Origin of the sequence: Lentibacillus persicus, assembly GCF_900112705.1 — a bacterium.
Lineage (GTDB): Bacteria > Bacillota > Bacilli > Bacillales > Amphibacillaceae > Lentibacillus > Lentibacillus persicus.
Genome location: NZ_FOMR01000017.1, coordinates 1 through 41,437 on the forward strand (window position 1 = coordinate 1; position 41,437 = coordinate 41,437).

42 protein-coding genes are annotated in these 41,437 nt (G+C 40.6%); 39 read left to right on the forward strand and 3 right to left on the reverse strand.

Annotated elements, in window-relative coordinates; translation table 11 throughout:
* Nucleotides 1-510: 510 nt before the first annotated feature.
* The 26 genes from der (at nt 511) to BMZ22_RS16160 (ending at nt 22,718) form a co-directional block, all read left to right on the forward strand.
* Nucleotides 511-1,821 carry a ribosome biogenesis GTPase Der gene (der, locus tag BMZ22_RS16035; protein ID WP_090087502.1) on the forward strand — a complete coding sequence of 437 codons (1,311 nt, stop codon included), beginning with the start codon at nt 511-513 and terminating at the stop codon, nt 1,819-1,821.
* A 14-nt stretch (nt 1,822-1,835) separates the two neighbouring features.
* Nucleotides 1,836-2,873, forward strand: a complete 1,038-nt coding sequence (locus tag BMZ22_RS16040) for an NAD(P)H-dependent glycerol-3-phosphate dehydrogenase (protein ID WP_090087505.1) — start codon at nt 1,836-1,838, stop codon at nt 2,871-2,873.
* 41 nt (nt 2,874-2,914) lie between these two features.
* Nucleotides 2,915-3,193 (forward strand): stage VI sporulation protein F, encoded by a 279-nt coding sequence (locus BMZ22_RS16045; protein ID WP_425434292.1) that lies wholly within the window; start codon nt 2,915-2,917, stop codon nt 3,191-3,193.
* 255 nt (nt 3,194-3,448) lie between these two features.
* On the forward strand, nt 3,449-3,646 hold the full coding sequence (locus BMZ22_RS16050; protein ID WP_090087510.1) for a DUF2768 domain-containing protein: 198 nt from the start codon (nt 3,449-3,451) through the stop codon (nt 3,644-3,646).
* A gap of 10 nt (nt 3,647-3,656) precedes the next feature.
* Nucleotides 3,657-4,388, forward strand: coding sequence for a hypothetical protein (locus tag BMZ22_RS16055; protein WP_090087513.1), 732 nt, complete (start codon nt 3,657-3,659; stop codon nt 4,386-4,388).
* A 263-nt stretch (nt 4,389-4,651) separates the two neighbouring features.
* Complete coding sequence (spoIVA, locus tag BMZ22_RS16060) at nt 4,652-6,130, forward strand: stage IV sporulation protein A (protein ID WP_090087516.1); 1,479 nt, start codon at nt 4,652-4,654, stop codon at nt 6,128-6,130.
* Between the two features lie 352 nt (nt 6,131-6,482).
* Entirely contained in the window at nt 6,483-6,755 is a 273-nt protein-coding gene (locus tag BMZ22_RS16065; protein WP_090087518.1) for an HU family DNA-binding protein, read from the forward strand.
* A gap of 129 nt (nt 6,756-6,884) precedes the next feature.
* Nucleotides 6,885-7,091, forward strand: coding sequence for a trp RNA-binding attenuation protein MtrB (gene mtrB, locus BMZ22_RS16070; RefSeq protein WP_090087522.1), 207 nt, complete (start codon nt 6,885-6,887; stop codon nt 7,089-7,091).
* 135 nt (nt 7,092-7,226) lie between these two features.
* On the forward strand, nt 7,227-8,006 hold the full coding sequence (locus tag BMZ22_RS16075; protein WP_218144068.1) for a heptaprenyl diphosphate synthase component 1: 780 nt from the start codon (nt 7,227-7,229) through the stop codon (nt 8,004-8,006).
* 3 nt (nt 8,007-8,009) lie between these two features.
* Nucleotides 8,010-8,717 carry a demethylmenaquinone methyltransferase gene (locus BMZ22_RS16080; protein WP_090087526.1) on the forward strand — a complete coding sequence of 236 codons (708 nt, stop codon included), beginning with the start codon at nt 8,010-8,012 and terminating at the stop codon, nt 8,715-8,717.
* 18 nt (nt 8,718-8,735) lie between these two features.
* Nucleotides 8,736-9,707 carry a heptaprenyl diphosphate synthase component II gene (hepT, locus tag BMZ22_RS16085; RefSeq protein ID WP_090087528.1) on the forward strand — a complete coding sequence of 324 codons (972 nt, stop codon included), beginning with the start codon at nt 8,736-8,738 and terminating at the stop codon, nt 9,705-9,707.
* A gap of 75 nt (nt 9,708-9,782) precedes the next feature.
* Complete coding sequence (ndk, locus tag BMZ22_RS16090; protein WP_090087531.1) at nt 9,783-10,229, forward strand: nucleoside-diphosphate kinase; 447 nt, start codon at nt 9,783-9,785, stop codon at nt 10,227-10,229.
* Nucleotides 10,230-10,420: 191 nt separating this feature from the next.
* Nucleotides 10,421-11,593: a chorismate synthase gene (aroC, locus tag BMZ22_RS16095; RefSeq protein WP_090087534.1), complete on the forward strand. Its 1,173-nt coding sequence runs from the start codon at nt 10,421-10,423 to the stop codon at nt 11,591-11,593.
* A complete protein-coding gene (gene aroB, locus BMZ22_RS16100; RefSeq protein WP_245745515.1) occupies nt 11,593-12,678 on the forward strand; it encodes a 3-dehydroquinate synthase in 1,086 nt (361 codons plus the stop codon). Before aroC ends, aroB begins: the two co-directional genes overlap by 1 nt.
* Nucleotides 12,679-12,683: 5 nt before the next feature.
* Nucleotides 12,684-13,790: a histidinol-phosphate transaminase gene (hisC, locus tag BMZ22_RS16105; RefSeq protein ID WP_090087539.1), complete on the forward strand. Its 1,107-nt coding sequence runs from the start codon at nt 12,684-12,686 to the stop codon at nt 13,788-13,790.
* The gene (locus BMZ22_RS16110) at nt 13,787-14,887 is read left to right on the forward strand and encodes a prephenate dehydrogenase (protein WP_090087542.1); all 1,101 of its coding nucleotides are present in this window, start codon (nt 13,787-13,789) and stop codon (nt 14,885-14,887) included. Before hisC ends, BMZ22_RS16110 begins: the two co-directional genes overlap by 4 nt.
* Before the next feature lie 23 nt (nt 14,888-14,910).
* Nucleotides 14,911-16,206 (forward strand): 3-phosphoshikimate 1-carboxyvinyltransferase, encoded by a 1,296-nt coding sequence (gene aroA, locus BMZ22_RS16115; protein ID WP_090087544.1) that lies wholly within the window; start codon nt 14,911-14,913, stop codon nt 16,204-16,206.
* A gap of 102 nt (nt 16,207-16,308) precedes the next feature.
* Complete coding sequence (locus BMZ22_RS16120) at nt 16,309-17,574, forward strand: tetratricopeptide repeat protein (RefSeq protein WP_090087546.1); 1,266 nt, start codon at nt 16,309-16,311, stop codon at nt 17,572-17,574.
* Nucleotides 17,575-17,609: 35 nt separating this feature from the next.
* A complete protein-coding gene (locus BMZ22_RS16125; protein WP_090087549.1) occupies nt 17,610-18,179 on the forward strand; it encodes a ReoY family proteolytic degradation factor in 570 nt (189 codons plus the stop codon).
* A 92-nt stretch (nt 18,180-18,271) separates the two neighbouring features.
* On the forward strand, nt 18,272-18,736 hold the full coding sequence (locus BMZ22_RS16130) for a DUF2487 family protein (protein ID WP_090087552.1): 465 nt from the start codon (nt 18,272-18,274) through the stop codon (nt 18,734-18,736).
* A gap of 247 nt (nt 18,737-18,983) precedes the next feature.
* The gene (locus BMZ22_RS16135; protein ID WP_090087553.1) at nt 18,984-19,499 is read left to right on the forward strand and encodes a QcrA and Rieske domain-containing protein; all 516 of its coding nucleotides are present in this window, start codon (nt 18,984-18,986) and stop codon (nt 19,497-19,499) included.
* 6 nt (nt 19,500-19,505) lie between these two features.
* A complete protein-coding gene (gene qcrB / locus BMZ22_RS16140) occupies nt 19,506-20,180 on the forward strand; it encodes a menaquinol-cytochrome c reductase cytochrome b subunit (RefSeq protein ID WP_090087556.1) in 675 nt (224 codons plus the stop codon).
* 18 nt (nt 20,181-20,198) lie between these two features.
* A complete protein-coding gene (locus BMZ22_RS16145; RefSeq protein ID WP_090087559.1) occupies nt 20,199-20,975 on the forward strand; it encodes a menaquinol-cytochrome c reductase cytochrome b/c subunit in 777 nt (258 codons plus the stop codon).
* Nucleotides 20,976-21,053: 78 nt separating this feature from the next.
* Entirely contained in the window at nt 21,054-21,623 is a 570-nt protein-coding gene (gene lhaT / locus BMZ22_RS16150) for a lipoprotein heptaprenylglyceryl N-acetyltransferase LhaT (protein ID WP_090087562.1), read from the forward strand.
* 75 nt (nt 21,624-21,698) lie between these two features.
* Nucleotides 21,699-21,947, forward strand: a complete 249-nt coding sequence (locus BMZ22_RS16155) for a sporulation protein YpjB (RefSeq protein WP_090087565.1) — start codon at nt 21,699-21,701, stop codon at nt 21,945-21,947.
* 87 nt (nt 21,948-22,034) lie between these two features.
* Nucleotides 22,035-22,718: a zinc metallopeptidase gene (locus BMZ22_RS16160; protein ID WP_090087566.1), complete on the forward strand. Its 684-nt coding sequence runs from the start codon at nt 22,035-22,037 to the stop codon at nt 22,716-22,718.
* A gap of 286 nt (nt 22,719-23,004) precedes the next feature.
* On the opposite strand, the gene BMZ22_RS16165 is transcribed toward BMZ22_RS16160, so the two are convergent.
* Nucleotides 23,005-23,874 (reverse strand): YitT family protein, encoded by an 870-nt coding sequence (locus BMZ22_RS16165; protein WP_177183477.1) that lies wholly within the window; start codon nt 23,872-23,874, stop codon nt 23,005-23,007.
* 143 nt (nt 23,875-24,017) lie between these two features.
* Here BMZ22_RS16165 and BMZ22_RS16170 point away from each other — a divergent pair, with 143 nt between their 5' ends.
* The 12 genes from BMZ22_RS16170 (at nt 24,018) to nth (ending at nt 36,626) form a co-directional block, all read left to right on the forward strand.
* Nucleotides 24,018-24,356 (forward strand): nucleotide pyrophosphohydrolase, encoded by a 339-nt coding sequence (locus BMZ22_RS16170; RefSeq protein WP_090087569.1) that lies wholly within the window; start codon nt 24,018-24,020, stop codon nt 24,354-24,356.
* Between the two features lie 52 nt (nt 24,357-24,408).
* Nucleotides 24,409-25,209, forward strand: a complete 801-nt coding sequence (gene dapB / locus BMZ22_RS16175) for a 4-hydroxy-tetrahydrodipicolinate reductase (protein WP_090087572.1) — start codon at nt 24,409-24,411, stop codon at nt 25,207-25,209.
* Between the two features lie 11 nt (nt 25,210-25,220).
* Nucleotides 25,221-25,643 (forward strand): methylglyoxal synthase, encoded by a 423-nt coding sequence (gene mgsA, locus BMZ22_RS16180; RefSeq protein ID WP_090087574.1) that lies wholly within the window; start codon nt 25,221-25,223, stop codon nt 25,641-25,643.
* Entirely contained in the window at nt 25,640-26,761 is a 1,122-nt protein-coding gene (bshA, locus tag BMZ22_RS16185; RefSeq protein WP_090087577.1) for an N-acetyl-alpha-D-glucosaminyl L-malate synthase BshA, read from the forward strand. Before mgsA ends, bshA begins: the two co-directional genes overlap by 4 nt.
* 9 nt (nt 26,762-26,770) lie before the next feature.
* A complete protein-coding gene (locus BMZ22_RS16190; RefSeq protein ID WP_245745517.1) occupies nt 26,771-27,979 on the forward strand; it encodes a CCA tRNA nucleotidyltransferase in 1,209 nt (402 codons plus the stop codon).
* Complete coding sequence (locus tag BMZ22_RS16195) at nt 27,955-28,929, forward strand: biotin--[acetyl-CoA-carboxylase] ligase (protein ID WP_090087583.1); 975 nt, start codon at nt 27,955-27,957, stop codon at nt 28,927-28,929. The genes BMZ22_RS16190 and BMZ22_RS16195 overlap by 25 nt, the downstream gene beginning before the upstream one ends.
* A gap of 18 nt (nt 28,930-28,947) precedes the next feature.
* The gene (gene dinG / locus BMZ22_RS16200) at nt 28,948-31,755 is read left to right on the forward strand and encodes an ATP-dependent DNA helicase DinG (protein ID WP_090087585.1); all 2,808 of its coding nucleotides are present in this window, start codon (nt 28,948-28,950) and stop codon (nt 31,753-31,755) included.
* 296 nt (nt 31,756-32,051) lie between these two features.
* Nucleotides 32,052-32,606, forward strand: coding sequence for a cell wall elongation regulator TseB-like domain-containing protein (locus BMZ22_RS16205; RefSeq protein ID WP_090087588.1), 555 nt, complete (start codon nt 32,052-32,054; stop codon nt 32,604-32,606).
* Between the two features lie 2 nt (nt 32,607-32,608).
* Nucleotides 32,609-33,793 carry a pyridoxal phosphate-dependent aminotransferase gene (locus tag BMZ22_RS16210; protein WP_090087591.1) on the forward strand — a complete coding sequence of 395 codons (1,185 nt, stop codon included), beginning with the start codon at nt 32,609-32,611 and terminating at the stop codon, nt 33,791-33,793.
* Between the two features lie 18 nt (nt 33,794-33,811).
* A complete protein-coding gene (gene asnS, locus BMZ22_RS16215; RefSeq protein ID WP_090087592.1) occupies nt 33,812-35,104 on the forward strand; it encodes an asparagine--tRNA ligase in 1,293 nt (430 codons plus the stop codon).
* 175 nt (nt 35,105-35,279) lie between these two features.
* Nucleotides 35,280-35,957 (forward strand): DnaD domain-containing protein, encoded by a 678-nt coding sequence (locus tag BMZ22_RS16220; RefSeq protein ID WP_090087595.1) that lies wholly within the window; start codon nt 35,280-35,282, stop codon nt 35,955-35,957.
* 3 nt (nt 35,958-35,960) lie between these two features.
* Nucleotides 35,961-36,626, forward strand: a complete 666-nt coding sequence (gene nth / locus BMZ22_RS16225) for an endonuclease III (protein ID WP_090087598.1) — start codon at nt 35,961-35,963, stop codon at nt 36,624-36,626.
* A gap of 47 nt (nt 36,627-36,673) precedes the next feature.
* Here nth and BMZ22_RS16230 read toward each other — a convergent pair whose 3' ends face one another.
* Nucleotides 36,674-39,529 (reverse strand): transglycosylase domain-containing protein, encoded by a 2,856-nt coding sequence (locus BMZ22_RS16230; RefSeq protein WP_090087601.1) that lies wholly within the window; start codon nt 39,527-39,529, stop codon nt 36,674-36,676.
* 18 nt (nt 39,530-39,547) lie between these two features.
* The gene (gene recU / locus BMZ22_RS16235; protein WP_425434293.1) at nt 39,548-40,138 is read right to left on the reverse strand and encodes a Holliday junction resolvase RecU; all 591 of its coding nucleotides are present in this window, start codon (nt 40,136-40,138) and stop codon (nt 39,548-39,550) included.
* A gap of 90 nt (nt 40,139-40,228) precedes the next feature.
* Here recU and BMZ22_RS16240 point away from each other — a divergent pair, with 90 nt between their 5' ends.
* On the forward strand, nt 40,229-41,185 hold the full coding sequence (locus tag BMZ22_RS16240) for a DUF2515 family protein (RefSeq protein ID WP_090087606.1): 957 nt from the start codon (nt 40,229-40,231) through the stop codon (nt 41,183-41,185).
* Nucleotides 41,186-41,437: the final 252 nt, after the last annotated feature.

Consider the following 41,437-nt stretch of genomic DNA (forward strand, 5'->3'; position numbering starts at 1 on the left):
CTGTCCCACAGGAGTCTCGCATATTCCAGCTGCTTACGTGAGTGTTTAAATAACGTTGCATTACTCGTTAAACAGACAAAACTACAGTAAGCACTTTTTAGCGCAGGCAATATACGCAGACTCCTATGGATGCGCACGTGTCCGAAGACACCTTGAAAAGGAGTAAGGTTCAAAGGCTAAGAACGCCACGTCAATAGCCAACGCCTTTGTGACCAACATCGTGTTGGCCCGAGGCCGTGCCCATGGAAAGCGAAGTATATTGCCGGAGCGGTTTTAAAACTTAACGAAAAACAGAAGGAAGAATTTTCACTAGTTCGCATTTTACATCTGGTACGGAGCAGATAACAAATAGCTATGCCAAACAGCCAAATTAAAAAATAACGGCTTACTCGGTGAGGAAAGAGGACACAATAATAATTGTGGTTATGCAGTTCTTTTGCTAGAATTAGTAAAAGTTGAAACAACGTATTTTTAATTTAAATCAAGACATGCAGAAAGGATGTTCCTTTCATGAGGAAATCTGTTGTAGCGATTGTCGGCAGGCCAAATGTTGGAAAATCAACTATTTTTAATCGGCTTGTCGGGGAACGAATTTCGATTGTAGAAGACACACCCGGGGTAACACGTGACCGGATTTATGCTGAAGCTGAATGGCTGACGACAACTTTTAACGTCATTGATACTGGCGGCATTGAATTGAGTGATGAACCATTGCTTGTGCAAATGCGCCAACAAGCAGAAGTAGCGATAAACGAATCAGATGTTATTGTATTTTTGCTTAATGGGCGGGAAGGCATTACAGCCGCCGATGAAGAAGTTGCAAAAATCTTATACAAATCCAACAAGCCAGTTGTTATTGGAATAAACAAAATTGACAATCCTGAAATGCGCGACCATATTTACGAATATTATGCCCTGGGATTTGGAGAACCACATCCAATCTCCGGGGCACACGGTCTGGGACTTGGAGACTTGCTGGATACCGTTGTTGGGTATTTTCCGGAAATGGATGATCAAGACCCGGACGAAGATACCATTTATTTCAGTTTAATTGGAAGACCAAACGTTGGAAAATCATCGCTTGTGAATAGTTTATTAAATGAAGAGCGGGTCATTGTTAGTGAACAGGAAGGTACGACAAGAGACGCAATAGATACTCACTTGAACAAAGATGATCAAGAATTTGTCATTATTGACACAGCGGGGATGCGAAAACGTGGAAAAGTGTATGAAGCAACAGAAAAATACAGCGTGCTGCGCGCCTTGAAAGCAATCGAACGTTCAGATGTCGTATTAGTGCTACTTGATGCCGAGACTGGTATACGTGAACAAGATAAAAAAATTGCCGGGTATGCGCATGATGCAGGACGGGGTATTATTATTGTCGTTAATAAATGGGACACTGTTGACGCAAACGAAAAAACAATGAAAGAATTCGAGGATAAGGTTCGCAAGCAATTTCAATATTTGGATTACGCGCCGATTGTATTTCTCTCAGCTAAAACAAAGAAACGAATGCATACGTTAATACCAGCAATCAAAACTGCCAGTGAAAACCATACGAAGCGGGTTCCAACCAATGTATTGAATGATGTCATCATGGACGCATTAGCAATGAATCCGACGCCGACACTGAAAGGCAAACGGCTGAAAGTTTTATATGCAACACAGGTGGCGGTCAAACCGCCGAGTTTTGTTGTATTTGTTAATGACCCTGATCTAATGCATTTTTCTTACAGTCGATTTTTGGAAAATCGAATTAGAGATGCGTTCGGGTTTATAGGAACGCCGATTAAGATTTTTGCAAGAAAACGTCAATAGGAGGAGGATTATTCATGAGCAAAGTAGCCGTATTAGGTGCCGGCAGTTGGGGTACTGCGTTGAGTATTGTGCTGGCTGATAATGGACATGACGTCCGATTGTGGACCCATCGAAAAGAACAGGCGGATGAAATAAACGCCACTTACAGAAACGAAAAATATCTTGATGCAGATATTCCTGAACAAATTAAATCTTTCTATGAGTTAGAGAAGGCAGTTGATGACGTATCCGCAGTCATCATGGTCACACCTACCAAAGCGATTCGTGACGTTTGTAAGCAGCTTAATAAAATTCTTAAGCATAAACCTGTCATTATTCATGCTTCAAAAGGAATCGAGCCAGGGTCTTTAAAACGGGTTTCTCAAGTTATCTGTGAAGAAATGAATCAATATAATTATGAAGATATCACTGTCTTGTCAGGGCCGAGCCATGCTGAAGAAGTCGGCAAACGCCAGCCTACAACTGTGACAGTTTCTTCTGTCACAGGCAGTAACGCTGAATTTGCCCAGGACCTGTTCATTAATAAATCATTTCGTGTTTATACGAGCACTGATATGGTAGGCATTGAATTAGGTGGAGCGTTGAAAAATATAATTGCCCTGGGAGCTGGTATCTCTGATGGTTTGGGGTATGGCGACAATGCAAAATCGGCACTCATTACAAGAGGGTTGGCCGAAATAACCCGCCTGGGAGCGTCACTTGGAGCAAGCCCTTTAACTTTCCTTGGGCTCCCTGGGGTAGGGGATTTGATTGTGACGTGCACCAGCCCGCACAGCCGTAACTGGCGGGCAGGGAACATGCTGGGAAAAGGCTATAAACTTGATGAAGTCTTGGAACAAATGGGCATGGTTGTTGAAGGTGTCCGAACGACCAAAGCCGCCCATCAGTTTGCAAAGGAACAACAAATTGAAATGCCTATAACGGAGGGTTTATATCAAATACTGTTTAATGAGAAAACACCTAAAGAGGTAGTGGAACAGTTGATGCGCCGGGACAAGCGAGAAGAAATGGACGACATATCAGCTTTTTTGAGCGCTAAGTTTCCTCAATAACACTAAACCGCCTTTATTGCATAGTATATATTGAATTTACGATGCAAGGAGGCGAGTATGTGAGTAATTTAGAAAACAAACTTTTTGATAAAGTTAAACAGAATTCAAATATTAGCCCAAACGACATTCAAAAAGTTGCTGATTCCGTCAAACAAGCTAATTTTTCAGACGAAAAAACAGTCAGAGATCTTGTGAAGCGGTTAGCCAAACTAGCTGACAAACCTATTTCTAAAGAAAAAGAAGATAAAATTGTCGAGGCTATTACAAAGAATAACATGCCAATGGATATGCAAACATTGAACAAGATGTTTAAAAAATAGCGATTACTGGGCAAGTGAGGATGCATTGTGCTGCGTTCTCGCATATTATAAATCGCACAAGCATTCATGGATGGAGTTGCGGCGGGTGTTATTTAGTCATGCCGGAATGGAGCCAGCCCCCTTCATTCCGGGTTTTTTTATGAAAACAAATCATCCTTCTTAATGCTGCGCTGTCGATGGAAGTTGCCAGTTGTGTCTATGCTTCATCCGATATGTTATAATGCGTTGTGTATGTTTGAAATGGGAGTGGATGAAATGTCTGAAAGCATGCTGAATATGTGGATCTCCTTCGCTGGCATGGGGCTTTTAATATTAGCAATGGGACTGATATTGCTTAGCAGATACAAATTAAAGGGGTTTTTATCTGGGATTGTTACCGTACTCGCATATTTATCATTGATAATCGGAGCGGTTATTATATTATATATTGTTTTCAGCGGTCCGACCGCATAGGAGGCATAGGATGAAAAATTATACATATCTCCGGCTTCTTTGTGTTTTGCTGATGCTGTTTTTGTTAAGCGGCTGCCTTTATCCGGAAGACGAATTATCAAAAAATCAGGAACCAAATGAAAATCAGGTGGAAGAAATTCAAAGCGCCATCGATCAGTATCAGGAAAAAACGCAAGGATTGCTTCCAATAAAGACTAAGTCCAGTGACACACCGATTTTCCGGAAATATTTAATTGACTTTCAGCTGTTAAAGGAAGAAAACATATTGTCAGAAACCCCTGGAACAGCTTACCAGAACGGTGGCATATATCAATATGTCATCATTAATCCCGAAGAGAATCCACAAGTAAAACTGATTGACCTTCGTATCTCTGATGCAATCAGGGAAGTATCGGTCCAGCTTAACATTTACAGGAATGAAAATCTCTACCCGCCTTTTGGTGAAGAAATTGCAAACGGGGTTTATGAAATTGATTACAAAGAATTGGGTCTGGAGTCCAAGCCATCTGTCGTAAGTCCATACTCTAAAGAAAACTTGCCGATTGTAATGGATACAGATGGTAAATTGTATGTTGACTACCGAATTGATTTAACCCGGGCATTAAAAGATTATAATCACGGTATGGAGAAAGGCGATGATATCCGTTATATATTAGCTGAAAACACGCCTTTTGTACCGGCATATTCGTTGCCATATACCCTCCAGGATGGAGAACCTGTATTCAATCTTGAAAATTCATAAGCATAATAAATCTCTTGCAGCATATATTTTGTTGCAAGGGATTTATTTATATAAGCCTATTGGAAGAGAAATTTTCATATTGTTATTCGCTTCGCAGCGTTTATATGAATGTGTTAAAAGGCGTTAATCGCTTCAAGAAAAATTGCTGAAGTTTTTTAGACCTTATTAAGTCATATTTTGATAGGACAACATCATAGACTTGTAATGTCAATTATTCGCAGACTTTTTATGATTTATGGAAAAGGAGATCGGGAGGGGATCGCTTGGAGAGAGTTGATATTTTCAAAGATATTTCGAAACGGACGAATGGAGATATTTATCTTGGAATCGTAGGGGCTGTCCGAACTGGAAAGTCAACTTTTATAAAACATTTCATGGAATTGGGTGTCTTGCCAAACATTGCCGATGATAGCGAGTACGCCAGAGCGCATGATGAATTACCACAAAGCGCAGCTGGAAAAACCATCATGACGACTGAGCCAAAATTCATTCCAAATCAGGCTGTATCGATTCATGTTGATGAAGGACTTGATGTAAACGTTCGGCTGGTAGATTGTGTAGGTTATGCAGTTGAAGGGGCAAAAGGTTTTGAAGACGAAAACGGGCCTAGAATGATTAATACACCATGGTATGAGGATCCAATACCTTTTCATGATGCAGCAGAAATCGGCACACGAAAAGTTATCCAGGAACATTCTACAATTGGTGTCGTTGTAACAACTGATGGCAGTTTTGGCGAAATAACCCGGACGGATTATGAGGAACCTGAAGAGAAAATCGTTGAAGAAATGAAAGAAGTCGGAAAGCCTTTTATAATGGTTGTTAACTCGGCGCGGCCAACAAGTCAGGAAGCGGAAATGTTGCGGCAGAATCTGTCCGAAAAGTACGATATTCCAGTACTGGCAATGAATGTGGAAACGATGACCGAACACGACGTCTATAATGTTATGCGTGAAGCACTGTATGAATTTCCTGTATTGGAAGTGAATGTTAATCTTCCGAGCTGGGTGATGGTTCTCAACGATACTCACTGGCTGCAAAGAAACTATCAGGAAGCAATTCAATCGACAGTCAAAAACATTAGGCGGCTCCGGGATGTTGATCAAATTATAGGCAATTTTACAGACTTTGATTATATTGATCAGGCAAACCTTGCAGGTATGGAAATGGGCGACGGCGTGGCAGAAATCGACTTGCATGCTCCCGAATATTTATATGATGAGGTATTGAAGGAAATTGTCGGTGAGGAAATACGCGGAAAAGATCATTTGCTTGAACTTATGCAGGATTTTGCCCATGCTAAACGGGAGTATGATCAAGTGGCTGGGGCACTTCAAATGGTGAAACAAACAGGTTATGGCATTGCAGCCCCTACCTTGGAAGATATGGAACTGGATGAACCGGAAATTATTCGTCAAGGTTCCAGGTTCGGTGTCAGACTGAAGGCAATTGCTCCATCCATTCATATGGTGAAAGTGGAAGTCGAATCAGAATTTGCGCCTATCATAGGAACAGAAAAGCAAAGTGAAGAATTAGTCAGGTATTTAATGCAAGATTTTGAGGAAGACCCTTTATCGATTTGGGAATCGGATATTTTCGGCAGATCATTAAGTTCGATTGTTCGCGAAGGTATACAGGCAAAAATTTCACTAATGCCGGAAAATGCGCGCTACAAACTCAAAGACACGTTAGAACGGATAATAAACGAAGGGTCAGGCGGCCTAATTGCCATTATCTTATAGCAGCTATACATAGTTGCTATTTTTTTGTTCAAAAAAAGAATTTTTACGAGCTTCAGGCAGGATATCGGTTTTTAATGTCGTATATTCTAAGAAGAGGTATTTTGCAAGCCTCGGATTGTGTATTCCTTGTTTTACCTAAAATATGGGAGTTAAAAGGCAAAAAATGAAATAATAACTGATAAATTAGGCACTTATTGTTGAATTTTGTTCCAATGTCGGTTAATATAAGCCTTGTCATCAATGATTTGGGTGACATGAAGGTATAAAAAAAGGCAACTTGGGAACAAATGCTTATATATATATTGATTTGTTCCAATGTCGATTTTGATTTTTTCGGGAGGAGGTGAATGTCATGAATAAAACAGACTTAGTCAATGCTGTTGCTGAAAAAAGCGAACTATCCAAAAAGGACGCTACAAAAGCTGTAGACGCAGTGTTTGAATCTGTCATGGATTCACTTAAAAATGGTGAAAAAGTACAATTAATCGGGTTCGGAAACTTCGAAGTCCGCGAGCGTTCCGAGCGTAAAGGTCGTAACCCGCAAACAGGGGAAGAAATTAAGATCCCTGCAAGTAAAGTTCCTGCATTCAAACCAGGAAAGGCTCTTAAAGAGAGCGTTAAATAAGCTGCTCTTACATAGGGCTGGAAAAAGAGCACGTAAATGCGTGCTCTTTTTTTTCAGTTTGAATGAGGCGCTCTTAACGATGTACCTTAATTATTACGTAATAGAAACAGAGCTGTGGGGGTGTTTGCTATGGAAGAATTTTTTGTCATAAAAGCATTGGAAGATGGTGTGAATGTCATTGGGCTGACAAGGGGATCAGATACACGATTTCATCACTCAGAGAAATTGGATAAAAATGAGGTCATGATTGCACAATTTACGGAACATACATCTGCTGTGAAAGTAAGAGGAAAGGCGGTTATCCAGACAAGCCATGGTGAAATCAGCAATGAATAAGCAATAATTTTAGAAACTTATTTTCATATTACCTGCTTATTTTTAATTATGGAAGACTCACATGATATGCTATAATAACAATATGATTTTTGAATGGATGAAAGGATACAGGTGGTTGTTTTGCAGACATCCAGTATGGAGATAAGTCATCTGAAAGCAATAATACAAAAAAGCATGCGCCATACCTATATAGATCAATTTGCACAGGTTCCTAAGTTGGATAATGATAAATTATATATATTAATCGCTATCTTAAATAATACGAATTTGTCTAAAGAGAAAAAAGAAAGCTATATCGTAACAGCAATGCTAATTCAAACAGCACTGGACACGCATGATCTCGTACCGGATTCCAATGCCTTCCACGAAGAAACCGAGGAAAAGTCAAAGCAATTATCAGTTCTAGCCGGTGATTATTACAGCGGATTATATTATTGGCTGCTGGCCGAGGTTGAAGAAGTGGAAATGACGCAGGTTCTGGCAAGGGCAATTACAGATATCAATGAATATAAAATGCAATTATATTATAAAAATTTTGAGTCCATGGATACATTTATGGCAATTTTTAAAAAGATGAATTCTCTTCTAATCACCCGTATAGCACAGCAGACCGGAGAAACCGATATTAGCAGCATCGCCGGGGAGTGGTTAATGATACGAAAGATCACATCAGCTAAGTCCCGATCGGCACAATCAAGGGCTGATAAAGGCTTTGATCCCTGGCTCGATAAAATTCTTTTAGATGACAAATATACTGGTTTGAATAAGCTCGATTTCTTTATCCATCAAGAAAGCCTATTGATTGAAAGGCATCTGGAAAAGCTTCCGGCACATTTTTCATCAATAGCATCCAATTTAAGGGAAACTTTAGGCACAACATCATCGATTGACAGCTCAATAGCGGAAGAAGGGTAACATATGCAAGATCAAACAAAAGAAGAGCGCGTACACCGCGTCTTTGAAAAAATATACGGTCAATACGATTCCATGAACTCCATCATTTCCTTCAAACGTCACAAAGCATGGCGAAAGGACGTTATGAAGCGTATGAAAGTCGAAAAAGGTGCTAAAGCACTTGATGTATGCTGCGGAACTGGTGACTGGTCAATTTCGCTTGCAGAAGCTGTGGGCGAAAACGGTGATGTAATCGGTCTTGACTTCAGCCACAATATGCTGTCAGTTGCTGAAGAGAAAAATAAATCATTGCAATATAACCAGCTTTCATTTATTCAAGGTAATGCGATGGAACTTCCGTTCAGCAATAATTCATTCGATTATGTTACAATTGGGTTCGGATTGCGTAACGTCCCTGATTACATGGCTGTTCTGAAAGAGATGTACCGTGTGGTAAAACCCGGCGGTAAAGTTGTCTGTCTCGAGACTTCTCAGCCAACCATGCTCGGATTTCGCCAGGGTTATTATCTATATTTCCGTTTTATTATGCCGCTTTTGGGTAAAATGGTAGCCAAGAGTTATAAAGAATATGCCTGGCTGCACGAATCGGCTAAAAACTTTCCGGATAAACAAACCTTGAAGCAAATGTTTCATTCTGCAGGATTTTCACGAGTTAGCATTAAGCAGTACACTGGTGGTGTTGCCGCAATGCACATGGGTACAAAAGAATGACTATAAAAGGTGACATGCATGAAATTGACGAAAACATACGGGCATTTAAAAAGAGAACTTAATTTAATTGAGCGTGCGCTAACGGATGCCATACAAGCTGATCATGGTGTTTTGCGCGAATCTTCCACTAAATTGCTGCAGGCAGGGGGAAAACGGATCCGCCCTGTTTTTGTTTTGTTAAGTGGCCAATTCGGTGATTTTAACATCGACCGTATTAAAACGGTCGCTGTATCACTGGAGTTAATACATATGGCGTCACTGGTACACGATGATGTAATCGATGACGCTACATTACGACGCGGCAAACCCACCATCAAGCACTTATATGGAAATCGTGTTGCGATGTATACCGGTGACTTTATTCTTGCAAGGGCGTTGGAGAATATAACAACGATTCCGGATCCAACCGCACACCGGGTTCTTTCCAAAACAATGGTTCAGCTGTCAGCCGGTGAGATTGAGCAAATAAGAGATAAATTTAACTGGGACCAGAACCTGCGTAATTACTTGCGCCGAATTAAACGGAAAACAGCACTTTTAATAGCTACAAGCTGTAAACTTGGAGCAATCGCATCTGGTGCTTCACCAAAGCACTGCGAAAAGCTGTTCCGCTATGGCTATTATATTGGAATGTCCTATCAAATCATTGACGATATTCTCGATTTCACATCCTCAGAAGCGGAACTCGGGAAGCCGGCAGGTAATGACTTGCTTCAAGGAAATGTGACGTTGCCGGTTTTATACGCAATGGAGAATGAGAACTTTTACAAACTATTAAAAGACTTGTTTGCTGACCCGCAGGAAGTTACTGCCGAAGACATACAGCCGCTGCTTGGTGAACTCAAAGAAACCGGCGCTATCCAATTATCATATCAACTCAGTAATCAATATTTACAAAAAGCATTAAAAGAGCTCGATAGCTTGCCGGATATTAAAGCAAAAAATACACTGCAAAGCATTGCCAAATATATCGGAAATCGGCGTTCATAGATTGTTTGTTATTCCAAAAAAAATTTGTTAAAATTTTAACGGTGTTTATAAATACATATAAAAGAGGTGCTGAATATGGAACAGACATTTTTGATGGTTAAACCAGATGGTGTTCAACGCAATTTAACAGGTGAAATTGTAAATCGTTTCGAACGTAAAGGCTTTAAACTTGTTGGCGCTAAATTAATGCAAATATCCGATGAGCTTGCCAAAACGCATTATGGTGAGCATGAAGATAAACCTTTCTTTGGTGAGCTGGTTGGATTCATTACATCCGGCCCTGTACTTGCAATGGTTTGGGAAGGTGAGAATGTTATCGCCACAGCTCGAAACATGATGGGAAAAACCAATCCGCTTGAAGCCGCTCCTGGTACAATTCGCGGAGACTATGGCGTAACGGTAGGGAAAAATATCATTCACGGTTCTGATTCCCCTGAAAGTGCACAAAAAGAAATAAATTTATTCTTTAATGATAATGAAATTTTATCCTATTCAAAACAAGATAGTGAGTGGGTTTACTAAGCGTGCGCGACTCCCGTTATTACGGGGGTCTTTTTTAGTTGGCTGGGATCTCCCATTTCGCAGTCCTTCAAATTTTTATCAAACTTAACAAAAAACCTTAAATTTATGATATAGTAAGACAAAATTATTCAGCAATATTTACAGCAAGCTATGTTGTCTTATATTGAGCAAAAAGAAGGAGGATATAACTTATGCGCTATTTAACAGCAGGTGAATCACACGGTAAACAATTAACAACAATCCTGGAAGGTGTACCTTCCAACATGCCGCTTCTTCAGGAGGATATTAATCAATCAATGCGCCGCAGACAGAAAGGTCATGGGCGGGGTAAACGCATGCAGATAGAAAAGGATGCTGCTGAAATTACAAGCGGGGTCAGACATGGTTACACACTCGGATCGCCCATTTCGCTTGTTATACATAATAATGATTTCAAACATTGGGCGGATATAATGGGTGAGGATCCAATTGAAGAAGGCGCTGAAAGAAAATTAAGGCGGACGGTTTCACGACCAAGACCGGGCCATGCTGATCTTAACGGGGCATTGAAATACGGTCATCGCGATATGCGTAATGTTCTGGAGCGTTCTTCAGCCAGGGAGACAGCTGCCCGTGTGGCTGCCGGGGCTGTTGCTAAATCACTTTTAAAGCAGCTTGACATCGAAGTAACCGGCTACGTGAAAGAAATTGGAGGCATCGTAGCAGAAGACCAGCACGCGCTAACCTCAAAAGAACGACAGGAAACGTCAGAAGAATCCCCTGTGCGTACATTGGATAAAACCGTTGAACAAAAAATGATGGATGCAATTGATGCTGCAAAAAAAGATGGCGATTCAATTGGAGGCGTTGCAGAAGTATATGTCGAAGGTGTGCCGGCAGGAATGGGTTCGTATGTTCAATATGATCGTAAACTCGACAGCCGCATAGCAGGCAGTGTTGTCAGCATTAATGCATTTAAAGGTGTTGAATTCGGACTAGGATTCGAAGCGGCACGAAAAAACGGCAGTGAAGTACATGATGAGATTGATTGGGACGAAAAAAATGGCTATTACCGAAAGACAAATCGACTTGGCGGCTTCGAAGGTGGCATGACAACCGGTATGCCAATTATAGTTAAAGGTGTCATGAAGCCAATCCCTACACTTTACAAACCGCTTCAAAGTGTGGATATTGAATCAAAAGAACCGTTCAATGCGAGTATCGAACGTTCTGATTCGTGTGCGGTGCCTGCTGCTGCGGTTGTGATGGAGCACGTTGTGGCATTTGAAGTGGCTAAAGCGATTACCGAGCAATTTCCAAGTGATCAGTTTCCTAAGCTAAAACAAGCCATCGATGATTATCGCGAAGAAATAAGGTGGTTTTAGTGAATGAAACACAGGTAAATGCTGCGGCACATCCATATCCTGTTTATATTGGTGAGAACCTTCGACACCATACCAGTGATTATTTACCGAAAGATTACGCATCAATTTTAATTGTCAGTGATGAATCAGTTTCCAATTATTACTTATCCGATGTTATGGCCGGTTTGTCCCAGGAAAACGTTTTTTCTCATACAATTCCTGCGGGCGAACAGTCAAAAAACATTAATACATTTTATCAGCTGCACACGAAAGCGATCGAATGCGGTCTTGACAGGAAATCATTGATTATCGCTCTGGGTGGAGGCGTTGTAGGTGATGTGACAGGTTTCACAGCAGCGACCTATATGCGCGGTATTGATTTCATTCAAATGCCGACAACTATCCTTGCACATGACAGCAGTGTAGGTGGCAAAGTGGCGATAAACCATGAACATGGCAAAAATATGATTGGTAATTTTTATGCACCTGCAGCAGTTATTTATGATGTTCAAACGCTTTATACACTGAATGCAAAAGAAATTAGGTCAGGATACGCTGAATTGCTGAAAGAAGCGCTTCTCGCCGATAAAAATTTATATGAAGATTTAATCGCCATGGATCTTAATTCATTAGACAGCCAGAAACTTATCCAGCATTTAACCAAAGGTATTGAGATTAAAGCTGGCATTGTAGAAGTTGACGAACAGGAAGCCGGTATCAGGAAGCACCTCAATCTTGGTCATACGTTGGGACATGCCCTTGAGTCACTATTAGGCTACGGCGCCTGGACTCACGGAGAACTGGTTGCCATTGGGATGCTTTTTGCACTCAAAATAAGTGAGGATAATTATTCAGCCGAACTCCCTTTTGAAGAAATTTACACATGGCTTAGAAATAACGGTTATCCATTACAGTTACCGAACATCGACCCGGAAATGATTCTGGCAAAAATGAAGAATGATAAGAAGACGTTGAATCAAAAAATTCAGCTAGTGCTTCTTCGCGGAATCGGGCAGCCAACACTTTTAGAAATAAATGACGAGCAATTGCTTACGTATATAAGTGATTTTCAGGTGGAAATGAACCAACGCAGCAAGGAGGGCTGAGCATTTTGAAAAGCAAATCGATATTGAAAGATATGACACCTTACAAGCCTGGGAAACAAATTGAAGAAGTTAAAGAAGAATATGGTTTAACCCGTATTGTTAAATTAGCATCAAACGAAAATCCGTTCGGCTTCTCCGACAAAGTCGCTGAATTTTTTTCAAATCACCAGTCAATGCTTAATATTTATCCGGACGGGTATACAGCAAAGTTAAGGAAAGCTTTGGCAGAAAAGCTGAATATATCTGAAAATCAGCTGATTTTTGGGAACGGTACGGATGAAATTGTCCAGTTAATTGGTCGGGCCTATTTATACCCTGGCGTTAATACAGTTATGGCATCACCGACATTTCCGCAATACAAACATAATGCACTTATTGAAGGAGCAGATGTTAAAGAAATCCCGACGATAAATGGTTACCATAACCTTACAGAAATGTTTGAAGCCATTGATGACAACACCAATGTGGTTTGGCTTTGCTCACCTAATAATCCAACAGGGGCAGTTATTCCACCTGATGACTTTTTCACATTTATGGAAAAGTGCCCATCTGATGTTCTTGTCGTCCTGGATGAGGCATATTTCGAGTATGTCGAGGAGGAACAACGACTGAATGTTTCTGCTAATATTGAAAAATACCACAATTTAGTGGTGCTGCGCACATTTTCTAAAGCCTATGGATTGGCAGGTTTAAGAATTGGCTATGGTATCGCTCATCAGGCGATTATCCCGCGGCTGGACGTTGTTCGGGGGCCTTTTAATACATCTACCATTGCTCAAGAAGCTGCCTTATTGGCTATGGAAGATGATGAATTTCTTCAATCGTCCATTATGCGCAATCGGGCTATTAAAAAGTCATTTGAGAAATCACTTGATTCACTGGGATGGGGTTATTTTGATTCTCAAACAAACTTTTTACTTATTTCAACACCAATCAGCGGTGATGAAATCTTTCAATTCCTGTTAAAGAACGGGTTTATCGTCCGTTCGGGTGAAGGTCTTGGTGCACCTAATACGATTAGAGTCACGATTGGACAGGAAACTGATATGCAAGAGCTGCAGGAATTATTATTTACCTTAGACAAGCGAATAAGTGAGGGATTGGCACCGTGAGACGAACGATTCTAGTGATAGGCCTTGGTCTGATTGGGGGCTCTTTAGCTAAGAGTTTGCGCAGCGCTGAGGAGAACTATATTATTGGCTACGATATTAAAGAAAAGACAATTGAATTTGCTGAAATGAATGAAATTATTCATGAATCCTGCTCGGATATAAGGGAAGCGGCGAAAAAAGCGGATTACATTTTTTTAGGGACACACATTACCGAAACAGTTAACATTTTAAAGGAATTGGAGCAGGTTAAGTTTAATCATGACGTTATAATCTCAGACGTTTCTTCAGTCAAGCAAACGATTCATGATGCGGCTAGTTCAATTAACAATAAACATATACAGTTTGTAGGCGGCCACCCGATGGCTGGATCACATAAAAAGGGGATAACAGCTGCAAAAGGGCACCTTTTTGAAAACGCCATTTATGTGCTTTCACCGTCTGCAAATTGTCCGGATTCGGCTGCTGATAAGCTGGAGAATATACTTAGCGTGACCAATAGCCATATTATAAAACTTAAAGCGAATGAACACGATGAAATGACCGGTGTTGTTTCACATTTCCCGCATTTAATAGCTTCGGCTCTCGTACAGCAAGCTCAGAAGTGGAGCTTAACACATAGCTACATTCCAAAACTGGCAGCCGGCGGTTTCCGTGATGTAACCCGGATTGCTTCCAGTAATCCGGAATTATGGCAGGATATTTTTTACCATAACAAACAAAAAATGATACACATGATTGAAGATTGGGTCAGCGAAATGAACGACCTGAAAAAAATGCTTAAAGAGAATCATAGAGCTGAATTAACGAATTACTTGCAACAGGCGAAAGATTATCGGGACGGATTGGGTGTTAATGAAAAAGGTGCTTTTCCAGCTTACTATGATTTGTATGTCGACATCCGCGACCAAACCGGTGCTATTGCATCGGTTGCAAACATTCTTGCTCAGGAAAATATCAATATTACAAATATAAGAATTCTTGAAATCCGTGAAGGGATTACCGGTGCATTAAGATTAAGTGTTTCGACAAAAAGCGAACAACTGGATAGTTTTAATATATTGAAACAAAATGGCTATGATTTAGTATTAGAGGAATAGATAAGCAAAGGATGTGATTTTAATTGAATGATGTGACGCTGAAACCCTCACAATCACCCCTTAAAGGTTCGTTAAATGTTCCTGGCGATAAATCGATTTCCCACCGAGCTGTTATGCTGGGCGCATTAGCAAACGGAAAAACGCGTATTACAAACTTTTTAACAGGAGAAGACTGTATCCGAACAATCGAAGCGTTCGAACAATTTGGTGTTTCAATCATACAGGACGGGAGTACTATAACAATCGAAAGCAACGGCTCTGAACACTTCAAAGAACCTCCAGAGCCACTTTATTTCGGTAATTCCGGGACGACAACACGGCTAATGCTTGGTATTTTGGCGGGCCTGCCTTTTTTCACGACGCTTTATGGCGATTCGTCGTTGGCACGACGGCCAATGGACCGTGTTGTCGAGCCGCTTGAGAAAATGGGGGCGCGTTTGGACGGACGTTCTGGTGGCACATATTTGCCGATGGGAGTACGAGGCGGTGGTTTAAAAGGGATTGATTATACGCTGCCTGTAAAAAGCGCTCAGGTTAAATCTGCAGTCCTACTTGCAGGGTTATTCGCTGAGGGAACCACCAGAATTATTGAAAGAACAGCTACTCGGGATCACTCAGAAAACATGCTGCGTGCGTTTGGAGCCGATTTGACTGAAGCAAACGGGGCGATTCAAATTACCAATAAAAATTCGCTAACCGGAACAAATGTACAAGTGCCCGGGGATATTTCATCGGCAGCCTTTTTTATAACCGCTGCAGCAATCGTACCTGACAGTCGTTTAACATTAAAGAATGTAGGGCTCAACCACAGCCGCTCAGGTATCATTGACGTCCTTGTCCAAATGGGAGCATCGATTGATATTACCAATGTCCAGACTATTGGGGGAGAAAAGCTTGGCGATATAACAGTAACATATCAGAAGTTAAAAGCAACGACGATCGAAGGAGACATTATTCCCAGATTAATTGATGAACTGCCTATTATTGCCTTAGCTGCAACTCAGGCAGAAGGGACGACGATCATTCGGGATGCTGAAGAATTACGTGTGAAGGAAACCGACCGAATTAAAGCAACGACTGAGGGCCTAGCCAAACTTGGCGCAAAGGTACAGCCCAGAGAAGACGGTATGGTAATAACCGGGGGCGCAACATTGACCGGGGGAATGACTGAGGCGTATAATGATCATCGAATTGCTATGATGCTTGCGATAGCATCTTTAATCACTAAGGACGATGTTGTGATAGATGATATTTCATCAATTAACATATCATATCCTGAGTTTTTTCAGGATTTAAAAACTGCAACAGGGAATGGTTAAGAATCTGTTTTCAGACAGATTCTTTTCTGTTTGAATGTAAATTTTGTTTTCTGTATGATGAAATGGACTAGCATAGTGCGAAATTCAGAAAGGATGTTCAGGATGGACACCACCATAATGGAAGCCGTTAACCTTATGGAATCCAAACAATCAGATAAGGCTATTGCACTGCTTGAAGATTATTTGCCCCAAGCGGATGATGAAGAAAAGTTTACAATTGCGGAGTTGTTTGTACAATGGGGCTTTTTAGCAGAAGCAACAGATATTTTGCTCGAATTAACCCAACGTTTTCCAAATGAAAGTGAAATTAAAATAATGTTGGCTGATGTGTATATTGAACAAGATAACGATGAAGAAGCGATTAATTTGCTGAATGAGGTGGGAGAGGACGACCCTGACTATCTTCAGGCACTCATGCAGCTGGCAGATTTGTATCAGGCACAAGGCCTGTTTGAAGTGGCTGAACAGAAGCTGCTGGCTGCTAAACAAGTGGAACCCAATGAACCTGTAATCGATTTTGCCCTCGGAGAACTGCTGTTTTCCACCGGCAATTATCGTCAGGCGATCACATATTATGAAAAAATACTCCCTTATGCAAAAGAAATAGCAAATGTTCCGATTAATGACCGAATGGCAGAAGCCTATGCGGCTTCCGGTGAATACGAGACTGCGCTTGAAACGTATCAGGATATAGACAGCGAGGATCCTGACACATTGTTTAAATACGGCTTTACTGCACTTCATGCAGGACGGCGCGATATTGCCATTCAGGCATGGAAACATGTGATAGAACAGGACATGTATTACCACACGGCATATTATCAGTTGGCAAAAGCATACGAGGATGAAGAAATGATTGAAAAGGCGTATGAGACAGCCAAGCAAGGTATCCAAGTGGATGAATTTAACAAAGAGCTATACTTTTTCGCTGGTTCAATGGCTCACCAAATGGGTAACGAAGAGGAAAGTGAACATTGGGTCAGAGAAGCTATAACGCTCGACCCTGATTATAAAGAAGCCATTTTATTTTTAATTGAATTATTTAAGCAGCAGGAAAATAATGAAAGTATTGTTGAATTGATTAATGAAATTACTAAAATGGGAGCCAGTGATCCGCTCTACGAATGGGAACTGGCCCGCGCATATTCTGAAACAGAATTGTATGAAAATGCATTAAAACACTACCAGCAAGCATATAATACCTTAAATCATGACAGTGATTTTCTTAAAGAGTATGGTTACTTCCTGACCGAAGAAGGGAGGATCGATACTGCCATCAAGGTGTTTGACCTTTATTTGAAACAACAGCCGCTTGATACAGAAGTGGATGAATATGTACAGCGATTGAAAGAAACAAAAAATCTCTAGTGTTAACTTTTTTACGGGAGGAGGCCCGTCCAGAAATGCAAACGCCTGTTTCTGCGAAAGACAAAAAAAGTTTTATTCACTGGTTTTTGAATCATTATCAGTTAAAAAAACGGGAAAGCGTCTGGATTCTTAATTATATTCTCAATCATGACAAACTGCTGGATAATGTGCATTTTGTGAGGGAAGCTAAATTCTGTCCAAGAGGCGTGATCATGACAGCGTATTGTTCAAACCAAGTCTCATTTCGTTTTTACAAAAAACAACTCGTAACGACTGATGCTGAAAAAGCTTTTCACGATATACGCATGAATCAAGGCGAACCTTTGTATATCCAATTAAATTTCAGCAAGTCTTATCAAAACAGTTTTTTTGCTGCTGTACTCGTTGAAAATCCATTTATTTCTGATGATTACTTCATAACTGAAAAAGATCAGGAAACAGCAAAGCAGCTGTGGGATAAAATCATTTATGAGCAGCAGAGTAAGTCGCTTCAAGAACAAATTGATCAAGCTTTGGATAAAAGAGATCGTCCGATGTTTATTGATTTGACAAGAAGATTATATCAATTGAATAAAAGAGAGAAAAATCAACCTAAAGAATCGTAAGAGGTTGATTTTTTTTGTGTTATTGGGATAACATGTAATTTGGTAAAAAATTTCATGTTATGAAGAATAGAGAGAAGGGCTGGTTGTATACTATGAAATGGGTCAAGCATGATCTACAGCATTATGTACAGGAAAAAGAATATATCGATACGATTATTATTCCTTTGTTGCCTTTTCAATTGTCTAATGAGTCAAATCTTGAAAAGGATGCTCTTCAAAACGAACTACTGTCCGTATTTAATCGTGAACTCGAAAAAGAATTAACAGGTCGTGTGCTTCTTGCACCGGATTATCATTATTTGGCATCAGCTGATAAACAAGTTGAGTTAGAAAGGCTTGACACATGGGTGAACGATATCCAAACACAGCCATTTCCATTTGTATTTTTCATTACTTCTGACGCAGAATGGAAAAAGATCGAACAAAAGCTCGGAGGCAATCTCCTATGGCTGCCTTTTATTGCAACTGAGTCAATGAAACCTTCCGAAGTACAATCAGCTGTCCGAACTCAAGTTAAAGAAGTTACTGGGCTTATCAGATCTTATTGGAAGGGTTAATGAGTTAAACTTACCGCTGCGGTTCATCTAACTATCAGTGGCGAAAAACATTCCGCCACTGATTGAAGATTCACTTTATTGATGGATTCTGATATACTTCCTAACGATGGACATCTTCTGACATTATTCATGGAAGTGCAGAAGGATTTATATTGACCCGTCCAGCAGATTGCGCTATTATGGTATTGTCCTAGTAATCTGATTTTATAAGCTTGTCCGTGAAAAACGTATAGAGGGGGGGAAAATCATGAGCGAAGATAAACAACCAGTATCCCGTCGACAATTTTTGAATTATACACTTACAGGTGTAGGAGGATTTATGGCAGCCGGCATAATGATTTCGCCTTTAAGAATGGCGATTGATCCTGTATTGCAACAGGGCGAAGGTGAAAGTGACTTTACCAATGTTCAGCTTGCTGAAGGCGATATTACAAATGAACCTCAGCGAGTGGATTGGGAAGTTGAACAAGTTGATGGCTGGTATGAATCAACTGTCAGTAAAACTGCATGGGTTTACAAAGACGACAATGGTGATATAGTTGCCCTTTCCCCAATTTGCACACACCTTGGTTGTGTTGTGTCATGGGAAGGAAGCGAAGACCACCCGGAACGCTTCTATTGTCCTTGCCATGACGGGCTGTATTATAAGGACGGTGTGAACGTTGAGGGAACGCCACCTACAGCACCATTGCCCGTTTATGAGCACAAAATTGAAAACGGAATGTTATTCTTGGGTAAATCACAACCGAGAGGGGAGGCTTAACAGGTCATGCTGCAGAAAATTTATGACTGGATAGATGACCGTGTCGATATAACGCCGATATGGCGGGATATTGCAGATCACGAAGTTCCTGAGCATGTCAATCCGGCGCATCATTTTTCAGCCTTTGTGTACTGTTTTGGCGGCCTGACATTTTTCGTAGTCGTCATTCAAATACTATCAGGTATGTTCCTGACAATGTACTACGTTCCGGATATTGAAAATGCTTGGCGATCTGTTTACTATTTACAGACCGAAGTGGCACATGGTCAAATTGTCCGCGGAATGCATCACTGGGGAGCCAGTGTTGTAGTTGTAATGCTATTGTTACATACGATGCGTGTGTTCTTCCAAGGCGCATATAAAAAACCACGTGAGCTTAACTGGATGGTAGGTGTACTGTTGTTTTTCACCATTTTAGGTTTAGGTTTTACGGGGTACCTGCTTCCTTGGGATAATAAGGCGTATTTTGCTACTGAAGTAGGGTTGAATATTGCTGCGGATGTTCCACTAATTGGAGAAGAACTTAAAACATTGCTCGCAGGTGATGAGGACATTGTTGGTGCTCAGACACTGGCCAGATTCTTTGCAATCCACGTCTTCTTCCTGCCTGCTGCGTTATTCGCTCTCTTGGGCGTACACTTTATATTAATACGCAGACAGGGAATATCCGGACCACTATAATGAAGAGGAGGTTAAGCTGTGCACAAGGGTAAGGGAATGAAGTTCGTCGGAGATTCCAGAATCTCCGCTGAACGCAAACCGAATATACCAAAAGATTACTCAGAATATCCCGGCAGAACAGAAGCGTTTTGGCCCAATTTCCTGTTAAAAGAATGGCTGGCAGGATCTGTGTTTTTAGTTGGATTTCTTTGTCTGACGCTGGCACATCCGTCACCGCTTGAAGGGATGGCAGACCCGACTGATGCCGGTTATATACCTTTACCGGACTGGTACTTCTTGTTCTTATATGAACTGTTAAAGTATGATTTTGCCAGTGGACCGTATATACTATTTGGCATCGTCATTATTCCTGGCTTGGCATTCGGCGGCTTATTATTAGCTCCTTTTCTGGACCAGGGGCCGGGCAGACGTCCGCACCAACGGCCGGTAGCAGTTGGTATGATGCTTTTGGGACTGATTTCTACAATATGGCTGACTTATGAATCAGCTGAAGGTGTCAACTGGGCTGAACGTGCTGAAGCAAACAAGCCGATTCACCCTTCTGAACAAGCGGATATTGATACTGAAGCTGAAGGTTACGCCATATACGAAAGCAACTGTATGAGCTGTCACGGAGATGATCTTCAAGGCGGAAGCGCAGGGCCATCACTAATTGGTATCGACCGCTCTGCTGAAGAGATCAAAGATATCGCACAGAATGGTATCGGCACAATGCCGGCAGATCAGTTCACTGGTTCCGATGAAGAATTGGACCAACTCGCTGAGTTTATTATTTCTGTGAACGAACAGCAATAAATTTGATTCATTAAACACCTTTACCAGACAAACTTGGTAAGGGTGTTTTTAATACGAGTCATTAAGAAGGGTTTAATAATGATAAAATATCTGCTTATGGATAAACGTGTTATAGGTTTGCTGTTTATTATTAATTTTATTGGAACGATTTATGGTTATTACTGGTATCGAAATCAGCTGGCTCAAACCCCCGATATATTCTTATTATTTGTACCTGACAGCCCTACAGCCAGCTTATTTTTTACGATTGTGTTACTATTCTTTTTATTTAATAAGAATATCCCCTACATTGAAGCGCTTGCTGTGGTTACGTTATTTAAATATGGCGTGTGGGCAGTTGTTATGAACATCCTTACATTAGTGATTGAAGGGGAATTGGGGTGGACAGGCTACATGCTTATGATATCACATGGTGCAATGGCAGTTCAGGGGCTTTTATACACGCCTTTTTATGCCATAAAAGTTCGGCATCTTGTTTTGGCTGCTATCTGGACACTTCACAATGATGTCATTGACTATGTGTTTGAGCAAATGCCTGTATATTCCTCAGTCACCGCATACATGAATGAAGTTGGATACTTTACATTCTGGCTAAGTATCCTATCGGTTGGGTTAGCTTATGTATTTACAGTAAGGCGTAAAAATTGAGCTGACTGTGGTGGTTATATATTGATGATACCGCACATACATTAGTGTTGAAGATGTTAGTGTGAGGTGATCACCATGAAATTCACAAAACGAATGCTGATTGCTGTCATCGGAATAATTATATGTGCGTCATATTCAGCACCTGCAGCTGCCTCAGCACAGCAGTATTTTCCAATAGCTGCAACATCGACTGCAAATGTAACGATGGCCCCGTTTTATTGGATGATAGGGATTGTTGGTGGGTCGATTGCTATTACATTATCTTATGTCGGATGGAGAAAATATAGAGGGGAAAGAAAAAAACAGACAGATGACGATTCATAATAATTGACTATTGCCGAATTTTTGACTAAAATTGACCTTAAAGAGATAAAATTTCAGTTTGAATTTAAATAAAATGGAGGAATGAACATGCTAGGTGGTCTTGGCGGCTATTTGATATACATTGCGCTTTTGATGATTATCCCTTTGTGGGCTCAATCCAATGTAAAAAACACGTATAAAAAATATTCAAAGGTGGCAACATCATCCGGGATGACCGGAGCTGAAGTCGCTCGTAAAATTCTAAATGACAATGGCATCTATAATGTTGAAGTTCGTGAAACAAAAGGGATGTTATCGGACCATTACCATCCAAAAAAGAAAACAGTCAATCTTTCAACTGACAATTTCCACGGTCGCTCCATGGCATCTTCTGCTATCGCAGCGCATGAGGTAGGACACGCCATCCAGGATGCAGAAGAATATGCGTTCTTGCGTTTCCGATCTGCCTTAGCGCCTATCGCGGCTACGGGGTCGAATATGGCTATTTTCCTTATCATTGCAGGTATGATTTTCAGTCAGGGATTGTTTCTATTAGGAATCATTTTCTTTTCGGCGGCTGTTTTGTTCCAGCTTGTGACATTGCCGGTTGAATTTGATGCCTCGAATCGAGCGATGGCGCAAATGGTCTCAACCGGGGTTATCCGAAACAATGAGGAACGGCCAACGAAAAAAGTACTAAACGCCGCTGCCCTGACATATGTTGCCGCTGCCTTAGTTGCAGTTGCTGAACTGGTCCGCTTTATCATGCTCTACGCCTTAAGCAATGAGTAAGATAGTTATAACAGAAAAAGAGGGATGACAGAAAATTGTCATCCCTCTTTTTCTGTTATACTTAGGACCTTTTTCATAAACATTTTTGTGAGCGAAGGAAATACACGCCGACTCCTGCGGGAGCATAGGCATAGGTGAGACTCCGCAGGGCACAGCCCGAGGAGGCTCACCAGCCGCCCGCGGAAAGCGGCGTGTATTTCCTGAGCGGTGGAGGACGCACAAACTCAAATTTTAAAGTTAGTTCGCAGTTTATGGATTTTGTCATAGATAACAGTTCTTTTAGCATTTAGTCTATTGGATTTTTATTCTCATCCAATGTAAATCCTTCTCCGACGACGTCATGAACTGAACTCATGGCTACAAACGCATGCGGGTCAATTTCATTTATTAAATTTTTCAATCGTACGATTTCATTCCGCCCAACAATGCAATACAGCACATCCCTTTTTTCACCGGTAAAGCTTCCGCGGCCGTCAAGTATTGTAACACCGCGATCCATATCATTAATAATTGAATAAGCTATTTGATCACTATTGCTTGAAATAATCGTCGCACCACGTGCTGAATATGCGCCTTCCTGTATAAAGTCAATGACGCGTGCACCGATATAGACAGCTAATAGTGTATACATCCCCTGTACCATATCAAGATAAGCTGCAATCGATGTTGCAACAACCGCAAAGTCAAATAAAAACATGGTTCTTCCCATGCTCCATCCGGCGTATTTATTGACAAGTCTTGCGATTATATCCACGCCACCGGTTGTACCACCATAACGGAAAATAATACCAAGCCCAACCCCAATAAATACACCGGCAAAAAGTGCTGCCAGGGTCATATCTGACTGCAGATCAAGCAAGAAAGGGTCAATTTGAAAAATGGCTAAAAACAGAGATACTGCCAGGGTACCTATAATCGTGTAAATAAACGTATTTCTTCCGAGATATTTCCAACCTATAAAAAAGACCGGCACATTCAGCACGATATTGGAAATTGCAGGATCCCAGTCCCATAAAAAGTAGAAAAGCAAGGTTATTCCGGTAAAACCACCTTCTCCAAGGTTATTTTGCATATTAAAGTGAACAATCCCAAACGAAAAAATGGCAGATCCGATTAATATCAAAATTATATTCTTTATCTTCAACCCAAAAATCATCAAAACCCCTCCATGTTAGCCACATATATGCTTTTTCCATTATAGACAATTTGTCAGCAAAGTCAAAAGCCCAATAATTTGTCAAAACGCTGCCTTTTAGCTAACATAAAAAGAGATTACAATAGTTTAAAGAGGCGATGTATATGAGAACAGAACATCTGAACTTTAATACAAATCAGATACAGCAAAGGGTTGATAATTATATATCCCAGTTCAAAGAAGGCTACTTTTCACCCTTGAGTCTAATGGCCAGGCTCAGTGAAGAAACAGGTGAACTGGCACGGGAAATCAATCATTATTATGGTGAAAAACCAAAAAAACCTGCCGAACAGGAAAACACGGTAGAAGAAGAACTTGGTGACATTATATTTGTTTTAAGCTGTTTCGCCAATTCACTTGATATCGACCTTTCCGAAGCATTCAATTCATCAATGCAAAAAATAGAAACACGCGATAAAGACCGCTGGACACATAAAGAATAGTTTTAAGTAAAGAACGTAACATTTAATGCAGAACTATTGAAACAGGAGGATTATGATGAAAACGAGAATAATTATTGCAGGACCCCGCGGAAAAATGGGGACAGAAGCAGTTAAGATGGTGGACGACGAAGAAACCTTTGAAATCGTTGCTTGCATCGATCGAAAAAACGGAGGCAAAACTTTAAATGATATTGATGGGCTTCCTGATTTAGATGTTCCAATATTTGAAGATCCGGAAAAATGCTTTCAAGAAATCGAAGCAGATGTACTAATCGATTTAACTGTAGCTGAAGCAGGATTTGAACATACAAAATTGGCACTGCTGTATGGTATAAGACCGGTTGTAGGCACATCGGGCTTTTCCAAAGACCAAATTGCTGCACTGGAGGATTTATCAGAAACGCACGGAATTGGTTGTATCATCGCACCTAACTTTGCAGTCGGAGCAGTTCTTATGATGCAATTTGCCAAGACTGCAGCAAAATATTTACCTGATGTTGAGATCATTGAAAAGCACCATGATCAAAAGTTGGACGCGCCATCAGGGACTGCCGTTAAAACAGCGAATTTATTGGAAGAGACACGTCAAAGCAAACAGCAAGGTCATCCGGATGAAGTAGAAAAACTTAAAGGCGCGAGGGGGGCTGATTCAGACGGTATACATATCCACAGTGTCAGGCTCCCGGGGCTCGTTGCCCATCAGGAAGTGTTATTTGGCGGTCCTGGTCAAACCCTGACAATAAAACACGATTCTTATAACCGGGCATCCTTTATGGAAGGTGTAAAATTGTCGGTCAATAAAGTGTTGGATTTAGACAAGTTTATTTACGGTCTGGAAAATTTACTTGAATAGGCGGGGAAACGATGAATATCGCGTTAATCGCACATGATAAAAAGAAACAGGAAATTATAAACTTTACTGTAGCTTATAAACACATATTAAAAGATCATGAATTGTTCGCGACGGGGACAACCGGAAAGAAGATTACTGAAGGAACTGGGCTGAACGTGGAGCGTTTCCAGTCCGGTCCACTTGGCGGTGATCAACAAATAGGTGCCAAAATTGCCAGTAACGAAATGGACGCTGTTATTTTTTTCAGAGATCCTCTGACCGCACAGCCTCACGAACCTGATGTCAGTGCTTTAATGCGGTTATGCGACGTTCATCTTATCCCGCTTGCCACCAATCCCGCGGCTGCAGAAATGATGATTCATTCACTCAAATCTGGCGGGCTCGATTGGCGCGCTATTTTAAAAGAAAGACAGCAGGAAGGTAATGATTCATGAAGAAGATAGGTATTACATGCTATCCCACAGTGGGGGGATCGGGAATAATTGCAACAGAATTAGGTATGATGATGGCAGAAATGGGGCATGAAATACATTTTATAACTTCCAGTCTCCCGTTTCGTCTGAATCGCATACACCCAAACATTTATTATCACGAGGTGGAGCTTAATCATTACCCTGTATTCCAATATCCACCCTTCGATCTGACACTTGCAAATAAAATGGCGGAAGTGATCGACCAGGAAGAACTTGATATACTGCACGTTCATTATGCGATGCCGCATGCGATTTGTGCTATCCTTGCCCAGGATATTGCGCAGCACCAGGTAAAAATTGTTACAACCTTGCACGGAACCGATATTACGGTTTTGGGGATTGACCATTCCCTAAAAAAAATGATTCGCCACGGCATTGACAAATCTGATGCCGTCACAGCTGTTTCGCACAGCCTTGTCCAACAAACGAGAGATGTTGTTGGTACCGATAAAGATATTGAGGTCATTTATAACTTTGTTAATGAATCGGAATATGCAAAAGTTGCTTCCAACTCAATCCGATCTCAATATGGTATCGAACCGGATGAGAAAGTCATGATCCATATTTCCAATTTTCGTAAAGTAAAACGTGTCCAGGATGTCATTCATACATTTAAACACGTGCATAACAAAATAAAATCAAAGCTTCTGCTGGTTGGTGATGGACCAGAGTATTCGGAAATGCATCAGCTCGTTTCAAAATTAGATCTCAATGACAGTGTTCTATTTTTAGGTAAACAAAAAAATGTAAGTGAATTACTGTCCATTTCGGATTTAAAACTTTTGATGTCTGAAAAAGAGAGTTTTGGCTTAGTTCTGCTGGAAGCCATGTCATGTGAAGTACCTTGCATCGGGACAAACACAGGAGGCATCCCAGAAGTGATTCAGCACAATACGACGGGCTATATTGTAGAACCGGGCGATACAACACAAGCGGCAACGTATGCCATTAACTTGCTTAAAAATGAAAAACTGCTTAAACAGTTTTCCAAGGATGCTCTGAAACATGCACGAAAAAACTTCTTCTCACAGGATATTGTTGAGCAATATATTGATCTGTATGATAAATTAATTCAATAAAAATTGGTGATGCCGGTGATTATAACGGAAGAATTTAAGCAGGCAAGTGAAATTATTGACCGAATTGAACAATACGGTTTCCAAGCGTATTTTGTTGGCGGTTCTGTACGTGATTTACTGCTTGACAGAAAAATTGGTGATATCGATATTGCAACATCTGCTCCCCCGAAGGTTATTTTGGAACTTTTTGAAAAAGTAATTCCAGTCGGTATGGAGCACGGCACGGTTATCGTCCGTCATTTACATCAATCATATGAAGTGACAACATTTCGCGTTGACGATGACTATTCTGATCAGCGGCATCCAGATTCAGTGACATTCGTCAAATCAATTGATCACGACTTAAAACGACGGGATTTTACCATAAATGCCATTGCAATGGACAAGAGCGGCACTATTGTTGACCCTTTCGATGGGAAAACAGATATTAAAAACAACATTATAAGAGCAGTTGGCGATGCAAACGACAGATTTATGGAAGATCCGTTGCGCATCATGCGTGCTCTGAGGTTCTCAAGTCAATTAGGATTCTCAATTGAAGAACAAACGTTGAAAGCAATGAAATCAGCTGTGAGTGAAATTGACTCAATAGCGATGGAACGGGTCGTGCAGGAAACGTCAAAATTCTTTTCAGGAGCTTATGTAAATCATGGCCTTTATTATTTTAAAAAGGTCAAGATTGAAAAACATCTGCCGATTCTACAGGAAAATGCTCATATTCTCCATCACATGCCCAAGAAATTAGAGCCATTAAATTCGTTCGCATCAGTTTTAGCACTGCTCCATTTTATAGAACCGGATATTTCGATCGGAAGCTGGGTAAAGCAGTGGAAATGTTCAAATTTTATTAAATCTGAAGCTGAAAATTTATACGAAGCCTTATTGAATTACAAACTAAACGGTTTGAACCGATGGCTTGTATATCATTTACATGAAGGTAATTACGAGGACTTCACCACATTGGTACATTTATTATTCAATGAAACGTTGACTATTAATAAGGTTATACAGATTGAAAATTTTCTCCCGATTAAATCCAAGAAGGATCTGGCGATTAATGGCATCGATCTGAATGAACTTTTTCCCGATAAATCCCCCGGCCCATGGATTGGCAAAACACTGGCTCAAATTGAGAAAGAGGTTGTGTACGGAAATATCATGAATCGTAAAAATGTATTAAAGGACTGGATAAAATGGAATCTACACGAAATCGATTAATTGAACTTTTGGAAACGAGCAATCACGACTATGTGTCAGGCCAGTTTTTGTCAGATAAGCTAAAGATATCCCGAAGCGCCATATGGAAGCATATGAAGGAACTTGAGAAAGATGGTTATCTCATTGAAGGGGTGCGGCGCAAAGGTTATCGAATCGTTAAATCGCCCGATAAGGTAAGTGAGAATACTTTGCACTGGGGACTTAAAACCAACTGGCTGGGAAAAAATATTATACATAAAACAACATTAGACTCAACACAGAATACAGCACATGATGCTGCGCGGGAAAATGCCGAACATGGCACTATAGTTATTGCGGATGAACAAACAAAAGGAAAGGGCAGAATGGATCGCTTTTGGCATTCAACAAAACATAAAGGCATTTGGATGAGCATTATTCTCAGACCATCGATACTGCCTGTCGCTGCTCCTCAGCTGACACTTTTAACGGCGACAGCCCTTGCCGATGCCATAAGTGAAGAAACAACAGCAGCCCCAAAGATTAAATGGCCGAATGATATTATGATCAACAATAAAAAGACAGCCGGTATATTAACTGAATTGCAGGCTGAGCAGGATAGGATCCATTATGTTATTGTCGGCATCGGTATAAATGTGAACCATTCATTCAGTGAAATTCCAGAAACACTCCAACACAAAGCAACTTCAATTAAACGGGAAACCGAGACGGAATACCCTATTGTGCCATTTATCCAATGCATTCTGCAGCACTTTGAACAGACCTATGACCGGTATATGACAGAAGGCTTTTCACCGATAAGAACAAAATGGGAATCGTATGGCTACAAGATCGGGGAAAAAATAAAAATACGGACAAACTATAAAGTGTCAGAGGCTATTTTTAGAGGAATCGCTGAAGATGGTGCGTTGATAGCTGAAACGGAAGAAGGTATTCAAACAATATATTCAGGCGAAGTCGAATGGAATTGAAGAGAGAAAGGTGCCATTATGAACGAAAAATTTGTTGTGGTCGATTTGGAAACAACTGGGCACTCACCAGTAAATTCAGATAAGATCATTGAAGTTGGAATCGTTATTATTGAAAATAATAAAATAACCGGGGAATTCTCAACGTTTCTTGATCCCGAGAAACCCATTCCACCTTTTATTACTAATTTGACAGGGATTTCTGATCAAGATGTGAAAGAATCTCCACGTTTTCATGAAAAAGCATCTGAAATAACGGCCTTATTTGAAAATAGTTATTTGGTCGCGCACAATGTCCCGTTTGATATGGGTTTTTTAAATGGTGAATTGACTTCAGCAGGTCATCAAAAACTAACGAACCCTGTCATGGATACGGTTGAATTAGCTCGTATTTTATATCCACAGGCGCCTGGGTTTAAACTGGGTCAATTGGCAGATTACTTGAATATACGCCATGAGGAGCCGCACCGAGCAATAAATGATGCTCATATGACAGCTAAGCTGCTTTTAAAACTGTTAAAAAGACTAAGGGACTTACCTTACGAAACCATCACACATCTTTTGAATTTAGAAAACGGTCTGAAATCGGATTTATACGCATTACTGAGTAAACAGCAGCAGTTATTGGCATTTTCAAGCAGTTCAGACGAAACGATAGAAACCTACAGAGGAATCGCAATTAAGAAAACAAATGACGAACAACCCGAATCACACTATGCGGAATCCTCGTTTGGAAGCTATCTTGATACTATTTATGAAGCCGGAGGAACGATGGAACAGGCGATGCCCCGCTACGAAAAACGGGCCGGCCAGCGCGAAATGTCAGAGACAGTATTTGATGCCTTCCGTCTCGGTAAGCATGCGTTGATTGAAGCTGAAACAGGGACCGGAAAATCGCTTGCCTATCTAATTCCGGCTATTTATGAAGCAGTAACAATGAACAAAAAAATTGTCATAAGCACTTACACGACTCAATTGCAATCACAATTACTTGATGAAGAGGTGCCATTAATCAATAAACTTATTGCCTTTGGATTTAACGTTGCTTTAATGAAAGGAAAACAACACTACCTAAGCCTGGAAAAATTTGAACGTGAACTGGAGGCAAACCAATCAGATAATTATGATCTTACGTTAACGAAAGCAATGATTCTTATCTGGCTGACAGAAACAGAAACAGGAGATATCGATGAAATTCAGCTTCCTTCGAGTGGATATATATTTTACAGGCAAGTATCTGCTGATGCCGAAAGTGGTTTCGACCCATATTCTCCTTGGTTTTCGAGATCTTTTTACCAAAAGGCGCGACAAAAAGCACAGAAGGCAGATATTTTAATCACGAATCATGCATTGCTTTGCACCGATTTATTTAATGACTATCAGCTGCTTCCTGCCTACGATAAAGCTATTATTGATGAGGCGCATCATTTGGAAGAAACGGCTTCCAAACATTATGGTTTAACACTGAATTATGTGTACATACAAGGCGTTCTTAACCAGATCGGCTCAATAGATGATGGGAACTGGCTCGATAGGCTGTGGAAAAGTTCAGCCCTGGATGATGAGAGTGGTTTTTCGAAAACAGAATGGGAAGCGACATATGAGAACGCAAAAAATGAGATAGATGATGTATTTCGCATGCTGTTTCAATACGTGGTCGAACAGAAAAAAAACAGCAAAACGTTGAGTGATATTGGCCGCATTCAATACCGTTTTGAGGAAACGAAGGAACCATCAGAGCCATGGGGCATCATCAAAGAAATGGTGACCAGGTTAACGTTTTATTTCCGTGATCTGATTCATTTGCTGTCATCGGTAAAACAGCACCTTGCAGCAAATGATTTTGCTGATAATGCACACTATGCCGAGGTATCAAACGATTATATGGATACCCTCCAGTCGATTATCGATCGATTAGAGCAATTATTTTTAGTCGATGATGATAATACTGTCAAATGGATTGAAATTGAAGCGTATGGCGCAAAAAATGCAGTCTATCTATACAGTGAACCAATAGACATATCAACATTGCTGGCAGACAATTTTTTTGGTAAAAAGGAAAGCATCATTTTAACAAGTGCTACATTATCGATAAGAAACTCATTTTCATTTAGTCAGCAAAGGCTTGGACTATCACCGGAACAGCTAATAACGGCTAAAATAAAATCCCCCTTCTCATATCAGGATCAAGTACAGCTTATGGTTCCCAATGATTTTCCTGACATAAGATACGGTGAACAAAATGATTTTATTCACTCCACGTGTGAAGCAATCATTTCACTTGCACATATAACCGATGGGCGAATGCTTGTGTTATTTACGTCGTATGATATGCTGAGAAGGTCCTATTATCTGTTAAAAGAAACAATCGATATCAACAAGTATATGCTAATCGCACAAGGCATCTCCAGCGGGAGCAGGTCAAGGCTGAAAAAAAACTTTCAAACATTTGATCAGTCCATTTTACTGGGAACAAGTTCCTTTTGGGAAGGTGTCGATATACCAGGGGATGATTTATCATGTCTGATGATCGTAAGACTGCCCTTCCAGCCGCCTAATCATCCGGTATATGAGGCTAAATCAAACGAGCTTAAACGTGAAGGCAAGAATGCTTTTTTTGATTTATCTTTGCCGAATGCTGTTATCAGGTTTAAGCAGGGATTCGGAAGACTAATCCGTTCAGCAAACGACAGAGGAATCGTTTTTGTATGCGATGCCCGGGTTATAAAGGCCCGTTATGGCAAGTATTTTACTGAATCGATTCCTTCAGTGCCAATAACAATTGACTCAACTCACGCCATAATGGAAAAAGCTGAAGAATGGTTTTAAAAATAACCTCACAGGTGTTATTTAAAAAAAAAGCTGATGCACCGGCTGATGCATCAGTCTTAAAGGGTGTGGTATGGGTCAGGAAAAATTTTGTTGAAATAAATAAAAAACAATTTTACCGAAATACTTGTTATGCTCTATAATGTGATTTAGCTTATTTAATTTCAACGTTACCTCTAGCTTTAGCAATAATATCCGTAGTATAAGCAGTAAAAATTGAGAAACCATGCAACATTTCTTATTGGAGGATAAATAATGAAGATAAAGAAACGAATTACGACTGGTGAAATGGTGTGATGCTGGGAAATGAGTACACACAAAGAATTATGCCCGGCTGGCTGAAGTGGCTGCTGGTAATCATTAGTCTGTTAATCATTAGTTCGCTTATCTTTGGTATTTATTTATACCTGGCTGTACAGGAAAACAAAACATCATCCTACGAACAAATTAAAGAAACGGTTATCCAGGAAACGGAACTGAGAACAGTAAGCCAAATCGAGCGCTTCCATGGCGATAAAGCGTATTACATTGTTTATGGTGAAACCGAAGACAAGACTGAAAAGATTATTTTTTACCCGTTTAGCGACGAAGATTCTGATGTATTAACACTTGAACAATCCGATATTGTAACGAAAGAAACAATTAAATCTGACTGGAAGAAAGCGTGTAATTCCTGTACAATGATTGACATAAAACCAGCTTTAATCAACGGAGACGATGTTCAGCCTGCATGGGAAGTAACCTATGAGGATAATGCAAATCGATATGTCATGGAGTATTTTTCTGTTTCAGATGGAACGAGAATTGAAGTACTCCGTTTTAATCGTTTATATAATGGGGAGAGTGAATAAAAATGGAATTGGCAAACAGGGTGAAAACATTAACACCATCCGCTACATTAGCGATTACAGCGAAAGCAAAAGAGCTAAAAAACCAAGGGTATGACGTGATCGGACTCGGTGCAGGTGAGCCTGATTTTAATACACCTGATTATATCCTGGAAGCAGCTCAAGAAGCAATGAAGAATGGTTTTACTAAATATACCCCTTCTGGCGGAATCCCTGAATTAAAACAGGCGATACTTAATAAATTTGAACAAGATAATAAGCTTTCTTATAATACTGACGAAGTGATCGTAACAACCGGAGCTAAGCATGCTCTTTTTACGCTTTTTCAAGTACTTTTAAATAAAGGTGATGAGGTTATTGTGCCATCACCATACTGGGTCAGTTATCCTGAACAGGTTAAGCTGGCAGAAGGCAAACCGGTATATGTTAACGCAAAAGAAGAAAACGATTTTAAATTAACCCCGGAACAATTAAGGGCTGCGATTACTGAAAAAACAAAAGCTGTGGTTATTAATTCACCAAGCAACCCAACAGGTATGATGTATAATAAGCAAGAACTTGAGGAATTAGGTAATGTTTGTCTGGAAAACAATGTTCTAATTGTATCAGATGAAATTTATGAAAAATTGATTTATAGCGAGGATGAACATGTTTCCATTGCCTCAATCTCAGATCAGCTAAAAGCTAATACAGTTATTGTAAACGGCGTCTCCAAGTCACATTCCATGACTGGGTGGCGGATTGGTTATGCTGCAGGACCTTCTGAAATTATAAAACCGATGACCAGTCTGGCATCACATTCGACTTCGAATCCAACATCGATTGCACAGTATGCTGCTCTGGCAGCCTACGAGAAGAGCGCGAGTGACCCAAATGAAGAGATGCGTAATATTTTCAGTGAACGTCTGGAAATTTTATATGGCTTATTAAATGAGATACCGGGGGTTTCGTGCGTCAAACCTAAAGGAGCCTTTTATTTGTTCCCAAATGTTCAGGAAGCGGTCAATCAGAACGGATTTAACTCTGTTGATGAATGGGCGAAAGCATTACTTGAGGAAGAGAAGGTTGCCTTAGTTCCGGGAACAGGGTTTGGTGCGCCTGAAAACGTACGGCTCTCATATGCTATTTCGCTTGATGCCTTAAGGGATGCAGCTGGTCGCATAGAACGTTTTGTATTAAATCATCAATGAAGTTTTGGAGGGAACATTTTGAAAACCACGATTTCAAAAGTATCAAAATATAACAATCAGCAAGTTACGATCGGGGCATGGCTGGCTAATAAAAGGTCGAGCGGTAAAATTGCGTTTTTGCAATTACGGGACGGCACTGGTTTTATCCAAGGTGTGGTAGCAAAAAACGATGTTACCGAAGACGTTTTCCAATTAGCCAAGGACGTAACCCAGGAATCGTCCATGTATATAACAGGGACAATAGCGGAGGATTCCAGATCGCCATTCGGATATGAAATGCACGTGACTGACATTGAGCTTATTCAGGAAGCCGTTGATTATCCGATCACACCAAAGGAGCATGGAACTGAATTTTTAATGGATCATCGGCATTTGTGGCTGCGTTCTAAGCGGCAACATGCGGTAATGAAGGTACGGAATGAAATAATCAGAGCTACTTATCAATTCTTTAACGAGAATGATTACGTCAAGATAGACCCGCCTATCTTAACCGGCTCATCTGCTGAAGGTACAACCGAGCTATTCCATACAAAATATTTTGATGAAGATGCTTATTTATCACAAAGCGGACAACTATACATGGAAGCGGCAGCTATGGCGTTCGGCAAAGTTTTCTCTTTCGGTCCGACGTTCAGAGCAGAAAAATCAAAAACAAGACGACATTTGATTGAATTCTGGATGATCGAACCGGAAATGGCTTTTATGGATCATGATGAGAGCTTGGAAATTCAGGAACAATATGTGAGCTTTATTGTGCAATCTGTCCTTGAAAATTGTAAGCTTGAACTGCAAACGCTTGACCGTGATATATCAAAGCTTGCCAATGTTAAAGCACCGTTCCCGCGGATCAGTTACGATGATGCCATTGAATTGGTTAAAGAAAAAGGCTTTAATGATATTGAATGGGGCGAAGACTTTGGAGCACCTCATGAAACGGCCATTGCCGAAAGTTTTGATAAACCAGTATTTATTACAAATTACCCGGCAGAGATTAAAGCATTTTATATGAAACCAAATCCCGAACGTCCGGAGGTTGTCCTGTGTGCAGATTTAATTGCACCTGAAGGTTATGGTGAAGTAGTTGGCGGCTCACAGCGAATTGATGACTTAGAGTTAATGAAGCAGCGTTATGAAGACCATGGGTTAACAGGTCCTGCTTATGAATGGTATCTGGAACTGCGTAAATACGGCAGTGTGCCACATTCAGGCTTTGGTTTAGGACTCGAACGGACGGTCGCATGGATAGCCGGTGTTGAACATGTTCGTGAAACAATTCCGTTTCCAAGACTGCTTAATCGTTTGTATCCCTAATAGCAACTTAAACGTACACATAAATCCCTTGCTGAAGCAGCAGCAAGGGATTTTGTCAGTAGTTCAACTAACATAAATGCTAATTAACAGCATGCATTCAATGCCAATAATTCGATTGTAATTTACAACTTTGGCAGAGTGTTCATGCTATACTATGTATTGAGGTGTACCATTTATGACGAAATTTATTCCATTTCAGGACATATTGCTCAATCAAGTTCAAGTACCTATTCAATTGCTCGATAAATATAACGAGCTTGGTCTTGACGAAAAGGAAGTTATGGTTATACTGCAATTGCTTCGGTTCCTGCAGAATGATAATGATTTCCCAACACCCAATGACATATCAAGCCATTTAACAATCAGTGAGAAAGAATGTGCCAATATTTTACGGAAGCTCATTCAAAGGAACTTTTTATCAATTGAGCAGCTTGAAAACGAACAGAACCGATTAACTGAACGTTACAGTCTAAATCCGCTTTGGAAAAAATTGTTTTCTGAAGAGGAGGAGAGGCAGCCACGTGACGATGGTAAAATTTTTGTTTTGTTCGAACAGGAATTTGGACGGCCGCTCTCACCATTTGAAATCGAAATGATAAACACTTGGCTGGATGAAGATAATGTTCAACCATCTCTTATAAAAGCAGGTCTTAGGGAATCGGTTTTAATGGGCAAACTTAATTTTAAATATATCGACCGCATTCTCAGGGAATGGCAGAAGAAAGGAATCCATTCGGTTGAACAAGCTCGGCAGGCAAGTAAAGCATTTCATGAAAATCAAACTTCTAAACAAGAATCAGTCGGCCAAAAGCGTGACACATCAATTTATTACAACTGGCTGGAGGAGGAATAGGATGTGCTAAACAAATCGCAAGTTCGGCAATGTCTTGATGTTATGAAAGAAATGTATCCGGAAGCACAATGTGAGTTAAACCATGATAACCCTTTTGAGCTTGTCATTGCGGTATTGTTGTCCGCTCAGTGCACTGATAATTTGGTCAATAAAGTAACGGCATCATTGTTTAAAAAATATAAAACACCTGAAGATTTTCTTGCCGTTCCATTGGAAGAGCTGCAGCAGGACATCAAATCAATTGGTTTGTATCGTAACAAGTCAAAAAATATTCGTAAGCTTTGTCAAATGCTGATTGATGATTATGATGGGGAAGTTCCCAAAACCAAAACAGAACTGATGAAACTTGCCGGTGTAGGCCGTAAAACTGCTAATGTTGTGGCATCGGTGGCCTTCCGAGAACCGGCTATAGCAGTTGATACGCATGTGGAACGTGTTGCTAAACGACTGGCAATCTGCCGGTGGAAAGATTCTGTTCTCGAAGTTGAACAGACATTAATGAAAAAAGTTCCGAAAGATGAATGGGCAGACACACATCATCGAATGATTTTTTTTGGCAGATATCATTGCAAAGCCCGAAATCCGCAATGCCCAGAATGCCCACTGCTTGATTTATGCCGCGAAGGTCAAAAGCGTATGCGAAAAACAGATAAAGCAGCCACTAATTAGATAAGCGGCAGTCTTCTAAAGAAGACTGCCGCATTTGTATTGTTAGCTCAATTTTCAATCCCGCTATTTCCGGCATTTGGTGAGTTGCCATTTTCTTCACCATTTTCATCGCCATTTCCATTGTTGCTTTCATTCCCGTTGTTATTATTGCCGTTATTGCCGTTATCGTTGTTATCATCACCATTATCGCTATTTTCTTCACCATTGCCGTTTTCGCCATTGTTGCCGCCATCGGTATCTTCGCCTTCATCTTCATTGTCAGATCCATTTGATTGTTCATCAGACGGGATTGTGACTTCTGTACTCGATTGTTCTCCGCGGACACCCTGATTAGCGCCGTTCTGGCCAACAGGCGTTACCGCAATACGATAGGTTTGACCTGGCTGAACACCAGCACCTTCAATAACAATACCTTGTGATTCAACTGTCTGTGATTGAATTTCACTTCCGCCTTGAGATACTGCTACTTCAAAATTCGCTGGTGGTCCATTGTACTGCCAGGTAACATCAATCGCCGAACCTGATGGATTGGCGCTGAGACCACTGACTGCCGGAATGTCTTCTTCCTCACCACCTGGTATTTGAACCGTTGTTGTCGCTGGATCGCTCGTATTGCTGTCGGTTGTGGCAACAACTTGAATTTCGTAAGTGGCACCAGATTCCACATTTGAGATTTCCATTGTTGTATCGTCAGTAGACGACAGACCTTGCATTTCACCATCATCAATACTGGCGCTTACCTCAAACGAAACGTCTTCTTCAGAATCATAATCCCATCCCACTTGTATCGTTTCTGATTCTTCATCATAGTCAGCCTCCAAGCCTTCAACAGGATCTAATTGATCAAATTCCTCAGAGGTTTCGGATGGTTCGGTTCCTTCGATAAACAATTCGGTTACGATTTCAGATTCAGGCGTGTAATCACTTGGCAGTTTAGCCGGTCTGGACCCATCCTCGATATCGACTTCAACTACAGAGTCAGGCTTCGAAAAATCTGCCGTGTCAATTCCGCTTGACAGTTCACTCATGGTGTTTTTGTACAATGCGTGTGGAATCTTGGTATCCGGCAACGTTATATTATTATCGTTATAACCGGTCCAAATGGATATCGTGTAATTTGTTGTATAGCCACTGAACCAGGAATCAGGGGAACCTTCCACATTTTCACGCGTTGTCGTTCCTGTTTTACCGGCATCCGGGAGTCCTGGAACATTTGCTTGAGCGCCAGTTCCGTCTTCTATGGCTGTCTGTAGCATATCGCTGATCATATAAGCTGTTGCTTCAGACATAGCTGCTTTTGGTTCCGGTTTGGTATCAACCGTCCTGCCGTTATCAGGAAATTCAACTTTGGTAACAGCGTAGGGTTCGTTGTATACCCCACCGTTCGCAAAGGCACGGTAAGCACCCGAGAGATCCAGGGGATTTGTACCGATATTACCGCCGAGCACATCACCAACCAGGATATCATTATCACCGAAAGATATCCCCAGACCCTCTGCAAATTGTTTAGCAGTACTCCCGCCGACCTCTTCAAATGTCTTGGCTGCTGGTACGTTCAGTGATTGCTGCAGCGCATATCGCATCGTTACCCACCCATAGTATTGGCCGGCCCATGTGTTAATTTGCTTATCACTTCCGGCAATGTCATACGGGCCATCATCATTTAATTGGTGATAAGTTGACCATTGCAGCTCTTCAATAGCAGGTCCATAGCCTATAATCGGTTTAAACGTTGATCCGGGCTGGCGGCTAATGTCTGTAGCGTAATTCAAACCATCATTTTCCAAACCACCCCGTGCCCCGCCAATTGCACGGATGGCACCTGTGCTCGTATCAAGAACAGTCATGCCTGCTTCCATTTCATGCTCGTTACCTTCCTCATCGGTTACGGCTTCCGGATAGTTAACCGGGTTATCTTCACTGTCAGAGAGTAAAAACTCAACGTGTTCTTGGGCATCAGTATCAATCGTTGTATGGATTTTAAGTCCGTCTGTATAAACATCTGCGCCTTGAACTTTTTCTTTAACTTCTTTCGTGACCTGCTGCAAAAATGCCTGATAAGGTGTTGGGTCTGGCGTGTCATCAGTCAGCAGGGAAGGAATGTCCACCTGGCGTGCTTCTTCAGCTTCACTTTCTGAAATTGTGTCATTTTCCACCATTAAATTCAACACTGTATTCATTCGGTCTTTCATTAAATCCGGATTCTTAAACGGATTGTATGCAGAGGGCCGCTGTGGAAGCCCGGCAAGAATTGCTGCCTCGGGCAATGTCAGCTCACTGAGATCTGTTTTCCCGAAGTATAACTCGGCTGCTTTTCCTACGCCATAAGCCCGATTGCCGTAATAAATTTTATTTAGATACATTTCCAGTATTTCTTCTTTGGAATAGTCACGTTCCAATTGCAGCGCAAGCCACATTTCCTGCACTTTAATGCTTATTTTCTTCTCCGGTGAGAGGAAAGAATTCTCGATCACTTGTTGTGTAATTGTACTTGCTCCTTCAGAACCAAAACCATTTGTTATGTTAGCTACGACAGCACCGCCGACTCGCCATATGTCAACACCGGGATGATCATAAAAGCGGGCGTCTTCTGTCGAAAGAACGGCATCAATCAGTACTTGAGGAAGCTCATCATACTCAACTTTGGTGCGCTGTTCACCGGCTCCCAAATCGGCAAACAATTCCCCGTCTTTATCGTATATCTTAGATGAAAATGGTGTTTCCAGTTTTGATGCATCAATATCCGGCGCCGTGACAATATAATAAGTAAACAGCGTCCCAACACCGATGCCAATAACCAGTATGGCAATACCAATGATCATAAGTAGTTTTTTCCATAGCGGTTTTTTAGTAGCCTTTTTTTGTTTACGTCTTGCTGTACGTGATTGGCCATTTGTTGCCATAACGCATTATCCTCCAATCTAGAAATAAAGCTGGTCAATTATTGATAGGTAGTCAACACGAGCTTGAAAATGAAATGGAATTAGATATCCTTTTTCCTTTATTGCGCCGTAGGGAATTGATTTTTTCCCGTCATTAAACTGTTCATCCCAATATGGAAAAAACGATGCTGCCGGCAAATAGTAAGTCTCATCGTAGGTGGAGAAACGAATGATCAAAAAAACAATACCACCGTGTGCTTCTATTGATTTCATATGGCTGATTTGATGATGGTGTATGTTAGAGAGCGGAAACCTTGTTTTATTTCTTGTTTCCTTTGCCTCGAAATCAATATGACGCCCACGGTAAATTCCGTTATAGTCAGTCGTGGATGGTTGTTTAAAATAGCCCTCAGTTATTACCGCAGCGCTTCGTTTTGGGTAATGAACGTTAACTATTTGAACAGGTGTAGGCTTTTTATGAATAACAGCTTTATTTGTATCCTTGTAAAACTTATTTGTTGTGTTAATATCTTTTTCCAATGTCATGCCTCTGTTACTAAATTTCTTTGGATAGTTTCCGGCATACAATTGGTTTATTCCGTTATTTCGTTTGCCGTTTGGATAATGCAATATTTGATGTCTCCCCTCTGGGCATATTACAGTATCATACCAAAAAATACCGAAATTGACTATATAAATTGCATGAAATGAGGTAAGTATATGCAGTTCTTCCATAAAGACCACGATGACTATTTCCATTATATAATATCTGAAACCAAACAGCATAATTTGGATAACATTTCCCGAACAAAAGCATACGAAAACTTTTATTTGGCGTATCCTGAAATTACGTGGGCTCTTCTGGCAGGTATTGTTTCACGTAATGCAGGCTGGAATATGACAGATTTATGTACTGCACCCTTTAAGACAATACTATCCAATAAGCAACGTGAGCGTCTTTTTATGACTTACGAACGTGCAAATTGGCTCATCTTCTCCGATGCTTATCCACAGCTTCTAATTTATAAACTGTCACTAAAAGTTGGTAAACCACTTTTCAATTTGTTGCCAAAGTTTCAAGTCTCGCGCTACATGCAAAAAGAATGGATGAAATTCTGGCAATACCCTAATAAGCAACGGTTAATACACGCATTAATTATCAATGAACAAAACGTTATTGAAGAGCCTGTGATCAAACAGGCGTATTTTAAGCATCATGTGTTTTTAAGTCTGCCTTATCAATTACAGGACTTTTTACTGTTAAATGCAATTTTATTGCCAGCCAAACCAGGTGACATATATGGGGTGAATGTGCATGATTTTACAAATATTGATAAACGGGTCACCGTTGGGAAGAAAATTGCTTCGATCATGTTTAACCCCCATGTCTATCCGTATTTACTTGAATTCATCCGTTCTGTAGAACATACAGGCTCACGCAAAGATTATGAGCGGTTTCTCAATATGCATACAAAGAAGTCACCTATGCTTCGGATCGCTTATCCGGTTATCACGCATCAAGATATTATTCGAAAGGATTGGCATAAAAAAAGAGGGATAAAACAAAATTGGACGAAAGAAATAATTGAAAAACCAGATGCCCGTACCAGTAAGTCATTTTATAGACGTCGAAGGTTAATGTATTATTATTCTTTATTTAAAAGACTCGTTATATAAGAAAAGGATTTGCCGCGATACAAATCCTTTTCTTATATTTATTTATGTTGACGGTCGATTTGGACCATCTAATTTCTTATTTCTGGTTTGGTTTTCCTTCTTTTGATGATGTTTTGCCGTGTTCTGTTCTGACGGTTTCTTTTTTGGCATAGCATAACCTCCCTCTATAAATAAATGATTTTCTTCCAATTACTCCAAATTACTTTGATTTTCTCAGGGGTTTGATTGAAGCTCCCTCCCTCTATAAATAAA

Coding starts and splice junctions, on each gene's coding strand:
- BMZ22_RS16240 (WP_090087606.1), top strand. CDS start 40,229: ATGCAGTTCTTCCATAAAGACCACGATGACTATTTCCATTATATAATA.
- BMZ22_RS16040 (WP_090087505.1), top strand. CDS start 1,836: ATGAGCAAAGTAGCCGTATTAGGTGCCGGCAGTTGGGGTACTGCGTTG.
- BMZ22_RS16045 (WP_425434292.1), top strand. CDS start 2,915: ATGCAAGGAGGCGAGTATGTGAGTAATTTAGAAAACAAACTTTTTGAT.
- hepT (WP_090087528.1), top strand. CDS start 8,736: ATGAAATTGACGAAAACATACGGGCATTTAAAAAGAGAACTTAATTTA.
- BMZ22_RS16135 (WP_090087553.1), top strand. CDS start 18,984: ATGAGCGAAGATAAACAACCAGTATCCCGTCGACAATTTTTGAATTAT.
- BMZ22_RS16050 (WP_090087510.1), top strand. CDS start 3,449: ATGTCTGAAAGCATGCTGAATATGTGGATCTCCTTCGCTGGCATGGGG.
- BMZ22_RS16230 (WP_090087601.1), bottom strand. CDS start 39,529: ATGGCAACAAATGGCCAATCACGTACAGCAAGACGTAAACAAAAAAAG.
- BMZ22_RS16120 (WP_090087546.1), top strand. CDS start 16,309: ATGGACACCACCATAATGGAAGCCGTTAACCTTATGGAATCCAAACAA.
- dapB (WP_090087572.1), top strand. CDS start 24,409: ATGATGAAAACGAGAATAATTATTGCAGGACCCCGCGGAAAAATGGGG.
- aroC (WP_090087534.1), top strand. CDS start 10,421: ATGCGCTATTTAACAGCAGGTGAATCACACGGTAAACAATTAACAACA.
- BMZ22_RS16170 (WP_090087569.1), top strand. CDS start 24,018: ATGAGAACAGAACATCTGAACTTTAATACAAATCAGATACAGCAAAGG.
- ndk (WP_090087531.1), top strand. CDS start 9,783: ATGGAACAGACATTTTTGATGGTTAAACCAGATGGTGTTCAACGCAAT.
- lhaT (WP_090087562.1), top strand. CDS start 21,054: ATGATAAAATATCTGCTTATGGATAAACGTGTTATAGGTTTGCTGTTT.
- mgsA (WP_090087574.1), top strand. CDS start 25,221: ATGAATATCGCGTTAATCGCACATGATAAAAAGAAACAGGAAATTATA.
- BMZ22_RS16190 (WP_245745517.1), top strand. CDS start 26,771: ATGCCGGTGATTATAACGGAAGAATTTAAGCAGGCAAGTGAAATTATT.
- bshA (WP_090087577.1), top strand. CDS start 25,640: ATGAAGAAGATAGGTATTACATGCTATCCCACAGTGGGGGGATCGGGA.
- BMZ22_RS16205 (WP_090087588.1), top strand. CDS start 32,052: ATGCTGGGAAATGAGTACACACAAAGAATTATGCCCGGCTGGCTGAAG.
- BMZ22_RS16125 (WP_090087549.1), top strand. CDS start 17,610: ATGCAAACGCCTGTTTCTGCGAAAGACAAAAAAAGTTTTATTCACTGG.
- der (WP_090087502.1), top strand. CDS start 511: ATGAGGAAATCTGTTGTAGCGATTGTCGGCAGGCCAAATGTTGGAAAA.
- BMZ22_RS16165 (WP_177183477.1), bottom strand. CDS start 23,874: ATGATTTTTGGGTTGAAGATAAAGAATATAATTTTGATATTAATCGGA.
- BMZ22_RS16130 (WP_090087552.1), top strand. CDS start 18,272: ATGAAATGGGTCAAGCATGATCTACAGCATTATGTACAGGAAAAAGAA.
- dinG (WP_090087585.1), top strand. CDS start 28,948: ATGAACGAAAAATTTGTTGTGGTCGATTTGGAAACAACTGGGCACTCA.
- BMZ22_RS16210 (WP_090087591.1), top strand. CDS start 32,609: ATGGAATTGGCAAACAGGGTGAAAACATTAACACCATCCGCTACATTA.
- BMZ22_RS16080 (WP_090087526.1), top strand. CDS start 8,010: ATGCAAGATCAAACAAAAGAAGAGCGCGTACACCGCGTCTTTGAAAAA.
- BMZ22_RS16065 (WP_090087518.1), top strand. CDS start 6,483: ATGAATAAAACAGACTTAGTCAATGCTGTTGCTGAAAAAAGCGAACTA.
- BMZ22_RS16195 (WP_090087583.1), top strand. CDS start 27,955: ATGGAATCTACACGAAATCGATTAATTGAACTTTTGGAAACGAGCAAT.
- BMZ22_RS16055 (WP_090087513.1), top strand. CDS start 3,657: ATGAAAAATTATACATATCTCCGGCTTCTTTGTGTTTTGCTGATGCTG.
- qcrB (WP_090087556.1), top strand. CDS start 19,506: ATGCTGCAGAAAATTTATGACTGGATAGATGACCGTGTCGATATAACG.
- BMZ22_RS16220 (WP_090087595.1), top strand. CDS start 35,280: ATGACGAAATTTATTCCATTTCAGGACATATTGCTCAATCAAGTTCAA.
- BMZ22_RS16160 (WP_090087566.1), top strand. CDS start 22,035: ATGCTAGGTGGTCTTGGCGGCTATTTGATATACATTGCGCTTTTGATG.
- BMZ22_RS16155 (WP_090087565.1), top strand. CDS start 21,699: ATGAAATTCACAAAACGAATGCTGATTGCTGTCATCGGAATAATTATA.
- mtrB (WP_090087522.1), top strand. CDS start 6,885: ATGGAAGAATTTTTTGTCATAAAAGCATTGGAAGATGGTGTGAATGTC.
- BMZ22_RS16075 (WP_218144068.1), top strand. CDS start 7,227: ATGGAGATAAGTCATCTGAAAGCAATAATACAAAAAAGCATGCGCCAT.